Here is a 57,671-nt window from a genome sequence, read left to right on the forward strand (position 1 = left end):
TTCTATCTGCTATGACAGTTTTCTTTTCTCTTTCTAGATATACATATACTGGCGTATCTCCATTATAATTTCTTAGAATTCCTTTTAATTTTTCAAAAGTATTAGAAGCACTATTAGAAGATATCTTTAGATATAGCTTTCCTCGTTTATATATATTTAACTCAGATATTCTTTCAACTATTATTTTAGGTTCTTCTACTTCTGATATACTAATTTTACCTTCTATGACAACTATTCCATCCTCTTTTAAATATTTGTTATATCTATCAAAGGTAGTTGGAAATACTATGCATTCAATAGTACCAAATAAATCTTCTAGTGTAATAAATGCCATCATATTATTATTTTTAGTTATCATATTCTTCTTTTCAACAATTATACCACCTATAACTATCTTCTTTCCATCCTTTACTCCACTTAATTCCCCGCTCATTTCTTCTTCATTATCTATTAAATCAAAGGTGGTAATAGTGGATACTCTTTCAATTTCAGATTTATAAGATTCTAGTGGATGTCCAGATAGATACATTCCCACCATTTCTTTTTCCATTGTAAGTAATATATTCTGTGGAAACTCTTTTAAATCAGGTAAATGATCTTTAGAAATATTTTCATCTACTGTATCAAATATTGAAAATTGCCCTTCTATATTTCTCTTTCTGTCAGCATGAATTCCATCTATAGTTTTTTCAAATACAGACAATAATTGTGCCCTATTTCCTCCTAAGCTATCCATTGCTCCACATTTAATCAAAGATTCAACTGCTCTCTTATTCATTACAGATGAATCTATCTTTTCTATTCTCTCAATGAAATCTGTAAATCCTTTAAATTTTCCTGTTTCTCTAGCCTTTACTACTGCCTTTATAAAGTTTTCACCTACATTTTTAACAGCTGAAAGTCCAAATCTAATTTTACCTTCTGAAACAGTAAATTTATTATAAGATTCATTTACATCAGGTGCTAATATTTCTATTCCCAATCTTTTACATTCTTGAATATATAGAGATACTTGGCTTGTATTCCCCATTACAGAAGATATAAGGGCTGCCATAAACTCTACTGGATAATAAAATTTAAGCCAAGCAGTTCTATATGCAACTACTGCATATGCAGCAGAATGGCTTTTATTAAAAGCATAATTAGCAAAATCTATCATTAAATCATAAATCTTTGAAGCTGTTTTTTCATCTACTCCATTTCTTATAGCTCCAGATAAAAGAACTTTTCCATTTTCATCAACTTGACCATAGATGAAATTTCTTCTTTCTTCTTCCATTACATCCATTTTCTTCTTACCCATGGCACGTCTTACTAAATCGGCTCTGCCCATGGAATATCCACCAATATCTCTAACTATTTGCATTACCTGTTCTTGATAAACTATACATCCATAAGTAACATCTAGAATATGTTCTAGCTTTGGATGAAGGTATTCTATCTTCGATGTATCATGTTTACATGCAACAAATGTTGGTATTTGATTCATAGGTCCAGGTCTAAAAAGAGAATTGGCAGCTATAAGGTTTTCAAATACATTTGGCTCTAACTCCTTCAAAAACGCCCTCATCCCAGGAGATTCGAACTGAAATATTCCCAATGTTTCAGCCTTAGCAAACATTTCAAGAACCAATGGATCTTCATAATTTATTTCTTCAAAATCAATTTTAATCTTATGGTTTTTCTCTATTAAATTAACTGCATCTCTTATTACAGTTAAGGTTCTAAGTCCCAAAAAATCCATCTTCAATAGACCTAGCTCCTCTAGCTCTATCATATTAAACTGTGTAGCTATTGCTTCTCCATTTCTTAATAAGGGTACATAATTTGTTAAAGGTGCCTTAGATATAACTACTCCTGCTGCATGGGTAGATGTATGTCTAGGTAGTCCTTCCACAGCCTTTGCCAAATCTATAAGATTTTTAATTTCTTCATCATCATAATAACTGTCCCTTAAAGTTTTATTTACTTCCAAAGCCTTTGATATTGTCATTCCTATCTCCATAGGAATTTGTTTAGCTATAAAATCTACTTTCCCATAGGACATATTTAAGGCTCTGCCTACATCTCTTATGGCACCACGTGCTGCCATAGTACCAAAGGTAACGATTTGTGCAACATGATCTACTCCATATTTATCAACTACATATTGGATAACTTCTTCTCGTCTTTCATAACAAAAATCTATATCTATATCAGGCATGGATACTCTCTCAGGATTTAAAAATCTTTCAAATATAAGTCCATACTCCAAGGGATCTATATCTATAATACCCAAAGCATAAGATACAATACTTCCAGCAGCAGAACCCCGTCCAGGTCCCACCATTATTCCATTATCTTTAGCAAATTTTATAAAATCCCATACTATTAGAAAATAATCTGTATATCCCATTTGAATAATAGTATTAAATTCGTAATTAAATCTATCTTTTATTTCCTCGGTAATATCCTTATATCTTTTCTCGAGTCCCTCTATAGTAAGATATCTTAAATATTCTTCGTTGGTAAATCCTTCTGGCACCTTATATTCTGGTAAATGTAAGGTGCTAAAATCCAGTTCTACATTGCATCTATCAGCAATCCATGCAGTATTTTCTAATGCCTTTTTATTGTTACTAAATATATTATTCATTTCCTCTGGAGATTTTAGATAAAACTCATTTGTAGGAAATTTCATCCTACCTTCTTCATCGACTGTTTTAGCTGTTTGAATACATAATAGCACATCATGGACTACAGCATCTTCCTTCTTTAAGTAATGAACGTCATTAGTAGCAACTAAAGGTATATTTGTTTCTTGAGATATTTTTATTAGCTCTCTATTAACCATTCTTTGCTGTTCAAGTCCATAATCCTGTAATTCGAGAAAAAAGTTATTTTCTCCAAATATCTCCTTATATATTAAAGCAATTTCTTTTGCCTTTTCTACATTATTATTCAATATATGTTGTGATACTTCTCCGCCTAAACAAGCTGATAATGCTATTATTCCTTTACTATACTTTCTAAGTATACTATGGTCTACTCTAGGTTTATAATAAAATCCATTTACATATCCTTCAGACACTATTTTCATTAAATTTTGATATCCTTCATTAGTTTCTGCAAGAAGTACTAAATGATATTGATTTTTATCCTTTGGCTCTCTATCAGTATGTTTATTAATTGCTACATAAACTTCAGAGCCTAAAATTGGCTTGATACCTTGCTTTTTAGCCTCTTTATAAAATTTTATAACACCAAACATAGAACCGTGATCAGTTATAGCAATAGATTCCATATTTAATTCCTTTGTTCTAGAGATTAAATCCTCTATTTTAATAGAACCATCTAATAGGCTATATTCCGTATGCACATGTAAGTGAACAAACTTATTCTCATAATTCATAAAATATCCCTCTCCATTGTCTCTCTTATAGATATATTCTATCATAAAATAAAAGATTTCCCTATATATAAGGAAATCTTTTTTATGACCTAATCAAATCTATACGAAAGTATACAGTCCTAAAGGACTACTGATTTATATCTTATAAACCAAATCAAGGTAACGAATAGATTTAAGTAATTAAGCTGGATAAAATACCTATGGATTATTTATGTCCTAATTTATCAATTACGTTTTCTATTAAGGACAAGTCTATAACTCTAAAATCATCCAATACCCTTTCAGTCCAGTCAGGAGTGGGTTTGTTGGATTGGAATTTTTTTGCTGTAGCAATACTTTCTTCAACTATTAAAATACCTTGCTGATCTAAATTGCCTTTTTCTTTAGAAATCATAATGGTTTTATAAGGTGTTTCATTTGGTTTTACACTTCCCGATAATGGATGTGTAAGCAATTGATGACCTTCATGAATTTTATCCCTAAGGAATTCTAAAATTTGTATATAATTTAAATTATCCTTATAGATTACTTCCATCTTATCCTTATATTTTTCATAGACATATGGGTTATTTGTAACTATTATACTAGACATTTTCTCTATCTCCTCTCAATTTATCTGCTAGTTCTTCTATTTTTCTAAATCTATGGTTTACTCCTGATTTCCCAACTGGGGGGTCAAGCATCATACCAAGTTCCTTTAAACTTGCTTCATTATATTCTAATCTAAGTTCTGCAATTTCCCGTAAGTTAGCCGGTAATTTATTTAAACCAATGGTATTCTGAATATACTTAATACTTTCCACCTGCCTCATAGAAGCATCTATGGTCTTTCCTAAATTGGCAGTCTCGCAATTTACTATTCTATTAATATTGTTTCTTACATTTTTTAAAACACGAATATCTTCAAGTTTTAACAGTGCTTGATGGGCTCCAATAATATTTAATAAATCTACTATCTGCTCACCTTCTTTAATATATACTACGTAATTTTCTTTTCTTGTTACTATCTTTGAATTTAATCCAAAAGAATTAATTACATTAGATAAATCTACTGCATGTTCTTCATTGCTAGTGACAAATTCTAAATGATAGGTCTTTTCTGGGTTGCTAGTTGAACCTCCTCCTAAAAAGGCACCTCTGATATAGGACCGTTTACAACATCTATTTTTTATTATTTCCCTTGGAATCATAAAGTTAGGATTAAAGAAACTGGCTTCTCCCTTAATAAATCCTACATCTTCTAATATTTTTTTAGATATTTCTTTATTATTTATCACTATCAAATAATTATTATTTTTCTTAAGTTGTTTATTTCTTCTTACCATAACTTCTACATCAGTATCATAAATGCTCTTTAGTAATGAAAATATTCTTCTGGCAATAGCGGCATTTTCAGTAGTAAATTTTAAGTTTATCTTTTTCATTCCTGATATTTGTATAGTACCATTCATTCTGACAAGAGCTGCTAACTCTGCTATAGAACAACATCTATTAGTCAAAGGTATTCTTGACAATTCATTTTTAGTTGTTGCAGAAAATGACATCAAATCACCCCATTATTTAAGATTGCAAAATATTTAATCCTTTAACTATTATATTTCTTTCATCTTGATACCTTACTAAATCTTTGGCCTTATCTATATGAACAAATAAAGCATCAATAAATCCTTCTTTTTTCTGAGGAGTGCAATCCATACTATTTGTTTTCATTAGATACCAATGAACGGTCTTATAAACCATCTCATCTTCCTTTAAATTCTTATATTTATAATGTACCATACCTATATACTTAATTATTTCAGCTTTCACACCTGATTCTTCTAATACTTCTCTTAGTGCTGCATCTTTTATACTTTCATTCTTTTCCACTTTGCCCTTAGGTAAGACCCAATCACCATTAAATTTTTTTAAAAGTAATATTGTATTGCCAAATATTACAACACCTCCAGAACTTACCTCTTCTATCACTAGAACCAACTCCCAATATATTAATTAAATTATTTTCAGAAACCGTATTAATTCAATTATACTATATTATTACTAGATTTGCTAAATGATTTTGACTTATATTTATAATACAATATAATATATACATAGATATTTTAAAGGGGGTATTATAATATGGAATATATAACTAAAAATTTAGAAGAATTATTAAAAATCCCAAGTCCCACTGGTAATACTGAAAAAGCAGTATTATTCGTAGAAGAAAAATTTAAAAAACTAGGAATAGTAACAAAAAGAACTACAAAAGGTGCTTTAATTGCAACTATAGAAGGAAAAAATAAAGATAAAGAAGTAACATTATCTGGCCATGTAGATACTTTAGGTGCCATGGTAAAGGAAATAAAAGGAAATGGGCGACTTAAAATTACTCAATTAGGTGGATATGTATGGAATACAGTTGAAGGTGAACATGTAACTATTGAAACTTTAGGTGGAAAAACTTACACTGGTACTATAATGACTACTAAGGCTTCATCCCATGTTCATGGTGAAGGAACTAAAACAGTAGAAAGAAATGCTGATAATATGGAAATAAGAATAGATGAAAAGGTTTCCTCTAAAGAAGATATCCTGAATCTTGGCATAAATGTAGGAGATTTTGTATATCTTGACCCAAGAGTTGTGGTCACAGAATCAGGGTTTATTAAATCAAGACATTTAGATGATAAGGCTGGAGTTATATCTCTACTTGGCATAGCTAAACATTTAGTAGATAACAATATAAAACCTAATTATACAACTAATTTCTTTATTTCCAATTACGAGGAAGTAGGTCACGGAGCAGCTGCAACTATTCCAGAAAAAACTTTTGAGTTTATAGCAATAGATATGGCAGCTCCTGGAGAAGGTCAAACATCAGATGAATTTTCAGTTACAATCTGTGCTAAGGATAGCTCTGGACCATATGACTATGAATTAAGAAAAAGACTTATTGGTTTGGCTCAAGAAGAAAATTTGAATTATAAAATAGATATATATCCATATTACGGCTCTGATGGTTCGGCAGCTCTTAGAGCAGGACATGATTTTAAAGTTGGTTTAATTGGCCCTGGAGTTGATGCTTCTCATAGCTTTGAAAGGACTCATATTGAGGCAATTGAAAATACAATTAAACTTGGAATTGCTTATTTAACCAAGTAATGATAAAACCCAGATTAATTCTGGGTTTTTTATTTTTTTAAAAATCATTTAATTTCCCCTTATACTCTTTTACCAATATAAATATACAATAAAATTTTTCATCTATATGATATAATATTACCATAATTATCCAGCACTATCTATACTCATAAATGACTATTTTATTATTCTAAGGGAAATATATATTTAGAGGTGATTTTATGACAGTAAATGAAAATTTTATTATAAATCTTCAAGGAAAATCTTTTGTAACTTATGAAGGTCTTCTTGATTTAGCTCATCAGAAAAATCTTGTATCCTTAGAAGTAGAAATAATTCAAATACCTACTAAGGAAAATAATATGACTGCCATATGTAAAGCTGTGGCAACTACTGATAAGGAAAGATTTCAAGACATAGGAGATGCTTCTCCTAACTCTGTTAATTCAGCCTTAGTTCCACATTTAATTAGAATGGCATCTACTCGTGCAAAAGCTCGTGTCCTTAGAGATTTAACCAATGTTGGAATGACCGCTATTGAAGAGTTATCCATTGAAGATGGTATTGTGACTGATGGAGAGGAAAGCTATCCAACTTATCAAGAAGAACCTCCTACTCCTAGACAAGTAGAAACCATAAAAAAATTGGCTGGGGAGTTAAATTATCAAGTAAACTATGATACTTTGACTAAGAAAACTGCTGGAAATATAATATCTAGATTAATAGAAGAAAAGAAAAAATAAGCATTTCTGCTTATTTTTCTTTTTTAGCTATTTCCATTAATAATTTACTAAGTTTAATATTATCATGCCTAATATAATCTTTTCTAATATTTACCAGATTCTCTCCTATTAATTTTATACCTTTAGACTTTAATATTTCTTCATCCCTTGATCCCATTAATACTGGCTTTGAGCCATCCATTATATACTTTTCTAAGGTATCAATGGGGATTTCCTCTGTATTAGCTATTACATAATCTAAAAAATCTAATGTACTATGATTAAGTATAGCTTCTACATGATCTAATACATCATATCCATCTGTTTCACCAGGTTGAGTCATTACGTTTGCAATATATACCTTTGGTGCCTTTGCATTATATATTGTAGTTACTATATTGTTTACTAGAAGATTAGGTATTACACTGGTATATAAACTTCCAGGCCCTAAGACTATTATATCGGCCTCATTAATAGCCTCTACAGATTCTTCTAAAGGATAAGATATTTTAGGATCGGTATATATATAATCTATCTTACTACCTGCTTTTATTGCATCCAGTGGAATATGGGATTCTCCTTTTAATATATCCCCATTTTCTAAAACAGCACAAAGCTTTACATCTTCTAAAGTCATAGGAAGGACTTTACCAGTTACAGCTAATACATTGCTCGCTTCTTTTATTGCTTTTTCAAAACTACCATATATCTCATTCATAGCAGCTATGAATAAATTACCAAAGTTTTGCCCCTTCAATATTCCCTCTGTAAACCTATACTGTAAAAGTTTTTCCATGGTAGGCTCCGTATTGGCAAGAGCCAATAAACAAGAACGAATATCCCCTGGTGGAAGCATTCCAAGATCTTCCCTAAGTTTTCCCGAACCTCCGCCATCATCTGCTACAGTAACTATAGCCGTAATATTTGATGTAAACTTTTTAAGACCTCTAAGCAATATTGAAAGTCCTGTACCTCCACCTATAACTACAAATTTAGGTGCTAAAGATAATTCCTTATCTAATTTAAAATCTTTCATAAATATTCCCCTTTATTTTAATCTATAGTCCCTATGGCTTACTGCTACTCTATGACCATTTATTTCTAAGGTTTTAGATATTTCGTTAGCTATGGCTACAGACCTATGGACTCCTCCAGTACATCCTATTCCTATAATCAATTGGGTTTTTCCTTCCCTTGTATAATGAGGAATTAGAAATTCCAGCATATCTATAACTTTGGATATAAATATATTGGTTTCAGGCCATTTAAATACATAGTCCCTTACATTTTCATCTTCTCCTGTAAACTCCCTCAGTTCTGAAATATAAAAAGGATTTGGAATAAACCTTACATCAAATATTAAATCTCCATCTAATAATGTCCCATGTTTAAAACCAAAGGAGATTATAGAAAGGGATATATTTCTAGATTTTTTCCCTTCTAGAAATATTTTTGACATTTCTTCCTTTAGCATACCTAAAGTGGAATTAGATGTATCTATTATATAATCTGCCCTCTTTTTTACATTCTCTAAAAGCTCCCTCTCCTCTTTAATCCCCTCAATTATACTGCCTTCTGGATTTAATGGATGTGGACGCCTTAATTCCTTATATCTCTTTATCAATACATTATTTGCTGCATCTAAAAACAGTATTCTATATTTTATTCCACTATCATTAAGTTCTTGTAATCCTTTAAATAAATCATCAAAGAATTCACCAGAGCGAATATCCACTACTACAGCAACTTTATTAATTGCTCTTTTAGATTCAGAGCATAGTTCTGCAAACTTTGTTAAAAGTGCCGGAGGTAAATTGTCCATACAATAATAGTCTATATCCTCCATTACTTTCATAGCTTGAGACTTACCAGCTCCTGACATACCCGTAATTATTAAAAACTCCATACAAACACCTCATTAGTTTATCTCAATATTTTTTATCCTATCTAGAGGTAGATTTGCCTCTATTGCTTTTCTTATAGCTTTTTCAACATTTCCTACATCTTCTGGTCTATGAGCATCACTATTTACCATATAAACAACATCCATATCTAGTAGTTTCTTGATACTTTCTACAGATAATTGACTATGTTTTGCAGATATCTCTAAAGCTGTACCATATTTGATTGCCTCTTTTGCCAACTCTACAATATCAACTTTTGCTTTGGAACCTGGATGTGAAACCATGTCTATAGGATATCTTGCTAAAGCTTTTATATATGCTTTAGTATTCAACTCCTTAGCCTTTTCCTTACCTAAAGGAAGTAGTTTGGATATTGGATTTAATACATAAAGTCCTATGCCATCCTTTAAATTTTTTGGAGTAGCTCCATAATGATATCCCATTATTAAAAAATCAATATACTTGAAAAGTTTTTCATCTATATCAATTGTCCCATCTAATCCTATTAGATTAGACTCTACTCCAAGTAAAATTTTTAATCCCTTAGGTATAAACTCTTCATTCAATCTATTTATTTCTTCCCTCATAAGAAAAATTCTTTTCTTCCTAACACCATAAAGATAATGAGAAGGTCCATGCTCTGTTATGGCAATTTCTTTAAGCCCTTTGCCCAAAGCAGCTTCTGCATTATCCCTAATAGTTCCTGTTGCATGTTTACCTTTTTTTCTAAACCCACTACTATAAATAGTATGAGTATGATAGTCCCCTATTAGTTTTATCATTTAATCTTCTCCTAATAACTTTATCTCCGTTTCAAGTTCTACATTAAATTTATCCTTCACCACTTTTTGTATTACAGATATCAAATATAATACATCCTTACAAGTAGCATTTTCAGCATTTACTACAAAACCACAATGTTTTTCTGAAACTTGAGCTCCTCTGTGCCTCAATCCACGAAGTCCTGCATCTTCAATTAATTTTCCTGCAAAGAACCCTTCTGGTCTCTTAAATGTACTTCCTCCACTTGGCAGTTCAAGGGGTTGCTTTGATGTTCTTTTATATGTCAAATCTTTCATTATTTCTTCAATAGTTGAATAATTTCCTTTCTCTAAACCTAATTCTACGCTAAGAACTATTAAACCTTCATCCCATACTCTACTATTTCTATATCTAAAGTTCATCTCTGCATTTGTATATTCCTTAATTTCATTATTTTTATCCAATACCCTAACTGTAGTCACTACATCCTTCATTTCTCCACCATAAGCACCAGCATTCATTGTAATTGCTCCTCCTATAGTACCTGGTATACCAGATGCAAATTCGAGGTTTTTTAAGCTATGTTTTAAAGCTGTTTTACTAATAGTAGATAATAATGCTCCAGCTTGACAATAAATTGTAGTATTATCTACTTTTATTCCATTAAATCCTTCATTTATCTTGATTACAACACCTCGTATCCCACCATCTTTAATAAGCAGATTACTGCCATTACCCATAATTAAAAAATCTATATTATTTTCTCTTGATAGCTTAATTGCTTTTATTAGTTCTTCCTCACTAGATGGAATGACCATTAAATCCGCTGGTCCACCAATTTTAAATGTAGTATGATTTTTCATTGGTTCATCTAATAATATTTTACTAAAAGATTTATTCTTAAATAGTTTCTGTATTTCTTCCTTTTTCAAATAAACCACTCCTTATGTAATCTCCTTACCTTTAATATTGTACCAAATTTAGCCTTATATTACTAATTTTTTTAACTTATTATAATATCATATTCGTATATTAGCTTGTTTATGTACATACAAAAAGGTTATGGGCGTCCCCATAACCTTTTTTCTTTATATTCTTTTATTTGTAATTATTGTTGTGCTAATTTCTTATATTGTTCATATCTTGCTTTAGCATCTGCTTCAGCTGCTTTAAATAACTCTTCTGCTGTCTCTGGGAATGTTCTTCTTAATGAAGTATATCTAACCTCAGAGTTGATGAAGTCCATAAATGACTCTGTTGGCTCTTTGGAATCAAGAGTAAATGGATTCTTTCCTTCTTCCTTAAGTCTTGGGTCAAATCTAAATAAATGCCAGTATCCTGTATCTACAGCTTTCTTCTCTTGCTTAATTGTTTTACCCATTCCAACTCTAATACCATGGTTAATACATGGTGCATAAGCTATAACTATAGATGGTCCGTCATAGGATTCTGCTTCTTTAAGGGCTTTAATAAGTTGATTCATATTAGCACCCATAGCTACTTGAGCCACATAAACATATCCGTAAGAAGTCATCATTAAACCTAAGTTTTTCTTAGTTACTTTCTTACCTGATGCTGCAAACTTAGCAACTGCTGCAGTTGGTGTAGCCTTAGATGATTGACCACCAGTATTTGAATATACTTCAGTATCTAGTACTAATATATTTACATCTGCTCCTGATGCTAGAACATGATCAAGTCCACCAAATCCTATATCATAAGCCCAGCCATCTCCACCAAATATCCACATTGATCTCTTAACTAAATAATCCTTTAGTTCTTCGATTTCGGAAAGAATTTCTTTTCCTCTTGCATTTGATAATTCTTTACTTAATCTTGGTAAAATCATGCCAGTTGCTGCTTTTGAAGCTTTTGCATCTTTCTTACCTTCTATCCAAGCATTAAAATATCCATTTAATTCTTCATCTATATTTAATTCAATAAATTCTTTCATTAATAATTCAAGCTTATCTCTCATTTGTGTAACAGCTACTGCCATACCATATCCGTACTCAGCATTGTCTTCGAATAATGAATTTGCCCATGATGGTCCTCTTCCATCTTGACCCTTACAATATGGCATAGATGGTGCAGAACCACCCCAGATTGATGAACAACCTGTAGCATTAGCAATCATCATTCTATCTCCGAACAATTGAGTGATTAATTTTACATATGGAGTTTCTCCACATCCAGCACATGCTCCTGAGAATTGAAGATGTGGCTCTTGGAACTGAGAACCTTTAATGCTATATGCATCCATTACATCTGTTTTAGCTTTAACTGTCATAGCATATTCCCAGTTCTTAGCTTCAGATTCATATTCTTCTTCAAATGGAGTCATAACTAAAGCTTTTTCTTTAGCTGGACACACATCCGCACAGTTTCCACATCCTGTACAATCTAATGGAGAAATTTGCATACGGAATCCATACTCTTCTAATCCTTTTCCTGTAGCCTTTAATGTTTCAAATGCTTCTGGTGCATTTTTCTTTTCTTCTTCATCTAATAAGAATGGTCTAATAACTGCATGTGGACAAACAAATGAACATTGATTACATTGGATACAATTTTCCTTAATCCAATGAGGTACATCTACTGCAATACCACGTTTTTCATAAGCTGATGTTCCATGTGGGAAGGATCCATCTTCTCTACCAACAAAAGTACTTACTGGTAAATCGTCTCCCTCTTGTCTATTCATTGGAATTAATACTTTTTCAATGAATTCTGGTACTTCTTTAGTATCATTTACAACATCATCTTTTGCATCTTTCCATGATGTTGGAACATCTATCTTAACTAAAGCATCAATACCTTTTTCTACTGCTTCATAGTTCATCTTAACAATTTCTTCACCCTTAGCACCATAGTCAGAAACTATAGATTTCTTTAAGTGTTCAATTGCTTCATCTATTGGTAATACTTCTGATAATTTAAAGAATGCTGATTGCATTATCATATTAGTTCTTCCGCCTAAGCCTATTTCCACAGCTATCTTAGTAGCATCTATTGTATAGAAATTAATATTATGTTCTGCAATATATTTCTTCATTGATGCTGGAAGGTGTTTATCTAATTCTTCTGGACTCCAAGTACAGTTTAGAAGGAAAGTTCCTCCATCTTTTAATCCTCTAAGTAAATCATATTGATATACGTAGGATTGTTTTGAACAAGATACAAAGTCTGCATCTGTAATTAAATAAGTTGATTTAATTGGTTTATGTCCAAATCTTAAGTGAGAAATAGTAACTCCACCTGATTTTTTACTGTCATATGCAAAATATCCTTGAGCATACATATCAGTATCATCACCAATGATTTTTATAGCAGATTTGTTAGCTCCAACTGTTCCATCAGAACCAAATCCCCAGAATTTACATCTAATTGTTCCTTCTGGTTCTGTTTTTATAATTTCTTTAGTATCTAATGATAAATTAGTTACATCATCTACTATACCAATAGTAAATCTATCTTTTGGTTGATCAGCTTTTAAATTTTCATATACAGCTAATATTTGTGATGGAGTAGTATCTTTTGAACCAAGTCCATATCTTCCACCAACAATAACTGGTCTTATATCTGAATCATAGAATATGTTCTTAACATCTAGATGTAATGGCTCAGCAATAGCACCTTTTTCCTTAGTTCTATCTAATACTGCTACTTTTTTTACTGTCTTAGGCAATACATCAAAGAAGTATTTTGGTGCAAAAGGTCTATATAAATGAACTTTAATAACTCCTACTTTTTCTCCTTTTGCCATTAAGTAATCTATAGTTTCTTCTATAGTTTCAGTAACTGAACCCATAGCAACTATTACTCTTTCAGCTTCTGGGTGTCCATAATAATTGAAAGGTTTATAATCCCTGCCAGTTATTTTATTTATTTCATTCATGTATTCTACAACTACATCTACTATCTTATCATAGTATGGATTAGCAGCTTCTACTGCTTGGAAATAAATATCTGGATTTTGAGCCGTACCCTTTGTATATGGTCTTTCTGGATTTAATGCTCTTTGTCTAAATTCATTAAGAGCATCATAATCAATTAATTTTTCTAAATCCGCATAATCCATTACTTCAATTTTTTGTATTTCATGAGATGTTCTAAATCCATCAAAGAAATGTAAGAAAGGAACTCTCCCCTTTATAGCAGAAAGATGTGCAACACCTGCTAGATCCATTGTTTCTTGAACTGAGCCTGATGCAAGTAATGCAAATCCTGTTTGTCGAGTTGCCATAACGTCTTGATGATCTCCAAATATACTAAGTGCATGTCCTGCTAAAGCTCTAGCTGAAACATGGAATACAGCTGGTAACAATTCTCCTGCCATTTTATACATGTTTGGAATCATAAGTAATAAACCTTGTGAAGCTGTAAAAGTAGTAGTTAATGCTCCTGCTGATAATGATCCGTGAACAGCTCCTGCCGCTCCCGCTTCAGATTGCAACTCTGTAACTAATACTTCCTGTCCAAATATATTTTTTCTGTCATTGGCAGACCATTCATCTACTAATTCTGCCATTGTTGAAGATGGTGTAATAGGATAGATCGCAGCTACATCAGTAAAAGCATAAGCTACATGAGCGGCAGCAGTATTTCCATCCATGGTCTTCATTAATTTTGCCATATATAAACCTCCTTTATATTATAAAAACTTATATTGGTTGTAAAAATTTTAACATTTTGTCAATTAACACATTAGTACTTTATGACATTCTGTTTCTATTTAAGTATATGAAATATTGGAACGAAAGTCAATGTTTGAAAGGGTCAAATTTTAAAGACGGATTATTCACAATATTTCTTCATTTGCTTTGTTACAACCAAGGTGACTTCAATATTAAAAGCTTTGTTTTGGAATAATCATACAAGCTATTATATATGCTATTATACCTGGAAAAGCTGCAGTAAAAAGTGATAATAATACCCAAGCTAACCTTACTAAAGTAACATCAATTTCAAAATATTCTGCGATGCCCCCACATACTCCACATATTTTTTTATCTGTACTTGATAAATAAAGTTTTTTCAAATCAAAATCCCCCCTTCTTTTTATTAAAATGATTGTATAATTCTTCTGCTACTAATTTATTCATACCCTTTACTTCTGATAATTCTTCTATAGTTGCATTTTTTATATTATTAATACTTTGAAAATGTTTTAGCAGCTCAATCTTTCTTTTTTCTCCTATACCCTTAATATCATCTAATTCAGATTTAAACATTTTCTTAGTTCTAAGAGATCTATGATAAGAAATTGCAAAACGGTGAGCCTCTTCCTGAATTCTATATATTAATCTAAACCCTAAAGAGTCTTCATCTAATCTAATTTCCTTATTATTATATATTATTCCCCTAGTCTTATGAAAATCATCTTTTACAAGTCCACACACAGGAATATCTATATTTAATTCTTTTAATATTCTAATTGCAACATTAACTTGTCCCTTGCCGCCATCCATCATTATTAAATCTGGAAAAATAGAAAAGCCTTTAACTTCTATCTTATTCTCTTTTAACAATTTTCTCTCTTCTATGCCTCTAGTAAATCTTCTCAACAATATCTCTTCCATACTTCCATAATCATCTGCTCCAGATACTGTTTTTATTCTAAACCTTCGATAATCTGATTTCTTAGCTTCTCCCTTTTCAAATACTACCATAGATCCCACTGATTCCACACCACTAATATTTGATATATCAAATGCCTCGATTCTATTTAATTCATTGGAAATATCTAAGATATTTTGTAATTCCTCTAAAGCTTTTTGATTTTCTCTAGCCTTCTTCAAAAACTTATCACCATATTGATTTAACATGTCTAAGGCATTTTTTCTCACCATTTCTATTAACTCTATTTTTTCTCCTCGTTTTGGAACTAAAATATTTACCTTAGAACCTTTCTTTTCACTTAGCCATTTAGTTATAATCTCTATATCTTGAAATTCTTCTTCGATTATTATCTCCTTTGGCACATAGGATGCTCCTATATAAAATTGTTTAATAAATGAACTTAAAATTTCTTTTCTATCATCTTCAAAAATATCATCTAATATAAAATGCTCTCTACCAACTATTTTTCCACCCCTAATAAAGAATATTTGAATACATACTTCTTCAATTCCTCTTGCCATTCCAATTATATCTTGATCTATTATATTCGTAGTTGATACTATCTTTTGTTTTTCATGAAGCAGCTTTAAAGAGTTTATTTGATCTCTATATTTTGCAGCTAACTCAAAGTCTAAATTTTTAGCAGCTTCTTTCATCTTGTTTTCTATTATATTTACCAGTTTATCTTCTTTCCCATTTAAAAACAAAAGTATTTCTTCTACCATCTCCATATATTTATTTTGGTCTACATTCCCTTGGCATGGCCCTAAACATCTGCCTATATAGAAATTTAGACAAGGCCTTGTTTTTCCTATATCCTTCTCTAAATTTCGATTGCAAGTTCTAAGGGGATATAAACTTCTTATAATCTCTATAGAATCATTTACTGCATATACACTGGGATAAGGTCCAAAATATTTAGCCCCATCTTTTACAACTTTTCTAGTCTTCATTACTCTAGGATAACTTTCATTAACAGTTACCTTAATATATGGATACTGTTTATCATCTCTTAATAGAATATTATATTTTGGTTTATACTTTTTTATTAAATTAGCTTCAAGAATTAAAGCCTCAATTTCATTATCTACTATTATATATTCAAATTCAGATATATGCTTAACCATGGCATTAACCTTAGGGGGATTGTTTTTCCCCGACTGAAAATATTGCCTTACTCTCTTTCTAAGAGATATGGCCTTTCCCACATAAATTATCTCATCATTTTGAGCCTTCATTATATAAACACCTGGTTTATCAGGTAATTTTTTTAATTCTTCTTCTATATTGAACACTTAATCACCTTTTAAGCTTACGCTAATTTTTTATAACCTAACTAAATAAACAAATATCTTACGAGAAACTACTGAGTTACTCCATAGAAAGCAGAGTAATACTGTCAGTCATAAAATGGTACAACCAGCAAATAGATTTAAGTCTTGAAACTGTAGACTATATTTCTATTATAACAAACTTATAGATTTTTAGTTGTTATATTTATAGGATCCCTATATATAAGGCGATACTAATGTTTCTAGTATCGCCCTTTATTTAATATTGATTTTTAACTATTCACTGTTGCTCCTACTGCTTCTCTTACTTCTTTTACTAACTCTTTTACTTTTACTTCTATTAACTTTAAACTTTCCTCTCTTGGACTTCCTTTAAACTCTACTGGCTCTATAAATTCCCAGTTCATACAATATTTATTCATAATTTCATCAAGTTCTTTTTGAGCTCCTCCTGACCATCCATAAGAACCAAAACTAAAGGCTTTTCTACCCTGTACTTTTTTCTTTCCCAATTCCTCCAATACTGCTGCCATTGGTGGAAACATTTTATATTCATAGGTTGGCATAGCAAGAATTATTCCTGTTGAATTCCAAGCCGATGCTAATATAGTTCCCCAAGAAGTTTCTGGAACCCTATGAACATTAACTTTTATATTTTCTTCTTCTAATATTTTAACTGCATGATTTACTGCCTTTTCTGTCATCCCATACATAGAGCCCCATATAAGAGTTATTTCTTCTTTTGCAGGTCCTTTTTGATAAGAAGCATATCTAAGATAATCTTCTATAATCCTAGTAGGATTCTTTCTCCATACTATTCCATGTCCTGGGGCTATAATCTTAATAGGCAAAGGAGAGCATTTATCAATAGCTTTTTTAACTGGCATAGAAAATGCTGCTACTATATTTGCATAATATCTAACTGCCTCATTCTCATAAAAATCCAATTTTTCTTCATCAAGCATATCATCATAATTAGATTCTGTAAGATTTCCAAATGATCCAAAAGCATCACATGAAAATAAAGTACCTGTTAAGGTATCAAAAGTTGCTATTGTATCTGGCCAATGAACATTAGGTATTTCTGCAAATTTTAAAATATGACCATTTCCTAAGTCCAAAGTATCCTTATCTTTTACAACAGTAATATTATCAGTATGACCATAAAAAGCTTCTAATAGCTCTGCTGATTTTTTACTACAAACAACTTTAAAATCAGGATTTATTTTTTTAAAAGATTCAATCCATCCAGAATGATCTGGCTCCATATGATTTATTATAAGATACTCTATTGATTTAGACTCTATATTTAATTTGTCTAAAAGATTAAATAAAGATTCTGGATATCCATCCCAGCCACATACACCATCAACAATTGCAGTTTTTTCTCCCTTAATTATATAAGAATTTAAAGAAACTCCATTTGGTATTTCCCATAATCCTTCAAATAATATATTTTCTACATTTACCGAAAGTAAATAAGTATCGTCAGTAACTTTTGTTACATTCATTATTATTCCCTCCTAATTCTATCTATGTAATAACTTCCATTTTCGGTGCCAGGCACCAAAAATGGAAGTTATTAAGTTGTATTATATACTTCTAGTTTCTTCTTTTAACCAAGCTTTTTCTTCTTCATTTAAATAAGGTGAAAGCTTATCAAATACTTGTTTATGATATTCGTTTAACCATATCCTTTCATTTTCAGATAAAAGAGAAACTTCTACTCCTTCTAAATCTATTGGAACAAAAGATAATGTTTCAAATTTCATAAATTGACCAGAATCAGTTTTTATATCTTCATCTACAACTACTACATTTTCTATTCTTATACCATGGCTTCCTGCTTTATATACTCCTGGTTCTATACTTACAATCATTCCCTTTTCCAGTACAACAGTATTTGCAACTACTGCTATCCTATGGGGTCCTTCATGTACATTTAGTAAATATCCTACTCCATGTCCAGTTCCGCATTTATAGTCAATACCTTCTTGCCATAATGGGTATCTTGCTAAAACATCAAGGCTATGTCCTGTAGCTCCATATAAAAATCTTGCATTTCCTAAATTAATATGTCCTTTTAATGTTAAAGTAAAATCTCTCTTTTCCTCTTCAGTTATGGGCCCCATAACTACTGTTCTAGTAATATCAGTAGTTCCATCAAAGTATTGTCCACCTGAATCCACTAAATATAATCCTTCTTTTTCTATCTTAGCATTAGAAGTCTCACTAGTTGAATAATGCATCATAGCCGCATTTTCTTTGTATGCTGAGATAGTTCCAAAACTTGGTTCAATAAATCCTTCTTGTTCTTTTCTAAATTCTAATAATTTTTCCTGAGCCGACATTTCAGTAACTGGAATATTTCCTACACTTTTATCTAGCCAGTATAAAAACTTAACCAATGCAACTCCATCTTTAATATATGCATTTCTCTGGTTTCTAATTTCAGTAGAATTTTTCATTCCCTTTAATCTTGTTGTAATATCCATTCCATTTATTATCTTACATTGTGAAGGTATAGCCTTATATAACCACCTATTTATTCTGCTTTTATCTAAATATACTTTTGATTCCTTAGATATTGTTTTTACAAAATCTATTACTTTTTCATATTCAAAAACTTCTATTCCATTTTCCTTTAAAAAAGCTTCAATTTCATCATTTATCTTTTCTTTATCTATAAATAAATAAGCTTTATCCATTGATATTAAAGCATAAGAAATTACAACAGGACTATATAATATATCTTTTCCTCTAATGTTATATGACCATGCTATATCATCTAAACTTCCTATAAGAAAATAATCTGCATTACTTTTCTTCATCTCATCTCGTATTTCTTTAACCTTCTCTTTACCTGTTTTTCCTGTATATTTTAAATCATGTATAAATACTTTTCCCTTTGGAAGATTAGGTCTATCTTCCCAAATCTCACCTACTAAATCGTATTCATCAATAAATTTAATATCTTTTTCTTTAAATTCATTTTCCAAACTTTCAACTGCAGATTGTGCAAATACTTTACCATCAAATCCAAGGGTATCTCCACTATTTAGTTTGTCCCTTAACCACTCTGTATAAGTTGGAAAACCAGGAATTGCCATTTTAAACAATTTGTATTCTGAGCCTTTCAATTCCTTCTCTGCCTGAATAAAATATCTACCATCAGTCCATAAAATCGCTTCATCTTGAGTAATTACAACGGTACCAGCTGAACCTGTAAATCCTGATATCCACACTCTACTTTTATAGTAATCGGCTACGTATTCAGATTGATGTGGATCCGCAGTATTAACAATATAGGCGGTGATACCCCTATCTTTCATTAAACTTCTTAGTCTCTTTAATCTTTCATTAATTATCATACTCACCCTCCTAAATCTTTATGGTTTTATTAATAAATATAATTCATACTCAATCAATTAATACCCTTATTATACTATAATTGGATATTTAATAAAAGAAAAAAGGCAGATAATCTGCCTTTTTTCTTTTATTATAACTATTTTAGTCCATTTATTTCTCGTATATGATGACATGCTACAAAATGACCTGGCATTACCTCTTCTATTACTGGATTATCTACGTGACAGTTATCCTTTGCATAAATACATCTTTGTGCAAATCTGCATCCTGGCTTTGGATTTATTGGAGAAGCAAGCTCACCCTTTAATAATACTCTTTCTCTCTTATATTTTAAACTTGGTACTGGTATAGCTGAAAGTAAAGCCTTTGTATAAGGATGTAATGGATTTTTAAACAAATCCTTAGAATTTGTCTTCTCAACTAATTGACCAAGATACATTACAAGAATATCGTTTGATATATGTTTAACTACAGATAAGTCATGGGTTATAAACATATAAGTTAAGTCCATTTCTTTTTGTAAGTCCTGCATTAAGTTTAGTACCTGTGCTTGGATAGATACATCAAGAGCTGATACTGGCTCATCACAGACTATAAACCCTGGATTAAGTGCTAAAGCACGTGCTATACCAATTCTTTGTCTTCTACCACCATCAAGCTCGTGTGGGTAAGTGTTTACAAGTCTATCAGCTAATCCTACAGTATCCATTAATTCAGACACTTTTTTGTCTATTTCTTTCTTATCTCTTATTGTTTTATGAATTATTATAGGTTCTTTAATAATTTCACTAACAGTCATTCTAGGATTTAAAGATGAAAATGGGTCTTGGAAAATAATTTGCATTTTCTGTCTTAATTCCCTGAATTCTGTTTTTGTAAGTTTTGTGATATCTTCACCTTCATAGAATAACTCTCCATCTGTAGCTTCTAATAAATGAAGTATTACTCTACCTAAAGTTGATTTCCCACAACCAGATTCCCCTACAACTCCAAGAGTTTCTCCTTTATTAATATCAAAAGTAACACCATCAACTGCATGAAGTAATCCTTTAGGGGTATTAAAGTATTTTTTTAAATCTCGAACTTTTAATATTGGTTCCATTTACATATCCCCCTTTGGTTCTACTTGTCCAGAATAAATTAAACATTTTACCTTATGTCCAGGTGTCACTTCTATATCCTTAGGATGGTTATTTTTACATGCTTCCGTAGCATGTATACATCTTGGATGGAATTTACAACCTGAAGGTAGATTTGTAGGATCTGGCATTAATCCTTTTATTGGTTTTAATCTATCCACTTCTTCATCAAGACTTGGAATAGAACCAAATAATCCTTTAGTATATGGATGTTTTGGATTTTCAAAAAGTTCCTCTATACTGGCATACTCTACTATTTCACCAGCATACATTATAGCTACTTTATCACAGACTTCTGCCACAACACCTAAATCATGGGTGATTAAAAGCATAGCCGTGTTAAAATCTTTCTTTAATTTATTCATAAGGTCTAAAACTTGTGCTTGAATAGTAACATCAAGAGCTGTAGTAGGCTCGTCAGCTATTAAAAGCCCTGGATTACATGCTAAGGCTATGGCTATAACTACTCTTTGTTTCATACCGCCTGAGAATTGATGTGGATAATCATTTGCTCTAGCTCCAGGTATTCCAACTAGCTCAAGCATTTCTTTAGATTTTTCTTCAGCTTCTTTAGTTGATAAATCTTCATGTATTTCAATAACTTCTGCTATTTGTTCTCCTACTGTCATAACTGGGTTTAAAGCTGTCATAGGGTCTTGGAATATCATAGATACCTTATTACCTCTTATCTTTCGCATTTCTTCCTCTGACAACTCTAATATATTTTGTCCTTCTAAAAATATTTCACCCTCCATAATTTTTCCAGGTGGATTAGGAACTAATCTTAGGATTCCTAAAGCAGTTGTTGTTTTACCTGCTCCTGTTTCACCAACAAGACCTAAAGTCTCGCCTTTTTTCAAATCTATATTAATTCCATTTACAGCCTTAACAGTACCTTCTTCTGTTATATAGTGAATGTGTAAATCTTTAATATTTAAGAATTCCTTACTCATTTAAGTTCCTCCTCTCTTATTGTTTTAGTCTAGGGTCTAAAGCATCTCTTAAACCATCACCAAGTAAGTTTAGTGACAATATAGTAATCATAATAGCTATACCTGGAAATGTAGTAACATGCCATGCTTCTCTAAGGAAAGGTCTACCTGATGAAAGCATTGCACCCCATTCTGGAGCTGGCTTTTGAATACCTAATCCTATAAAACTTAAACCTGCTGTTGATAATATAGCACCAGCAACTCCTAAAGTTCCTTGTACAATTACAGGTGCCATTGAGTTTGGTAATATATGTTTTAATATAATTCTAGTATCTTTAGCTCCAATTGCCTTAGCTGCTTCAATAAATTCTTGATCTTTAATAGAAAGGACTGATGCTCTTACAATACGAGCATAGTTAGGTATTGATGATATACCTACAGCAACCATTAAATTAATCATGCTTGTCCCAAGTGCAGATACTATGGCTATTGCAAGTAATATACTTGGAACAGCTAAGAAAATATCCATTGTTCTCATTATAATATTATCAAGTTTTCCACCATAAAATCCAGCAATTGCTCCTAATGTACCACCAATTATAATAGCAATACCAACTGCTATTATACCTACTTTTAATGATACTCTTGCACCATGTATCATTCTAGCAAATATATCTCTACCAAGTTCATCCGTGCCTAAAATATGGTCTTTACTTGGTCCTTGAAGTCTTACTGCTGTATTCATCTTTATTGCCACTTCTTCATAATCAGCAATTATATCTGCAAAGGCAGCTAACAATATTAAAATAATTATTATTGTTAATCCTAGCATAGCCATTTTATTTTTTCTTAGCCTTCTCCACACTTCTCCCCATTGGCTTCTCTTTTTCTTATTTGTATTAGAATTGTTTTCATTGCCTTTTATAATACCATTATCCATTTTTCTACCTCCTTACTCGAAAAATTAACTATCTATATTGGGATTTAATTCTTGGATCTATAAATGCATACAATAAGTCAACTAAAAGGTTAACGAAACTAAAGGTTACAGATATAAATACAACAGTTGCTAAAACCATAGGACTATCTTTCTGTCTGATGGCTTCAACCATTAATCTTCCTACTCCTGGCCATGAGAATACAGATTCAGTAAGAACTGCACCACCAAGGAGTCCTCCAAATTGTAAACCTATTACTGTGACAACAGGTATTAAAGCATTTTTTAATGCATGCTTATTTACTACCTTCTTCTCTGCAACACCTTTAGCCCTTGCAGTTCTTATATAGTCTTGTCTAATTACCTCAAGCATTGACGACCTAGTCATACGAGTAATAATTGCAGCTGAACCAACGCCTAATGCAAAGGCTGGTAAAATTAAATGTAATAAAGTTTCAGAGCCGCTTGATGGTAAAATTCTAAGTTTTACAGAGAATACTAATATCAACATTAATCCCAACCAGAATACTGGCATGGAAACCCCGATTAACGCTCCTATCATAGCTATACTATCTAATAATGAATATTGTTTAGTTGCAGAAATAATACCTACAGGAATACCTATTAATACTGCAATAATCATAGCCGCTACAGTAAGTTTTAAAGTAGCTGGGAATCTTGCAAACACTTCATCGAAAACTGGTCTTTTAGTTGAATAAGACCTTCCAAAATCTCCAGTTAATGCCTTAGTTATAAATCTAAAATATTGTACTATAAATGGATCATCTAATCCCATTTCTTCTCGTAAAGCTGCCACCTGTTCAGGTTGTGCACTCTCACCAAGTATAAGCCTTGCAGGGTCTCCTGGTGTAAAGTACATAATTGTAAATACTAAAAAGGTAACGCCTAATATTACTGGTATTAAAAGTAATAATCTTCTTAAAATATATTTATGCACCTTTTTCCCTCCTTAATCTGATGAATATACTCTATTATTGTTTCTCGCTATCATGTTAAAGAATTAGAAGCGGGACATGATAGTCCCGCTTCATCATAAATTGCATTCTTATTCTTGGATAGTTACATTGTATAATGAGTGATGTCCAGCAGGATGTAATTTAAAGCCTTGAATTGCACTATTTTCACCAGCATTTTGAGTAGAGAAGTATAAGAATAATTGAGGAGCATCTTCTACTATTAAGTTCTGAGCTTCTTTATATGCTTCTAATCTCTTATCAGTATCTACTTCTGTCTTACCAATATCTAGTAATTTATCTACTTCTGGATTGCTATAGAAAGTTCTGTTTCCAGCATCTCCATGTTGTGAACTGTGATATAATGCATATAAACCATAGTCTGCATCACCAGTTACTGTAGTCCATCCAAGGATAAACATATCATGTTCTCCAGCTGATGTTCTGTCTAGGAAAGCACCCCACTCAACAACTTCTATTGAAGTGTCAATGCCTACTTCTTTAAGTTGAGCTTGAACCATTTCTGCTATTCTAACTCTTACTGGGTTATCGTTTGTCCATAAAGAAGTTTTAAATCCATTTTCATATCCAGCTTCTTTTAATAATTCTTTAGCTTTTTCCACATCATATGAATAACCTTCTATATCCTTGTCTGCACCAAAAATTAAATCTGTTAAAGGTGATTTTGCCACTTCTCCTGCACCTTCAAGTGCTACGTCTATTATTTCTTGTACGTTTACTGCATAGTTAATTGCTTGTCTAACTTTTACGTTATCAAATGGAGCCTTCTTAGTGTTAAATCCTAAATATTGGCTTGAGAATGATGGGCCTTCAATTAGCTCTAATCCTTTAGCCTCTTCAACTACCTTCTTATCAATTGGTTCAACATCATAAGCTATATCAATTTCTCCAGTTTCAAGACCAACTGTTCTGTTTGTTCCTTCAGGAACATTTCTAAATATAACAGTTTTTATCTTTGCAGCACCTTTGAAATAATCATCAAATCTTTCAAGAGTAATCCTATCTCCTGATTGCCAGTCTACAACTTTAAATGGTCCAGTTCCTACTGGTTTTTGTCCATAGTCAGCACCATATTCTGTAACAGCTTTTTCATTTAATATTGAAGAAGCAGTATGAGTAAGATGAGCTAATAAGGGAGCAAACGGTTCAGAAGTAATTATTTGTACTGTATAATCATCTACAACCTTAATTTCAGTTACTGGTCCTAGAATATGTGATACAGATGGTGAAACTAACATTCTATCAAATGTAAACTTAACATCTGAAGCTTTTAGTTCTTCCCCATTATGGAATTTTACACCTTGTGCAAGTTTGAATTCCCAAGTTAAATCATCTAATTTTTCCCATGATTCTGCCAAAGACGGAACTATCTCCATATCTTCAGTAGCAAATACTAAAGTGTTATAAATTTGTTTAGTAACTCTTGATGATGGCTGGTCGTTAGTTGCATGTGGATCCAAACTCTTAGCATCTGCACCCTGAGCAACAACTAAAGTATCCGCTGGGTTTTTTCTAGCAATTCCCTTACTTCCACCACAAGCTGTTAAAACAAGTGATAAAACTAAAGTAAGCGTTACTAGTGATAAGATTTTCTTGTTTTTAAACATTGAATCACTCCTTATTTTTTTTTGCTTATTAATCGTATTAGTAGTATTTTCATATTTATAAATTTACCAACAATATATATTGTTGTATGTATTTAGAAAATTCTAAAAACACGATTATTCGCTTATATTTGATAACTTACAACAAAGTAAATTATACTATACCATTGGAAATTTGACAACTATAAAAAAATAGAAATTAAGGCATTGCTCTATTCCAATGCCTTATAATATAGATAAATTCTATGTTATCTGATTTTTAATATTATATAAATTTATATATTTCTAAGTTTTCTCAATATAATTTTTTGTTCTACTGAAGCCACTAATCTTCTTGTATAGGCAACAGTATCTGGATTAACACTCATACTGTCTATTCCCTGTTCAACAAGGAATTCTGCAAACTCTGGATATTGGCTAGGTCCTTGACCACATATAGAAATAGTCTTTCCATATTTATGGGCTGCTTTTATAAGAATTGATATAGCTTTCTTAACTGCTTCATTTCTTTCATCAAAATATCCCATATTATTTAATATACCTGAATCTCTATCTGCTCCCATTACAAGTTGAGTTAAATCATTACTTCCTATACTAAAGCCATCTACCATTTGTGCAAATTCTTCTGCTTCAAATACTACTGATGGTACTTCTGCCATTATCCAAATCTTAAAGTTTTTATTTTGGACTAATCCTTCTTCTGCCATTATTTCCTTTACTTTCTTTAACTCCCATGTAGTTCTTACAAAGGGTAACATTGCATATACATTGGTTAAACCAAATTCTTCTCTAACTTTTCTTAGAGCCTGGCATTCTAATCTAAACCCTTCTTCATATTCTGGTGAAATATATCTAGATACTCCTCTCCAACCTATCATTGGATTTGCCTCTATTGGTTCTACCTCATCTCCGCCTTTTAATCCCCTAAATTCATTTGTTCTAAAGTCAGACATTCTAACAACAACTGGTCTTGGATAAATTTCTCCAGCTACCATTTGAATTCCTTCAGCCATTTTATCTATCAATAATTGACCTTGACCTGTTTTTACTAAATACATTGGATGAGCACCTATCATATTTGTAAATATAAACTCTGTTCTCATTAGACCAATACCATCTAAAGGCAAGTTTTTATATCTTCCTACTAATGAAGGTTCTCCAAGATTCATATAAATTTTTGTAGCTGTTACTGGAGATAAACTAGCTAATATTTCTTCACTTATTCCTACAGCTGTTCCATCAGATTTTTTTTCTTCTTTTTCTTCTAGTACAGTTCCCTCATAAACTACTCCCCTACTTGCATCAACTGTTACCTCTAAGCCCTCTACTAAAGTTACACTGGCATTCTTTGCTCCCACAATACAAGGTATGCCAAGTTCCCTAGATACTATGGCTGCATGACAAGTTCTCCCTCCATCGTCTGTAACTACAGCTGCAGCCTTTCTCATGGCTGGAACCATATCAGGATTTGTCATAACTGTAACTAAAATATCTCCATCTTCCACTCTTCCAATTTCAGATATATCTTTAATATTCCTAACCTTTCCTCTACCAATTCCAGGTGATGCAGGTAAACCTCTTACAAGCATTTTTAATTCTTTTTGTTCTCTTACTTCACTCACACTAACATCTCCTTTCAAAGTCGTTATTGGTCTTGATTGTAATATATATAATTTCTTAGTATCTCTATCAAATCCCCATTCTATATCCTGATATGAACCATACATTTCTTCTATTTTAATTCCATAATTTGCTAGAACCATTATTTCTTCATCTGATAAACATTGATCATTTACTTTATCCTGTCCTAAATAATCTGCAATTTTTATTTCTTCAGTACCTACTCCATCTTTTCTTTTTACTACCATAATGTTTTTTTCTGCAATATGCTTTTCTTCAATTTTTTTTGATTTCTTATTTACTAAATATTCATCAGGAGTAACTGTTCCAGATACAACGGCTTCTCCTAACCCCCAGCTAGCATTTATCATCATTTCATCTGTATTACTATTTACAGGATTAGCAGTAAACATGACTCCTGATTTTTCACTATTTACCATTTTTTGAATTACAACAGATAAAGAAACATCAAAATGCTCAAAATCTTGCTTTACTCTATAATAAATAGCCCTTGCTGTCCAAAGAGATGCCCAACATTTTCTAACATATTTAATTAATTCTTCCTCTCCACTTATGTGTAAGTAAGTATCCTGCTGACCAGCAAAAGATGCTTCTGGCAAGTCCTCTGCTGTAGCTGAAGATCTAACAGCAACTTCTGGATTTTCTAAATTAACTTTTTTGCTAAACTCTCTATAGGCAGCTATTATTTCATTTTTTAAATCCTCTGGTATTTCTCCACAATTTATTCTATCCTGAATAGCACGACTAACATTTTGAAGCATATCAGAGTTTTCTTCATCTAACCCTCTAATTAATTCTTTGATTATTTCATCTAACTCTGCATAATCAATAAAACGATTATATGCTCCTGCAGTTATACAAAATCCTGGTGGTACATCTAACCCTTTTTGAGTAAGTTCTCCTAAATTAGCTCCTTTACCTCCAACAACTGGAATATCATTTTTATTAATTTCATTAAACCATTTAATATATTTATATCCGTCCATTAGTATAACCTCCTATTTAATTTTATAATATATATTATAGCACATATATCTAATTGTGCCATACTATATATTATTTTTTTTGAATTATTTATATTAATTTTTCTTAATATTTTACCCAGTTTTGATTCTTATATTATACATAAAAAAATCCCGTTTGAAACGGGATTTTTACTTTAGGTATATTTAGAAAAAGTCTTCTCCACAAAATAGTATTACTAATAAAAGGAAGAAAAATAACAGTGAATCATCATTTCTGTCATTAAAGCATCCTGAGTTACAGAATATAATAACTAATATCAGGAAGAAAAATAGCAATGAATCGTCATTACAACCTAATCTATCAAATATACCTCTACGCTCTGGTCTTACACCTAATTCTTCAGTCATCATAATACCTCCTTATATTTATTCCTCACTGTATTTTATGAAATTAGTGTTAAAGTGGTTACTATATTTTTAAGAATTAAAAAAACAGCAGAATATCTGCTGTTTTTAAAAAATATCACCAAGCAGGAATAATAGTATAAGTATCCATATTATATTGCCTCCACCAAATATTCCTCCATGACCTCCACAAGGATCATGATCACATCCACAATCATCATTACCTAATAGTAAAAGTATTAAGATAATAATTAGTATCATATTATTATTATCATCACAGCCTAACAAATTATTTAGCATAACAAAACCTCCCTCAATTAGATTAATACATATTATTCTAATTGAGGGATTTTGGTTACAACAAATTTTTTTCTTTTCTAAGTTCCACTATAGATTTAGTAGAAATATTTTCTTTTGGAATATCTAACAGTTCTATTATACCTTCAAGTTCATCTTCATCATTAACTTCAATCTCCATATACGGCTCAGGATAAGTACTATCATCCCATTTGTCTAAATCAAATCTTATATTATTTAGTACATAAGAAGTTCTTTCCTTAAAACCTTCTTGAATAACATAATATCCCAATGATTTTAAAACTTCTAACATAGCATTTTTATCGGATATATCTGTATTGATTTCAATATTTTCCCTAATTCCTTCTCTATTAATGTTTTTCTTCATAGTTAATGTAAACTTAATGTTATTGTTTAAGATGGACCTAGCTTCTCTTATTCTTAAATAGCTATCTAGGCCATTTTGTATAAAATTTTCTTTAGAATCTATTAATGTATTTACTTGAAGTTCTTTCTCTATTAATGTAGCACCTAAAGACCTTAATTTTGATTCCATTTCATCTAAATTCACATTTAAAACTTTCACTTCAAGTTCTTTCAATCTCATGTCCTCCCTTAACCATTATAAGCCTCTTCATCAACTATAATTGTTACATCAGGATGAAGTAGTAAAAAAGATACTGGTAATTGAGTTGTTACCTTATTATCTTTTAATAATTTCTTTATAACTGGTGCTTTTTTTATCCCACTAGCTAATAACACTATTTTTTTTGCCTTTAATATAGTACCTATTCCCACTGTTATTGCTGTTTTAGGCACTTCTTCAATGGAGTTGAAAAATCTAGAGTTTACCTCTATAGTGTTTTGAGTTAATTTAATAACAGATGTACCTATAGATAAAGCTTCATCTGGTTCATTAAAGGCTATGTGACCATTTTCACCTATTCCAAGTAATTGGATATCTATTCCACCAGCTTTACTTATCATGTCATCATACCTCTTACAGTATTCTTCTATATTTTTTGCTTTTCCATCAGGCAAATGAATATTTTTTTTATCTATATTGATATATCTAAAAAGTTCATTGTTCATAAAATAATTATAACTACTAGGATGTTCTGGTGACAAACCTACATATTCATCTAGGTTAAAAGTTTTCACTTTGGAAAAATCCAACCCTTCTTCTCTATGTGCTCTTATCATCTCTTTATACATACCAATAGGTGTACTTCCAGTAGCCAATCCTAAAACAATATCTGGCTTTCTTTCTATTGATTCTATAAATATTTTTCCAGCTACTTTGCTCATAGCTTCATAATCTTTTTCAACTAATATTTTCATACTTTCACACTCCTTATAATATTTTCTTGGGGACAAAATCAATATAATCACTTGATATACAATGTATATTTATACCTTCCACTATTCCCTCAACAGCATATTTATGTCCCCCAGAATGTAAATGTCCATATATACAGATATCTACATTATACTCTTTCATTATATCAATAAATTCATTTGAACTAAGATCTGGGTTAAAAGGTGGATAGTGTAAAATTGCAAGAATCTTCTCTACATCTTCTTTCAAAGAATCTAAAGATAATCTTAGTCTATTTAACTCTCTATTAAACACCTTATAATCCTTTTCATCAGCAATATTGCTATCTATAGCTGACCATCCCCTAGTACCTACAATCCCAATATTATTATATATAAAACTATTATTCTGAAGAAATTTTATTGTTTCAAGTTCAAGATTATTTAACTTTCTCAAACTATTCCACCAATAATCATGATTTCCCTTTATAATTATTTTTTCACCTGGTAACTCGTCTATTTTTAATAAATCTTCATAGGCATCTTCAAGTTTCAATGCCCATGATGTATCCCCAGCTAATAAAACTAAATCATCTTCCTTTATAATAGATTTCCAACTATCTATTATTTTCCCCTCATGATTTATCCAATTTTCACCAAATATATCCATTGGCTTTTCACCAGTATTATCAAAATGTAAATCCCCAATAGCAAATATCAATATACCACCTCAGTTAATCTTGTTGATGAACATTAAGTTAAAACCTAGTGTTTTCAACATATAGTTAGTTAATGTAATACTTTAACTTAAGTTAATTAAGTTAAAGTTCACTCCTAAATTATCCAATATCTTTCTCTCACGATTATGACATGTAAATAAAATAATCTGTCTTCCCTTACAAATGTCAACTAAAAAATTTATAATGTTTTCAAGTCTCATATCATCATACTGTGTAAAACAATCATCTAATATTAAGGGTAATTTATCACTTACCATAGAATTAATTATACCAAATCTAAGAGAAAAGTATAATTGTTCAATTGTTCCACCACTTAAACTATTAAGCTTTATTATTTCCTTGGTAATGGGATTCTCAACACTTATATTTAAAGATTCACTAATCTTGATATTATTATATTTTCCTCCTGTAATCTTTTGAACTACTTTGCTAACTTTTTCATTTATAGTTGGAGCAAACTGACTATGAATATCCTTTGAAAGCTCCTCAATAGTTTTAGCTGCAAGCTCCAGGGAAGAATATTTATTCTCTAAAAATTCTTTATATTTCATCTTCCTATCAAGTTCTTCTTCTATTTCAACAAGTTTTTCTATTTTCATTCCTAAAATATTTAAGTTTTCTTCTACACCTTTTAATGCAATTTTTAAATCCACTATATTTTCATTTGATTTATCTATTTTATACATTATCTGATTTTTATCCATATTTCTATCAGAATTATAAATATCTAAATTAAATTTATCAACTTCAACAATTAATTCTTCTATTGTATTCTGTCCCAGTACCTTTTGAAGCACTGCCTGTTTCCCTTCTAATTCTTTAATATTATTTTCCAATAAAGTCCGTTTGTCCAAGCCTTGACTAAATTCATTTATATCCTTAACATTGTTTTCATCAAATATTTCTTTAATTTTATCTAATCTTTCTTTTTTATTAAATTCACTTTCAAAAATTTTATCCTTTATAGAATTTTGTCTATTATCCAGTTCATCATATAATTCTGTCTGCTTATTTTTTCCATAAAACTCAATTTGTAATGAATCTAATAATCTTTTAAATTCTAATTTGTTTACAATATTATATTTCTCTAGAATAGTCTTTTTAGATTTTTCTATTTCCTCTATTCTAATCTGTCTTTCCTTTTCTCTAATATATATAGTATCTATTTGAGTTTTTATATTGTCCATTCCTAATTTAATTTCTTTAGTTTTAATAAAAAAACAAACTAACAAACCAATAGGTAATATTAATGAACTAAATAGTATATATTTTTCTAAGGTTATCCCTATTATCAATATAACTATGGATAATATAATCATAGCTGGATTTATTATTTTATATTTAAATAATTTATTATCAAAATCCTTATAATCTCTCTTTAAAAACTCTATTTTATTATCTTCCTTATTATATATGATTTTATTTTTTTCCTCTTCCATCTCCTCATAATTAATATAATCTATACCTACTTCTTCCAATTTTTCCTTATGGTAATCATTATATTCTATATTACCTATATCATTTAACTTATTTTGTATGCTTTCCAGTTCTAGTTTATATTCAGCTATACCTCTATCTATAAAATCAATTGAATTATTTAAATTGATACATTCTTCATATTGTACTAAGGACATATTAGCATAGGGTAATAACTTTTCTATCTTCATTTTTAAATTTGCAATCTCATCTGATAATATCTTAGATTCTTCCAATGTTCTTACCTTTTCCAACATTTGAACTACTAATAGTTCTTCTTTTAAAGAATTTAGAATTTCCATCTCCATATTAAGAGCATTACTTAACCTTGCTTTTTCATTTAAATATATATTATAATCATCTTTTTCTCTGAGTATTTTTCTTTTTTCTTCTTGCAGTTTTTCTATATCCTTAATTGCTTTAGCATAAGGCTTCGTAGTTGCTCTATCAGTTCCAATTTCCATCATTCTTGTTTTTAGTTCAGATACTACATTGTCTACAGATATATCGTCATCAAAAGAGGTGGTTACATTGATTAATTTTTCAGTTACCTCATTAGCCAATTTATCATCTATCTTACTTCCCAATTGTTTTATTGATATTGTATTTGAAAAAACCCTAGTATTAAATCCAAAAAAATGTATACCTGGCTGTAATATCCTCCCTACACCAACATCTATATCTTTTGTAATGTCAACTCCCGTAGTTTCATCTAAGACTTTTGTACTTTCTTCTCCTTTAGTAAAATTTCTTTCAATTCTATATACTTTTCCATTATGTTCAATTCGTATAATTCCAGCATACTTACTTTTATCCCATGGCTTATATTTTTCATATTCTTCTAAGTATAAAGTAGATTTTACATTTGGTCTTAGAAAACCATAAAACATACCGTCAATAAAACTATGTAAAGTAGATTTCCCTGCCTCATTCTCCCCATAGATTAGATTTATACCCTCTTCCAAAATAATACTTTTGTTTTTAAATTTTCCAAATCCAATTAAATTTAGCTCTTTAAGAAGCATATCTACTCCCTCTCCTCTAAGAGTAATTCTAATCCATAATATAATGCATTTTTTACTATGGGATTGTCCAAACCCTTTTCTTTCATAGAAATTATAAATCTACCAATTATATTATCTTTGTTTTCCCTTTCTATTTGCTCCAAGTCATAGTCCAAAATAGTATTGTCTATTAACTCTATATGATAGAAATTATCCTTTAAATCTCCATTTAAATCTTCAATTTTAATATTTCTTTGAATAAATCCACTAAGATTTATCCTAAAAAAATCTATTTCCCTATTTCCTACACTAATATTTCTTATATTATTAATTATATCAGGATAACCCATGTATTGATTAATCTTTATTTCTACTTCAAGAAATTTTCTTTTACTAAATGGGATAAACTCAAAGCCTAATTTTTTATTATCTATTGATCCTTCTATTATACATCTTTCTCCAAGTTCACCAAAATCCAAAGGCTCTGGACAACCACAATAGGCTATATTATCAAATATAATCTGTGGTTTGTGAATATGCCCCAATGCTATATAATCCATATTTAGATTTTTTAGTTCCTGAATATTTAATGGCAGATAATTTGAATTATTAAATATATCACCATGAATCACCAGTATATTATTTTTTGTATCATCTACTTTACCTAAAGTACTAAATAATTTATTTTCACGAATTTCCACTGAATCCCAACTATAGCCGTATATCACCGTATTTAAGTTTTCAAATTCTTTTCTCTGAATTTCTTGGTTATTAAAAATAGTTACATTTTTAGTCCATTCTACTCTATTATATAAGGAGTTTTTACCTTTAAAATCATGATTCCCAGCAGATATAATGATATTGATATCTTCAATAGTCCTAAAAGTATCCCTAACTCTAGTAATATCACTTATGGTAAAATAAGATTCTTCAAATAAATCCCCTGCAATTAATAGAAAATCTACTTCATTATCCTTAGCATAGTTTACTATTCTTTCGAAAGTAGACCATAGTTCCCTTCTTCTCTCTATTGCTTTTTCTTGTCCAAAAGAAACATTTTTAAACCTTAAACCAAGATGCAAATCTCCCGTATGAATAAACTTAATCAAAATACCTCACCTCTAAATTATGGTATTAAAATTATATCATATAATTATAAATAAATACTAATCAAAAAGAAAAGCCAGCTTAAAAGCTGGCGTAATATTTAGGATATCATTATTCCCAAAGGACCATTTTCATCTATAATATCCTGTATTTCATATATGGAAATGGGGAAATATAGGATTCCATATGAATAAGGTGCTATTTCATATTCTTGAAAAAATATAGTTAAAGATAAATCAGCTATATAAAAATCTTGATTAGGTTTTATAGATTTAAACTCTTCCAAAGTTTGAATATTTCTATCTTCAATTTGTTCTTCAACTTCTTCTGATAAAACCTTAATATAATTAGATTCTGGTTTAAAAAGGTCTTTTAATTCATATTGTCTTCCATTCTTTATGTCAAAGGTCAATCCTTTAACTATTGTTAAACCATGAGCTCCACCAGAAAATGCATAATTTATTAAAGTTAATGAAAGTATGCCTTTATCATTGTTTTTAAGTTCCCATGTGCCATTTATATATGTTTCTGGATTCTCATAATATCCTTGCTGAGCTATTTGATTATACATGGCTTCTAATATTGAATTATTCATTCTATCCTCTACATATATATTTTCTAATCCATATATCTGAGGATAATATATTTCTAATCTATTCATATCTAGTTTTAAAGTTTTAATCTCAATAGGAAAAATGTTTTCAATCATAACTCTCACTCCTTTTTATTCATTAGTATAAAATATGCAGTATAAAGAAGTTAGTGATGATTTTTATAGTTTTAATAACCATTTTTCAATTTCCCTAGTAAATCCCGAGTTCGTTTTAACTGTCTTTGCAACTTCAATATATGACTTTATTGGTTTTTTATAATCATAACTATCTATCCAAGGCAATAATGCACCCTTACCATAAAAATCATATAGTGAACTAGCTATATAGTATCCTATAGTATAAATATCTAATACTTCTGTTCTAGAATAATTTATATTACCTTGCTTTATCCCTAATAGGAAACAATTTAAATCTCTAATTTTTTTATCTATTTTCTTTATTTTTTCCTTTGTGAGGGTTCCCACGGGATCATCTTCTTCCAAAATATTGCCATGCTGTATAAGACATGCTATTCCCTCCTCAAGTATCTTTCCTAATATTTCATAAACATATCTATTGTTAAAACTAAGAACAAATAAGCTTTTAAGCCTATTTGTTAGGGGAATAGTTCTGCAATGAAATAGCTCATGACTTATTATCTTAACAAACTCCTGTGGTTTGTTTATGTATTTTATATAATTAATAAATATATTCTTTCTATATACTGTAAACCCTCCATCTATTCCACCTGCATAAATATAAATATTGGGTTGAACCTTTATATCCTTTGGTATAAATTTATATACTTTATCTAATGCTTCATTTATAATCTTATGCTCATTTTCTTTTATATATAATATTTCTTTCTTGAGCATAGGTATATTTTCTTTTAATATATAAAAATCATATTTATCCTTATATCCATTATATTTTTTTAACTTTATTAACTCTTCTACTATCATTGATTTATTAATATATCTATTAAAACTTCTTTCATGTTCTATAAGACCCTTTGTTCCCTCTGATTTTACAAACAAAATTAATTTATTATAATCAATACAATTATCTTCTAATATTTCTTCTAACAATCTAATTCCTTCAATATTTATTTTCACAAAAAATCCTCTCCCAAAGCATTATAAGAAAAGCTTCTAAAATATTAAAAGTAGCTTTTCTATTCCTCATAATAAATATATATGGCTTTGGGAGAGGAGTATTCTTTATTACTATTTAATTAATTTTGACAACACCTTAAACTCTGGAGTTCCTGACATCTTTAAAAGATCAAATACAATGGATTCCGTATTAGATATAACTGCTCCAACATCTTTGACTAATTCCAATCCATTTAAAAAGTTTTCCTTAGTCCTTGAACATACAGCATCTCTTGCAATAAATACTTCATAACCATTATCTATTAAATCTCTAGCAGTTTGAAAAACACATATATGAGTTTCCATACCTGTTATAATTACTTTTTTTCTGCCAGTTGTTTCCAATGCTTCTTTAACTTCATCTATATATGCAGTAAAGCTATTTTTTTCAAATATTTTTACATCACCTATAGTTTCTTTTATATCAACTACCGTAGGACCTATTCCTTTAGGATATTGCTCCGTAACTATTATAGGTAAATCCATTTCTTTAGCAGCAGCAACTAATATCTTTGTACTATCAATTATTTGCTCCTTATGTTTCATTACGGAAGCTAGTTTTTCTTGAATGTCTATAATAAATAACACTGTATTATCTTTATTTAATGTATATTTTTCCATTATATCACTCCTTCATCTAATAATTAATGGGATAAATCTCTATCTGACTCATAAATTTCTTTATATCACTTACTTCAACTTTCATTATATCATGCTCTAAATTAGATACAATACTAAATGCTTGACCTAATCTTATAGTCATTTCAATATCATAATTTCTATTAATTCCTAAAGCAAATCCAGCTGATATGTAACTATAGCCCCTGAACTTATTACCTAAATAAGGAATCTCTACTCTATAGCCCTTTTCTTGTCCAAGGACTAAACATCCTCTGTTCTGTAAATCTATAACTACAAATTCCACACCTCTATCTAGAATATATCTGCCTGCTTTAATTATTTCATTCTCAAAATCTAAGCTTATTTTCATAAAGCCTTCAAGCTCTCTTTGATTAAGTGATACCATATAAGGAGCAGCATCTATTCCATGAAAAAGTTCATCTGCTCCCACATCTAATATAAACTTTTTTCCTTTTTTATTAGCTAATGTAATTAAATCAAAAAAAATTTCCTTTGGTACGCCTTGAGGAAGAAAAGAACTTAAACCACAAACAATACTACTATTTTCAATTAGCTTAGCATATAACTCATAGAAACTTACCACTTCTTCCCGAGTAATTCTTGGACCTTCTTCTGATATAATAGTATAAGCTTCTTCATCTTGCAATTTAATAACTGTTCTAGTCTCTTCTTTTATAGGTATAAATTCATGAGCCATCTTCATTTCTGCTAATTTCCTATGAAAATGCTCTCCATTTATACCCCCAAGAAATCCAGTAACAAAAGATTTTTCGTTGAAAATATCTAATAAAATTGAAGTAGTAAAGGCTTTACCTCCAGGACTATAATCAAAAGACTTAGCTTTATTATATTTTTCTAAATAAATCTTATCCAACAAATAATTTCTTTCCAAAGTAGGGTTTAAATCTATGTTCAAAATCATCTATCTTACTCCCCTTTTTATAGCGAATAGTGGATAGTAACTAATATAAGCAAGGTATTAAAGTTATCTTTTTTCAATTTTCCCCATTCACTATATTTATAGTGCTTTTTTATAGATACTTAATACATCTTTATAATCTAATGGTTTGAAATTGCCAACAGGTCCTTCTTTATATTCTATTACATCCTTAGCCATTATCTCAAGTTTGCCTTCATCTATACCAACTTCTTTAAGACTCATTGGAATACCTAATGATTTGAAAAACTGACTGGTTTTTTCAATAGCTAATTTAGCTATTTTCATATCATCAAAATTAGAATCTATATTCCATACGTTTATGCCATATTCAACAAATTTCCAAAGATTATCTTCATCTAGTACATACTCCATCCAATGAGGTGTCAATATGGCTAATCCAACACCATGAGTAATATCATAATATGCAGATAATTCATGCTCTAATGGATGGACTGACCATAGGGAGTCTTTCCCATATCCCAATAATCCATTGATTGCCAACGATGAAGCCCACATAAGATTTGCTCTTGCTTCATAGTTTTGTGGCTCATCTATAGCAATTCCACCATATTTAATACAAGTTTTTAATATTGCCTCAGCTAATCTATCCTGTAAATATGCTCCTTTTTCATTACTAAAATATTCTTCAAAAGTATGACTCATAATATCTGCTACTCCAGATGCTGTTTGATATTTCGATACAGTATAGGTATATCTTGGATCTAAAATTGAAAATTTAGGGAAAAATCCTGGATGTCCAAAACCATATTTTTGATTAGTTTCCATATTAGTTATTACAGCACCTGCATCCATTTCCGAACCAGTGGCTGAAAGTGTAAGTATAGTACCTATAGGCAAAACCTTCTCAATCTTAGCTTTACCAATAACTAAGTCCCATGGATTTCCCTTATAATAATAAGCTGCAGCTATGGCCTTAGAACAATCTATGGTACTTCCACCACCTACTGCTAAAATAAAGTCAATATCATTATCTCTACATATTTTTACACCTTCTTCCACTGACTCAACTCTTGGATTTGGTTCAATCCCAGAAAGTTCATAATACGGAATATTATTTTCTCTTAAAATCTTAACTACCTCATCATATATACCAGTTTTTTTTATACTTCCTCCCCCATAGGCTAAAAGTACCCTAGAACCATGTTTCTTTATCTGTTTACCTAAGACTTCTATCTTTCCTTCCCCAAAGAAAACCTTTGTAGGAATATTATAGTTGAAATTAAGCATATAATCATCTCCTCTATAATCTTTTTCCTATTATTTATACCCAAATAAAATTATTTTAATTTATAAAACAATTTTCCATCTCTCAATTCTTTACTCAGCTTACCTGTATAATATAAATGCTCTAAATGTGACATTGCCTCTCCTGCTGCAAACCATTTCTGTGGAATAGGAAACTCATCCCAATCCTTAGCCCTTATGCTCCAATGCATCTTTGAAGCTATATCTCTAACAGTTGATTCTCCTTTCTTTAGAATATCAAGTATTTCACCAAGCCTTTCCTTATGATGAGCCATTAATTCATTAATCCGTCTAGTATGATCCCTAATTATATTCCTATGGGCTGAAAATAAATAGTCTATATCATAGGAATAGACCTTAGCTAAACTATTAAAATATATAGCCAAAATATTCTCATCAAATCCCCAAAAGGCAATATTTGGAGTAATTCTATCCAATATATGATCTCCGCAGAAAAACAACCTATGATTTCTCTCGTATAATCCAATATGTCCAGGAGTATGCCCTGGAATATCTATTACTTCAAAAAAATAGTTTCCTACTTGTATTCCTTTCCCTTCTTTCATAGGATAAAATTCTATAGGTTTCTTTAGACAATATTTATATCCTGGATGCTCAGAAAAAGTTACTTTATCTTTATCTAAATCAAATAAAACTTTAAACTCCTCAAATCTTTCCCAATAGGACATTGATGTCATTTCATTAATTAACCTTCCGTCTATTTCTCCAGCATAAATTTTTACCCCTGCATCTTTAAATATGGAAGCCATTCCCGAGTGATCCGCATGTAAATGGGTTATAAATAATTCCGTATCTTCTATATCTATATTAATTTCTTCTAACCCCTTGAAAAGTGCATCAATACATTCTTCTCTATTAAACCCAGTGTCTATTATTAGAGACTTTTCCTCTCCTTTTATTACATAAGAATTTAATGCCTTTAAAGGGTTATTAGGTAATACTACTTCTATCATATATATATCTTCATATACCTTTGTAACCAAATTCTCCACCTCGCCTTAGTATATTAATTATATGATATTTATTTATATAGGAGTTGTCAAACAATTAATCATTTTTCCAAATTTAAGATTTATCCAAATTAAGTAAATAAATCATTCCAAGTTTTTTATGAATTCTTTTATATTTATATGGAATACTAAATTTAACAAAATTTAGGAGGTAATAATATGAGAATTCCAAATCATATAGGTATAATTCCCGATGGAAATAGACGATGGGCTGTAGAACAAGGAATGAGTAAGGAAAAAGGATATGATAAAGGATTAAGTCCTGGAGTAGAATTATTTAAGCTTTGTGAAAAAATTGGAATAAAGGAAATTACCTATTATGGTTTTACAGTAGATAATACTAAAAGACCTAGATTTCAAAGGCTGGCATTTACAAAGGCCTGTATTGATGCAGTAAATATATTATCTAAAGAAAATGCTGACCTCTTGGTTCTAGGCAATACAGAATCCGATATGTTTCCAAAAGCTCTTTTACCTTTTACAATTAAGAGACAAAGGTTTGGAACTGGTGGAATTAAAGTTAATTTCTTAGTAAATTATGGTTGGCAATGGGATTTGAAAAATTATCTCTCTGAAAATAATGGAAAGATTGATTTATTAAGTAATATTAAATCCAAAGATATATCTAGGGTTGACTTAATTATAAGATGGGGTGGACGTAGAAGATTGAGTGGCTTTTTACCCTTACAATCCGTATATTCTGATTTTTATATAATCGATGAATTTTGGCCAGATTTTAAACCAGAGCATTTTTATAGTGCATTAGATTGGTATAATGGTCAAGATATTACTTTAGGTGGTTAAATTCATTGCCAAATTGGGTATAAAATGATAAAATTAATAGACTATAAAATTAGGGGGTAATGCAATGAAAGATTATGGAGTGTTTGATATACTAGGTCCAGTTATGATTGGTCCATCAAGCTCACATACTGCTGGTGCTGCCAGATTAGGTAAAATTGCCAAGGATATTGTTGGTACTGAATTTCATAAAGTAGTTTTCTATTTACATGGTTCCTTTGGTAAAACCTTTGAAGGTCATGGTACTGATAAAGCATTGGTAGCAGGTATTCTTGGAATGGATCCCTCTGACGAAAAACTTAGAGATTCTTTCGAAATAGCAAAATCTAAAAATATAGAATTTGAATTTATAGAGGCGGATTTAGGTTATCAACACCCAAATACAGTAAAAATAGTTTTTAAGTTTGAAAATCAAGAGGATATTTATATCATAGGCTCATCTATTGGAGGAGGAAATATATTAATTACTGATATAAATGGAAATAAAGTTGAATTTAGTGGAGATTATCCCACTATGCTTATTAAATATATAGACCAAAAAGGTGCTATATCTCGCATTAGCTCAATTCTTTCAATCAATGAAATTAATATTGCTACAATGAAAGTAACGAGGGAAAATGATATTGCAACTATGGTTGTAGAAACAGATTCAGATATTAATGAAAAAGTAGTAGCAGAAATTGAAAAACTAAATGAAGTAATATACATTAAAGGGATAAATCCAATTAAGAGGTGATTTTGTGTTTAATAAAGCTGACGAACTCCTAAGATTATGTAATGAAAATAGCAAGAAAATATCTGAAATAGTAATTGAAAAAGAAATGAAAAGCACTGATATTTCCCATGATGAACTAATGAATAGAATGAAAGATACTTTAACAGTAATGAAAAGCTCTGCTAATTCTGCCTTAAATAAGGAAATTAAATCTGTTAGCGGCTTAACAGGTGGAGATTCTAAAAAAGTTGAAGACTATAAAAACTCTGGAAATACATTAACTGGCGGTATAATAGTATCTGCTATGGCTAAAGCCTTATCAACATCAGAAATAAATGCCTCTATGGGCAGAATAGTAGCAGCCCCTACAGCTGGTGCTTCTGGTATCTTACCATCGGCATTATTGTCTGCCCAAGAAAAGTTAAAGTTGACAGACGAACAAATTATTATGGGTCTTTTTACAGCGGCAGGTATTGGTGAAATAGTAGCTAAAAATGCAACTGTTTCTGGTGCTGAAGGTGGTTGTCAAGCCGAATGTGGAACAGCAGCAGCCATGGCTGCTGCTGCAATTGTAGAAATGGCTGGTGGAACTCCAGAAGCTTCTTTTAATGCCGCATCCTTTGCACTAGTTAATATAATGGGTCTTGTATGCGATCCTATAGGTGGTCTAGTAGAATATCCTTGTGCACTTCGTAATGCATCTGGTGTTGTAAATGCTCTTATTTCAGCAGATTTAGCATTAGCTGGAGTTGAATCTTTAGTTCCCTTTGATGAAGTAGTAGAGGCTATGTATAAAGTAGGAAAACTGTTACCAGAATCCTTGAGAGAAACTGCCTTGGGAGGAGTTGCTACTACTCCAACAGGAGAAATATTAAGAAAAAAACTTCAACATTAAATAAGACAAGAGCCTTGGATATTCATATCCAAGGCTCTTATCTTATTGTAATATATTTCCACTTATTAGTTCTTAGTCTAATTAAAATAAGTGCCCATCTAATGGATTGGTCTATAAGTACAGCTAACCAAGCTCCCATAAGTCCCATTCCCATATTTAATACAAATATATAAGCTAGAGCTACTCTAATAACTAAAATACCAATAAAAGTAGATACTAAAGTCCATACTGTATCTCCTGCCCCTCGTAAACCTCCTGCAATAATCAACTGTGAACATTGAAATGGCTGGATAACTGCCATTAGTTTTAATACCTTCCCTGCTTCTATAACTACCTCTTGATTGTTGGTATAAAGTCCTGCTATAAATGTACCAAAAAAGAAAAATAAAATCCCCATGGTAGCTGCTATTACAGCACCTATTCTACCACATATTTTTATATAGGATTCTGCTTTTTCTGGTTCCTGTTCCCCCAGACTCCTTCCTGTTAATGTAGATGCGGCTATACCAAATGCCTGCCCAGGTGTAAATGATAAATTAAGTATGTTAATACAAATCTGATGGGTTGCATATGCTACTGTACCTAGCCAAGCTACTATTTTGGTAAATGCTAATAACCCTACTCTCATAGCAATTTGCTCCAAGGATGCTGGCAAACCTATTTTAACTAAATTATATATAATATCGTTATCAAATTTAAATCTATGTTTTAAATTTATATGAACTATATTCTTTTCATTTAGTATTACCTTAACTAACATAATACTTGCCACTATATGAGATAAAGACGTAGATATTCCTGCACCTAATACCCCAAGTTTTGGGAAACCGAATAACCCATAAATTAAAATTGCATTACCAACTACATTAAGTAAATTTACCTTTGTATTGATTTTCATAGGTGTCTTAGTATCCCCAGCACCTCTTAGTGCCGCAAAAATAGAGAAATTAAAAGCTTGAAATACAAATCCAAGGGTAATTACCCTAAAGTATCCTCTGCCTATTGAAAGAGTATCCTGTCCTGCACCAAGAAATGTCATTGCATTATCTGTTATACCTAATCCAACAAATAATATTGGAATTACTAAAAGAACTTGGGTTAATAGCATAACATGCTTTACAACAGATTCTATTCTATCCTCACGTTTTGCTCCAATATAACGAGCTACCATAGTCGTACCACCAGTATTTAAAGATTGTACTAAGGATAAGCCTATAAACACTAACTGATTAGTAACACCAACAGCAGCAATTGATGCAGCAGTAGTAGCATCATCACCTGACCTACCTAACATCATCATATCTACCATACCAAAAAGAGTACCCATGAGTAATTCTATAAACACAGGACCAGCTATCTTTACTATATCATCCTTTAGATGTTTTTTGTTAAGATTTAGCTCCATCAACAAATCACCTTTACTTTCTCTAAATTAATTCGATACTCTAAATATTATAACATAAACACTAAAAAAAATAAACTCTACGTAATAGAGTTTATTTTTTACTTATAGTATTATTAATTCTTTGATTTTATATATTCATCTATAGCTTTAGCTGCATCCTTACCAGCACCCATAGCTAAAATTACAGTAGCTGCTCCTGTTACAGCATCTCCACCAGCAAATACTCCTTCTCTTGAAGTTTGACCTTTTTCATCAGCTACTATACATAAATGGTTATTTACTTGTAGACCATCTGTAGTTGAAGAAATTAGTGGGTTTGGTGATGTACCTAATGACATAATAACAGTATCTACTTCAAATTCAAATTCTGAGCCTGCAATCTCTCTAGGTCTTCTTCTACCTGATGCATCGGGTTCTCCTAATTCCATTCTTACACATTTAATACCCTTTACCCAACCATTTTCATCTCCAATTACTTCTATTGGATTTGTAAGAAGTTCAAATATAATTCCTTCTTCTTTAGCATGATGAACTTCTTCAACTCTTGCTGGCAGTTCAGCCTCAGTTCTTCTATATACTACATATACTTCTGCTCCTAGTCTCTTAGCTGTTCTAGCAGCATCCATAGCAACGTTTCCTCCACCAACTACAGCTACCTTCTTACCAACTTTAATTGGTGTATCAAATTCTTCTCTAAATGCTTTCATTAAGTTATTTCTAGTTAAAAATTCATTAGCTGAGAATACTCCATTAAGATTTTCACCAGGAATATTCATAAATTTAGGAAGTCCAGCACCTGAGCCTATAAATACTGCTTCAAAACCTTCTTCAAAGATTTCATCTATAGTAATAGTTCTACCAACTATAACGTTAGTTTCAATTTTAACGCCTAATCTTTTTAAGTTATTTATCTCATGTTTAACTACAGTTTCCTTTGGAAGTCTAAATTCTGGAATTCCATATACTAATACTCCACCTGGTTCATGAAGAGCTTCAAAAATAGTTACATCATATCCTTCTTTAGCTAATTCTCCTGCACAAGTTACTCCTGCGGGACCTGAACCTATAACTGCTACTCTATGACCATTACTTGGTTTAGCCTTACCAACCTCAATATTATTTTCCCTAGCCCAATCAGCTGCAAATCTCTCTAGTTTACCTATTGAAACTGCATCTCCCTTATTTCCTAAGACACATTTTTGCTCACATTGGGTTTCCTGTGGACAAACTCTACCACAAACTGCTGGAAGAGCTGAGTATTCTGCTAAAACTTGAGCAGCTTCTGCAAAATTTCCTTCTGCAATATGCTTAATAAATCCTGGTATATCTATAGAAACTGGACAATTGCCTCTACATAAAGGCTTTTTACATTGTAAACATCTCTTTGCTTCCATTACAGCTTCTTCTTCAGTATATCCTAAACATACTTCTTCAAAATTATGATTTCTTACTTGTGGGTCTTGTTCTGCAACAGGAATTCTTGTAAATCTATCCATTATTTTCTGCCCTCCTCTAATTGACATTTATAAGCTTCATCTTTTTTTATTTCTTCAGTCTTATATTGTCCTTGTCTTTTCAAAGCTTCATCGAAATCAACAAGATGTCCATCAAATTCTGGTCCATGAACACATGCAAACTTAGTTTCATTTCCTACTGTAACTCTACAAGCACCACACATACCTGTACCATCTACCATTATAGGGTTAAGTGATACTATAGTAGGAATATTTAATTTCTTAGTTGTTAATGCAACAAATTTCATCATTATCATAGGTCCAATGGCAATACATACATCGTATTCCTTACCTTGATTATTTACTAATTCTTCTATGTAATTAGTAACTAAACCATGGAATCCATAGGAACCATCATCAGTTGCAACATATAGATTTCCAGCAACAGATCTTAATTTATCCTCTAGAATAACTAGATCTTTAGTTTTTGCTCCCATGATAACATCAGCTTCTACACCACGTTCATGTAACCATTTTACTTGAGGATATACAGGTGCTGTACCAACTCCACCAGCTACAAATAATATTCTCTTTTTCTTTAAATCTTCTATATCTTCATTTACATACTCTGATGGTACTCCCAAGGGTCCAACAAAATCCTTTACATAATCACCTTTTTCTAATACAGCAAGTTTTTTAGTGGAACTCCCCATAGATTGAACAACGATCTGTACTGTTCCTTTTTCTTTATCATAGTCACAGATTGTTAGAGGTACTCTTTCACCCGTTTCATCAGCAATTACAATAACAAATTGTCCTGGATTAGCAGAACTCGCCACTCTTGGTGCCAAAATATCCATTGAGAAAATATTTGGAGCAAGAATTTCTTTTTCCACAATTTTATACAATTGTATTTCCCCCTTATAATATAATTATTTAGTTTGTATTTTTGTTACTTTATACTTTTATAATAAATTTGCATCAATAAAATTTTAACATACTAGGATGTTTAATTCAACATATTAAAATAATAATATAATCACATTTTATACATAAAAATATCATTTATGGCAACTAATACCATAAATGATATCTATTTATTGTAATTATTCAATTGAATTCATTACATTTATTACATTTCCTTCTATTATTTCTGTTTTTCTCTTTGAAATCTCACTGCTTTTATCTTTAGAATAAATATATAATTTTATCTTAGGTTCTGTCCCGGATGGTCTTATGGCATACCAAGACCCATCATCTAAATAATATTTTAAAACATTGGATTTAGGATTACCAGTTTCATCTAATAGATAATCTATTATTTTAATAACCTTCATATCTCCAAATTCCATAATAGGACTTCTTCTAAATTGTTCCATTATTCTACTTATTCTTTTGCTGCCTTCTAATCCTTCTAACACTATAGACATTAACCTATCTTCATAATATCCATGCTCATGATAAATATCTTCTAATACATCTAATATTGATTTACCTTTCTTCTTATAATATCCAGCCATTTCTGCAATTAACATAGAAGTATTTACTCCATCCTTATCTCTAACCATGGTGCCATAAACATAGCCAATACTCTCTTCATATCCAAAGATAAAAGTATATTCACCTGTCTTATCAAACTCATTTGCTTTACCACATATGTTTTTAAATCCTGTTAATGTTTCAATAGTTTCTACATTGTATTTTTTAGCTATTGCCTTACTTAAATCTCCTGTAACAATGGATTTAACTATTGCTCCATTAGGAGGGATATCCCCTTTTTTATGTCTTTGTGACAATATATAATTAACTAATAAAGCACCTGTTTGATTTCCGTTAATAGGCTGAAACTCTCCATATCTATCTTTTACCATCATAGCCACCCTATCACAATCTGGGTCAGTAGCTATTATAATATCAGCATCTTCCTTTTTACCCAATTCCTTTGCATAATCAAAAGCTTTTACATCTTCTGGATTTGGATATCCAACAGTAGTAAAGTTTGGATCTGGATTTTCCTGCTCTGGTACTACAATTATATTGGTAAATCCTCTTTTCTTCAATATTCTTCTTACAGGAATATTACCCGTTCCATTTAATGGTGTATATATTATCTTTATGTCTTTATCAATATCATCATTTAGCTTTAACTCAAGTAGTTCTTTCTCATAGGAATCATCTACCTCTTTTCCTATATATTCAATAAGTCCATCTTGAATTGCTTTATCTAAATCTATAAGATCTATTTCAGAAAAATCCTTTATTTTATTTATTTCATCTACTATTTCTCCAGCAATATCATCTAATATTTGAGATCCTTCTTCCCAATATACCTTATATCCATTGTAATCCTTTGGATTATGACTAGCTGTAATTACTATTCCTGATATAGTATTCAATTTTCTGACAGCATATGATAAGACAGGCGTTGGTCTAATTCCTTCAAAAAGATATACTTTTACCCCATTAGCAGCCAAGACCCTAGCAGCTATTTCAGCAAATTTATCTGAATAATGCCTAACATCATAGGCAATAGCCACTCCCCTGTCCATAGCTCCTTTACCTTTATTTACTATGGTTTGAGCTAAACCTTGGCTAGCTAGGGAAACAGTATATTTATTCATCCTATTAGTTCCAGCCCCTATTTTCCCCCTTAACCCAGCTGTTCCAAAGGTTAAATCTGTATGAAATCTATCTTCTATTTCTTTATCATCAATAATTCCTTTAAGTTCTAGCTTAGTTTCTTCATCAAAGTAATCCTTTTCTAACCAATAATTATATTTTTCTTTGTAGTCCATAAAATCACCCCAATATTAAATTTAGTTTTATCAGTTGATTATATTCTATTTGTTATTAATTGATTTGTCTATACTTAAGAGACATTAAAGTTAATTATAAAACTATTACTTAATTATTATTTATATTAAAGCAATAGCAACTTCACTTCTTTATTTATATAATTAAAACATATTCTAAATTTAATTCTTTACTTTACTCATCTATTAATATATATATATATAATTTTCTTTTATCTTTCCCTATTTATAAATAAAATCTCCATAAAAAAACTCCTTATCTATTGATAAGAAGTTTCAATATATAACTATATTTAGTTTTACATTCTTTAATATATACTACAGCCATTCATCATTAATTTTATTAAAACATCCCAAAATATTTTAAATTTATCCCAGTTTCTTTTGTAAAAGTTTTATTAGATTATACTAATATTAGAAAGAATATTCTATTCCTAAAAACTGTCTATTAAATTCTTCAATCTCTCTAGACACCTTTTCAATTTCTTCTCTATCAATAATTACTCTTTTGAAAAACTCTGCTATAATTTCCATATGTTCTTCCTTCATTCCTCTTCTTGTCACTTCAGATGTACCTATTCGTATTTCTGGGCTATTTCCTGAAAAATCATCTGAACATAATATTTTTGCTTTTTCTAAATACTTTGCAGGGGCAAAATCTATATACTCACCAATATCCACCAGTAACAGATGTGATTCAGTATATCCCCTTTTCTTACCTAATACATTAAACCCTCTATCATCTAAAGCTTGTGCTAAAGCCTTGGAATTTTTAACTATTTGTTTTCCATATTCTTGTCCAAATTCTTTCATTTCTAATATGGATGCTGCTAAAGCCGGCAATCTATTTAAATGATGACTTGTAACCAATGATGGTGACAATGTATTGCCTATCTTTAATATTAACTCTTCATTATTTGAAACTACAAATCCTCCTTGTGGCCCTGGAAAAGACTTATGTGTACTCCCAAACATAATATCTGCACCTTGTTCAAGTGGATTAGGAAACATACCAGAAGCTATTAATCCAGTTACATGAGCAGCATCATATGCTATATAGAAGCCTTGCTCATCTGCAATTTTTCTTAATTCTTTTATAGGTTCTGGAAACAAAGTACCTGAACCACCAAATATTATTAACTTAGGCTTTTTTTCTCTAGCTTGTTCAATTAGCTTTTCAACGTCAACAGCTCTATTTTCATCAAAGGGCATATATTCTACATTAATAGTTTCATCAAATTGTCTAACTTGACACATGGGTCCAACTAATCCATGTCCCCAATCACTTAAACTTACTTCAATAACTAAATCTCCTGGCTCTAATAATGCAAGAACTACAGACATTCCTGCCATATGTCCGCCTATAGGTCTTAAATCTGCATATTTTGCATTATATATATCTTTTATAAGCTCCTGAGTAGCCATTTCAAACTCATGGATGTATTTATTCCCCGTATATTCCCTTTCCTCAGGACTTATACCTGAATAACAGCCATATCTATTACCAAAGTCACAACTTAAATAATTACGAACTTTTTCACTTGAATAATTTTCTGAAGCTATGAGATTCAAGCAACCTTCTCTATAATTTAAATGTTTTTTTAGTAAATTGTCTATATCTCTAGTAGTATTAAACATTCTTGTCCTCCTTATAATTTATACTCAAAAAAATCCCAAATATAAAATTAATTTAATATTATCTATATCTTTTTAAAGTTTAATCATTTTAGCAGTATATAGTTTTTATTTCAAGAAACTCTTCAAACCCTTCTATACCACCTTCTCTTCCTATACCTGAATATTTATATCCTCCAAATGGAGCATTTAAATCCCATTCCCCTTCATTAACATATATAGATCCTGTCCTTATTTTTCTTGCAACTTTATTTGCTTTGTCTACTGGTCCAAATACAGCTCCTGCTAATCCATAAATACTATCATTAGCTATCTCTATGGCTTCTTCTTCTGTACGATATGGTATTACACATAAAACAGGCCCAAACACTTCCTCCTGTGCTATAACCATATCATTAGACACATTTGTAAATACAGTAGGTCCCATATAATATCCTTCATGGCAATTCTCAGGAATTTCTCCTATCAATTTTCTTGCCCCTTCTTCTAATCCTATTTCAATATATTTTTTAACTTTATTAAACTGTTTTTCAGATGCTAATGGTCCAACATCAACTGTTCTATCGGAAGGATTCCCAAATTTATAATTTTTAGTTTCTTCTATTATCATTTCTTCAATTTCACTCAAATCATCTTCTGGAACTAAAAGTCTTGTAAACGCATTACATGTTTGTCCCGTATTTAGATATACAGTGTCTAATGTAGATTTTACTGCTAATTTATAATCTCCACCCTTAAGAACTATTGCTGCTGATTTCCCTCCTAATTCTAATACAACCTTTTTTATGCCCTCTGCTGCTAATCTAGAAACCTCTCTTCCTCCGTCTGTAGAACCTGTAAAAGATATCATGTCCACCCCTTTATGGGATGCTAAAGCATTACCAACCTCTCCACCTCTACCTGATACCAAATTAAATACTCCTTTAGGAAATCCTGCTTTGTCTATTATATCTGTTAATATATATGCAGTTAAGGGAGTTGTTTGACTTGGTTTAAGAACAACACAGTTTCCTGCTAATAGAGCTGGAATAACTTTTTTTACTATTTGTTCTAATGGAAAGTTCCAAGGAGTTAAACACCCTATTACTCCTACTGGTTCTCTTCTTATAATAGATTTCTCTAACTTTCTTTCAAATTCATATCTTTTAGCAATCTTTATATAGTTTTCAGCCTCTCTTACGTAAGCTTCTATATGAGTTTCCTTAGAAAATTTATAACCACATCCAAGCTCTTTTACTACTGTTTCTGACATATATTCTATATTTTCATTCATCCCCTGTACAACTTTTTCCATAAGGTTTATTCTTTCTTCAACTGTACTGAATTGCCAAGTCTCAAAGGCCTGTCTTGCTGAACTTACAGCCTTATTAACATCCTCTTTATTAGCTCTTGGTACTTTTGCTATTATTGATTTATCTGAAGGATTTTCCACATCTATAAATTGTCCACCTTCGCTTTCTACCCACTCTCCATTAATATATATCTTTTGAAAATTCATATTTAACTTCCTCCTTATTTAAAATTATTTAGATTCTAATTCAGATATCTCTTCCATAAGTTTAGTCAATATATTTTCTCCATCTTTACCTACCATATTAATATATTTATTATAAGCTACCTTGCTTGCTTCCTTAAATTTAGCTCTTTCTTCTTCAGTTAAATGTACTACCTCAATATCACTTGTAGATTTAATCTTATCTAAAGCACCTCCATTTAACTCAGCTTGTGCATCAAATGAAAAATCCCTTAGTTCTTCAATAGTATTTAAAATCATTTGTTGTATATCTTCTGGTAAGCCTTCAAAAAATTTGGGATTTACAGAAGTAGTAGTTACATATAAGCTAGAGGCTCCTAAAGTCAAATATTTTTGAACCTCATAAAATTTCATTTCCTCTATAGCTGATATAGGATTCTCCTGCCCTTCAATCATATTAAGTTGAAGTCCGCTATATACTTCCATATAGGGAAGTGGTGTAGGATTTGCACCATATGCTTCATATGAAGCTACAATCATTGGAGATGGCATAGTTCTCATTTTTATCCCTTTCCATTTATCAGGAGTATTAACAGGTTTTTTAGTTGTCCATTCCATAGTTCCTTCAGTCCAATATGATAGCACTTTAATATTTCTCTCTAAATACTTAGATGTTAGCATTTCATTTAATGCTGTACTTGTTTTAAATATTTCTTTATTTTTTTCCATATCTTCTGGAAATAAAAAATGCAAAGAAAATAATTGATTTTCTGGTACAATAGTCCCTGTATTTCCTGGAGATATTATAGCAAACTCTAATCCACCATTTTGTAGTAGTTCACATTGTTGAGTTGCATCTCCAATTTGTCCTACTGGATAAATATCAATATTTATTTTTCCATTAGATCTTCTCTCTATAACTTCTTTGAATTTTTTTACATATACATCTTGAATGCTACCATTGTTCTCCTCATGTGCAAATCTCCAATTATATGTCTGGTCTTCATCACTTGGAGATTTATTTGCATTTCCACCACAACCTACTGACAAAATAACTATTAAAATAAGTAATGTTACACTAGGTATTATCCTTTTCATTAGTTAATCCTCCTTAAATTTAATTGTTTAAGAAATCTAAAGCAGTTCTCACATGCATTTCTACACCATATTTAAGAGTATCCTCATCAATATCAAATTTTGGGTGATGGTGGGGATAGTTAGTATTCTTCTTAACATTACCTGTGCCTATAAAATAAAATGCACTTGGAACTCTTTGAGAAAATTCAGCGAAGTCTTCTCCTGCCATACATCTGTATTCAACAACATTGTTATCTGATGTAAATGTCTTTATAGAAGCCTTTTTTACATAGTTAATCATCTTTTCATTATTTAATAATGAAGGATTGCTAGGTATGAATTTCAAATTATACTTAACATCCATAGCATCACAAACTCCTTTTATAATCCTTTCAAATTTATTTAACAATAATTGTTTCTCTTTCTCCTCATCATTAAATAAAAATCTTATTGTTCCTCCAATCTCTACATTTTCAGCAATTATATTACGTCCGCTACCTCCATTAATCTTTCCAATCATAATTGCGATTGGTAACAGTGGATCAATTTCCCTTGTTTGTATGGATTGTAAGGTTTGTATTATATTGGAGGCGGCCAAAATAGGGTCTATTGCAGTATGAGGTGAACCAGTATGTCCAGCTTTTCCAATAATATTTAACTCAAATTCTTCTAAAGCAGCCATTACAGCTCCAGTAGATATTCCAATTTTCCCACTTTCTATAGGAGTCCAAAGATGTATGGCAAATGCAGCATCAGGACGAGGATTTTCCAGTACTCCTTCATTAATCATATCTAATGCTCCTGCTTCTTCCTCATTTGGCTGAAATACAAACTTAATATTTCCATTAATATTGTCTTTATATCTAACCAATATCTTTGCTGCTACAAGCAACATTGCTATATGCCCATCATGCCCACAAGCATGCATTACACCTTTGTTTAAAGATTGAAAAGATAATCCTGTTTTTTCTTCTTGAGCTATTGCATCTAAGTCCGCTCTTAACATTACTGTTTTTCCTACTCTACTGCCTTTTAAAAGACCAACTACTCCTGTTTTTGCAATCTTTTTAACTTCTAAACCTAAATCTTTTAAATATTCATAAACAATCTGTGAAGTTCTAAACTCATTGTAGCCTAATTCTGGATTCATATGAAAATCCCTTCGTAAGCTAATAAGTTCAGTTTCTAATAATTCAATTTCCTTTTTTAAGTCGTTCATATTTCACACACCTTTATTTCAATTATTTCAATACAGTATCTTAAGATATAAGTAATAAAGAAAGTTGTGGAAAGAAAATAATTAATGCTGAAATAATCACTAGCATAATTAAATATGCAGGCAACCTCCTAACCACATTGAGAAATGGTTTATCAAATATTGCACAAGCAGTAAATATATTACATCCAAATGGTGGACTTATAGAAGCCAAAGCTGCTTGCAAGGTAATTATAACCCCTAAGTGGATTGGATGAACTCCTGCTTGTATGGCAAGTGGAAAAAATATGGGTGTTAAAATCACAATGGCTACTATAGAATCTACAAACATCCCTGCAATATAGAAAAATACAGTCACTGTAACTAGAATCTTTATTGCTGATGGATTTGTTCCTAATACCGCCTGAGTTATAATTTGAGGTATTCTAGCATAGGAGATAGCCCAAGAAAATAAACTTCCTGCTGCAACTAATATAAATACTGCAGTGGTTACTACTGCTGTAGATAAAGCAATATTTTTAAAATCTTTAAATTTTATTGATTTAAAAATGAAAAGTTCTAAAATAGATGCATATAAAACCCCCATAGCTGCTGCTTCAGTAGGACTAAATACCCCTGAATATATTCCTGCAAATATAATAACTGGAAAACCTAATGGACCAATTGCTTTTTTAAATGCTTCTATCCTTCCCTTAAATGTAACTCTTTCTGTTCTTTGTATATTCTTTTTCTTGGCTCTATAATAATTATAAACAGAAAAAAATAGTAGCATTGTAAGTCCAGGAATTACACCAGATATAAATAAATCACCTACAGACGCACCTGTTACAACACAATACATAATCATTGAAATACTAGGAGGAATTAGCAATGCTATAATAGAAGAGCTTATAATCAAAGCAGTAGTATCATCATCTTCATATCCTGAATTTATTAATCTAGTTCTCATTGGTTTACCTATTGCTACTACAGTTGCTTGCGTAGAACCTGAAATTGCACCAAATAATGTACATGTTGCTGCAGTTGTTATTGCCATCCCACCATGAATATGTCCTACAAAAGTATCCACAAAATCTAACAATCTATTGGATGTCTGACCTACAGACATAATATCTGCTGCAAATATAAACATTGGAACTGATAAAAGAACTATTGGCGATACTCCTGCTATTAATTGCTGAGTAGCAAGAAGGGGATCAAGATTTGGAAAATATACTAATATCACTGCTAATGGAGCCATTATCATGGCTATGAACATTGGAAAGTTCAGCAAAAATAAAATTATCATTATAATCATTAAGGTCCAAATCATTATTATACTTCCTCCTTTCCCTGATTTTCAGTTATTTCGTCTATTAAGTTATTTAAGTCCCTATGAATCTCTTTATCTATTTCAACTTTAATTTCACTGGTTAAATATAAATCTCTATTTTTTATATTCAATATTAATGTTCTAATATATTCAATAGCTCCTAATAAAAAGCCTAAAGGAACAACAGAATAAATTAAATATATAGGTATTTGTAATGCTGGCGTAACCCTTCCCAAACCTTTAACGGATAAAACATATTTAAATGCTAAATATGAGAAATATGTCATAGCTATTGATGAAAATAAAGATATTATATACATAAATATTTTTTTATATTTATTATTCACCATATCAAATACAATTGACATAGTAATATGTCTTCCTTTTCTAGCACAATATTCTAAACCAAAAAAAGATATTACTATGAGTAGTGCTTGGGCTATTTCTTCCGTAAAGGTTAAACTACTATTTAAAACAGCTCTCATAAATACTCCTACAATGAGCATAATAGCCATTATAATTACTGTATAGCTTAAAACAGTTTCCTCAATCTTTGATATAGTCTTATTAAAAAAGTCGTTCATTACTTTTCCTCTCTTCCTTTTAAGTTTAATTTATATGAAGGGTTATAACCCTTCATATAAATTTTCAGAGATTTACTTAACTAATAGTTTTCTTGGATAATTGGTAAATAACTCTATGCCCCTTTCTGTTACTCTAAAAGACTCACTAATATCAACACCACAATCATCTAACCAAATACCTGGAATCATATGAAAAGTCATATTAGGTTGTAATATAGTTCTATCTCCAGGTCTGAAGCTAGCCGTATGTTCACCCCAATCTGGTGGATAATTAAGCCCCATAGAATATCCAATACGTGAGTCTTTTATAAATCCACTTTTAGCTATGCTTTTTGCCCATACTCTCTCAGCTTCTTCACAAGTCATACCAGGTTTTATAGAATTTAAAGCATTAGTTAGTCCTTCCACTACAACAGATGCCAGTTCTCTAACTCTTTGAGGGGCATCTCCTAATATTAAAGTTCTTGAAAGAGGACAATGATATCTTCTATAGCACCCTGAAAGTTCAAGTATTACAGTATCTCCATCTCCATAAGGCTCATCTGTCCAACTTAAATGAGGAGTTGATGTTCTAATTCCACTTGGCATTAGTGGTACTATGGCTGAATAATCACCACCATATTCTTCTGTACCGCTAATTTGAGCATGATAAACCTTTGCAGCAGCGTCACATTGTCTAACTCCAGCATCTATAGAATCATATGCTGTTTCCATAGCTTTTTCAGCTATTTTGGCTGCCTTTCTAATATACTCAATTTCAGACTCAGATTTTATGATTCTTACCCAATTTACCAAGTTTGTTCCATCTACAAACCTTGCATTATGAAGTCCTTGTACTAATCTTTCTTGGCATTTAGCAGTATAATAATACGTATCCATTTCTGTTCCTATGATTTTATTTTGATATCCTTTTTCTTTTATAATATCTGCTACAAAATCCATAGGATGCTTAACAAGTGACTGTACATAGTCATCTGTATATGGTCTTATGTTTTCTTCTGATAACCATGTTGTTAATCTAGCTGCATTTGAATCTTGTCCTCTCCCTACCCATATTGGTTCATCTTCATCAATCATTACTATTAAACATTGATGTACATAAAAAGACCATCCATCAAATCCTGTAATATAGTTCATATTAGCAGGATCAGTAATAATCAATACTTCAATACCATTTTCTAACATTCGGTTTTTGGTATTTAACAGTCTTTTCCTGTACTCCTCAACTTCAAAGTATAATGTCTTTCTCATTTAAACTCCTCCTTTATTTTAATTTGAGTCTATTGTCTTTTGTCGACATTTAAAATAATAAAAAATCATCATTCAAAACCAAGATTGTTAAATTTACCCTCTTTATAGGAAATAATATGTTCTTTTAAGGCTTTTTTACATTTATCTATATCTTTACTTTTAAGAGCTTCAATAATATTATAGTGTTCTGTTGCTGTAACAAGTAAATCTCCTGTTTCATTAGTGTCATAAAGCATTGCCATCCTTAATTGAAAAAATATTCCCTCTAATATCTTAACTCTTCTCTGACTTCCAGATTTTTCCCAAAGATAACGATGAAACTCCATATCCTTCATATTTAAAAGAATAGATTTTGACACTTCATCTCCTTCGGACTCAACAATATTAATCATTTCTTTTATTATATTTTCTAAATTTATAAAATCATCTTCTGTAAGCTTATTATTGTAAATTAATATTTTGATTATATTGTTTTCAAGCAATAGTCTAATATCAAATACTTCTTTTATATCTTCTGTATTAAATTTAGTAACATAAGTACCCTTTCTAGGAATTGTAGTTACTATTCCCTCATTTTCAAGTTCCCTTATTGCTTCTCTCACAGGGGCTCTACTAATACCTAATACAGTAGCAACTTCAGTTTCTAATATATGGTCTCCTCCC

The 57,671-nt window shown here is 30.8% G+C and carries 47 protein-coding genes and 1 pseudogene (2 of these 48 cut by a window edge); 5 read left to right on the forward strand and 43 right to left on the reverse strand.

Annotation, left to right across the window (positions count from 1 at the left end):
• The 4 genes from BUB33_RS06265 to BUB33_RS06280 all read right to left on the reverse strand — a co-directional run.
• Positions 1–3,391: the 5' portion of a DNA polymerase III subunit alpha gene (locus tag BUB33_RS06265; RefSeq protein ID WP_072974785.1), read on the reverse strand. The gene continues 83 nt to the left of window position 1, outside the view; the window shows 3,391 of its 3,474 coding nt (coding positions 1–3,391); it begins with the start codon at positions 3,389–3,391; the stop codon falls past the left edge of the window.
• A 205-nt stretch (positions 3,392–3,596) separates the two neighbouring features.
• Complete coding sequence (locus BUB33_RS06270; protein WP_072974439.1) at positions 3,597–3,983, reverse strand: GrdX family protein; 387 nt, start codon at positions 3,981–3,983, stop codon at positions 3,597–3,599.
• Entirely contained in the window at positions 3,976–4,935 is a 960-nt protein-coding gene (whiA, locus tag BUB33_RS06275; RefSeq protein WP_072974441.1) for a DNA-binding protein WhiA, read from the reverse strand. The genes BUB33_RS06270 and whiA overlap by 8 nt, the downstream gene beginning before the upstream one ends.
• Before the next feature lie 16 nt (positions 4,936–4,951).
• A complete protein-coding gene (locus BUB33_RS06280; RefSeq protein WP_072974443.1) occupies positions 4,952–5,359 on the reverse strand; it encodes an NUDIX hydrolase in 408 nt (135 codons plus the stop codon).
• A 153-nt stretch (positions 5,360–5,512) separates the two neighbouring features.
• On the opposite strand from BUB33_RS06280, the gene BUB33_RS06285 reads away from it, so the two are divergent.
• Both BUB33_RS06285 and BUB33_RS06290 read left to right on the forward strand, forming a co-directional pair.
• Entirely contained in the window at positions 5,513–6,538 is a 1,026-nt protein-coding gene (locus tag BUB33_RS06285; protein WP_072974445.1) for a M42 family metallopeptidase, read from the forward strand.
• Positions 6,539–6,738: 200 nt separating this feature from the next.
• Positions 6,739–7,260, forward strand: coding sequence for a hypothetical protein (locus BUB33_RS06290; RefSeq protein WP_072974447.1), 522 nt, complete (start codon positions 6,739–6,741; stop codon positions 7,258–7,260).
• A gap of 10 nt (positions 7,261–7,270) precedes the next feature.
• On the opposite strand, the gene BUB33_RS06295 is transcribed toward BUB33_RS06290, so the two are convergent.
• The 28 genes from BUB33_RS06295 to BUB33_RS06430 form a co-directional block, all read right to left on the reverse strand.
• Complete coding sequence (locus BUB33_RS06295; RefSeq protein ID WP_072974448.1) at positions 7,271–8,275, reverse strand: gluconeogenesis factor YvcK family protein; 1,005 nt, start codon at positions 8,273–8,275, stop codon at positions 7,271–7,273.
• A gap of 12 nt (positions 8,276–8,287) precedes the next feature.
• Positions 8,288–9,145, reverse strand: coding sequence for an RNase adapter RapZ (gene rapZ / locus BUB33_RS06300; protein ID WP_072974449.1), 858 nt, complete (start codon positions 9,143–9,145; stop codon positions 8,288–8,290).
• A gap of 12 nt (positions 9,146–9,157) precedes the next feature.
• The gene (locus tag BUB33_RS06305; protein WP_234949998.1) at positions 9,158–9,925 is read right to left on the reverse strand and encodes a PHP domain-containing protein; all 768 of its coding nucleotides are present in this window, start codon (positions 9,923–9,925) and stop codon (positions 9,158–9,160) included.
• Positions 9,926–10,837 (reverse strand): UDP-N-acetylmuramate dehydrogenase, encoded by a 912-nt coding sequence (gene murB, locus BUB33_RS06310; RefSeq protein WP_072974451.1) that lies wholly within the window; start codon positions 10,835–10,837, stop codon positions 9,926–9,928. It abuts the gene before it with no gap.
• 176 nt (positions 10,838–11,013) lie between these two features.
• Positions 11,014–14,541 (reverse strand): pyruvate:ferredoxin (flavodoxin) oxidoreductase, encoded by a 3,528-nt coding sequence (gene nifJ, locus BUB33_RS06315; protein ID WP_072974453.1) that lies wholly within the window; start codon positions 14,539–14,541, stop codon positions 11,014–11,016.
• 213 nt (positions 14,542–14,754) lie between these two features.
• A complete protein-coding gene (locus BUB33_RS06320; RefSeq protein WP_072974455.1) occupies positions 14,755–14,946 on the reverse strand; it encodes a PspC domain-containing protein in 192 nt (63 codons plus the stop codon).
• A 1-nt stretch (position 14,947) separates the two neighbouring features.
• Positions 14,948–16,822: an excinuclease ABC subunit UvrC gene (uvrC, locus tag BUB33_RS06325; RefSeq protein ID WP_072974457.1), complete on the reverse strand. Its 1,875-nt coding sequence runs from the start codon at positions 16,820–16,822 to the stop codon at positions 14,948–14,950.
• 269 nt (positions 16,823–17,091) lie between these two features.
• Positions 17,092–18,330, reverse strand: coding sequence for an FprA family A-type flavoprotein (locus BUB33_RS06330; protein ID WP_072974460.1), 1,239 nt, complete (start codon positions 18,328–18,330; stop codon positions 17,092–17,094).
• Between the two features lie 81 nt (positions 18,331–18,411).
• Positions 18,412–20,190, reverse strand: coding sequence for an aminopeptidase P family protein (locus BUB33_RS06335; protein WP_072974462.1), 1,779 nt, complete (start codon positions 20,188–20,190; stop codon positions 18,412–18,414).
• Between the two features lie 137 nt (positions 20,191–20,327).
• Positions 20,328–21,293 carry an ABC transporter ATP-binding protein gene (locus tag BUB33_RS06340; RefSeq protein ID WP_072974464.1) on the reverse strand — a complete coding sequence of 322 codons (966 nt, stop codon included), beginning with the start codon at positions 21,291–21,293 and terminating at the stop codon, positions 20,328–20,330.
• Positions 21,294–22,283 carry an ABC transporter ATP-binding protein gene (locus BUB33_RS06345; protein WP_072974466.1) on the reverse strand — a complete coding sequence of 330 codons (990 nt, stop codon included), beginning with the start codon at positions 22,281–22,283 and terminating at the stop codon, positions 21,294–21,296.
• Between the two features lie 16 nt (positions 22,284–22,299).
• Positions 22,300–23,202 carry an ABC transporter permease gene (locus BUB33_RS06350; protein ID WP_072974468.1) on the reverse strand — a complete coding sequence of 301 codons (903 nt, stop codon included), beginning with the start codon at positions 23,200–23,202 and terminating at the stop codon, positions 22,300–22,302.
• 28 nt (positions 23,203–23,230) lie between these two features.
• Complete coding sequence (nikB, locus tag BUB33_RS06355; RefSeq protein ID WP_072974470.1) at positions 23,231–24,157, reverse strand: nickel ABC transporter permease; 927 nt, start codon at positions 24,155–24,157, stop codon at positions 23,231–23,233.
• A gap of 108 nt (positions 24,158–24,265) precedes the next feature.
• Positions 24,266–25,801, reverse strand: a complete 1,536-nt coding sequence (locus BUB33_RS06360) for a glutathione ABC transporter substrate-binding protein (protein WP_072974473.1) — start codon at positions 25,799–25,801, stop codon at positions 24,266–24,268.
• 272 nt (positions 25,802–26,073) lie between these two features.
• Entirely contained in the window at positions 26,074–28,425 is a 2,352-nt protein-coding gene (gene ppsA, locus BUB33_RS06365) for a phosphoenolpyruvate synthase (RefSeq protein WP_072974476.1), read from the reverse strand.
• Positions 28,426–28,608: 183 nt separating this feature from the next.
• Entirely contained in the window at positions 28,609–28,812 is a 204-nt protein-coding gene (locus BUB33_RS06370) for a hypothetical protein (protein ID WP_072974478.1), read from the reverse strand.
• 105 nt (positions 28,813–28,917) lie between these two features.
• A complete protein-coding gene (locus BUB33_RS06375) occupies positions 28,918–29,109 on the reverse strand; it encodes a hypothetical protein (RefSeq protein ID WP_072974480.1) in 192 nt (63 codons plus the stop codon).
• A 55-nt stretch (positions 29,110–29,164) separates the two neighbouring features.
• The gene (locus BUB33_RS06380; RefSeq protein WP_234949999.1) at positions 29,165–29,707 is read right to left on the reverse strand and encodes a class IV adenylate cyclase; all 543 of its coding nucleotides are present in this window, start codon (positions 29,705–29,707) and stop codon (positions 29,165–29,167) included.
• A gap of 14 nt (positions 29,708–29,721) precedes the next feature.
• Complete coding sequence (gene nagB, locus BUB33_RS06385) at positions 29,722–30,447, reverse strand: glucosamine-6-phosphate deaminase (RefSeq protein WP_072974485.1); 726 nt, start codon at positions 30,445–30,447, stop codon at positions 29,722–29,724.
• A 13-nt stretch (positions 30,448–30,460) separates the two neighbouring features.
• Positions 30,461–31,144, reverse strand: a complete 684-nt coding sequence (locus tag BUB33_RS06390) for a metallophosphoesterase (protein WP_072974488.1) — start codon at positions 31,142–31,144, stop codon at positions 30,461–30,463.
• An 81-nt stretch (positions 31,145–31,225) separates the two neighbouring features.
• Complete coding sequence (locus BUB33_RS06395) at positions 31,226–33,664, reverse strand: ATP-binding protein (RefSeq protein ID WP_072974490.1); 2,439 nt, start codon at positions 33,662–33,664, stop codon at positions 31,226–31,228.
• Positions 33,665–33,666: 2 nt separating this feature from the next.
• Positions 33,667–34,752, reverse strand: a complete 1,086-nt coding sequence (locus BUB33_RS06400) for a metallophosphoesterase family protein (protein ID WP_084725220.1) — start codon at positions 34,750–34,752, stop codon at positions 33,667–33,669.
• Between the two features lie 98 nt (positions 34,753–34,850).
• Positions 34,851–35,459, reverse strand: a complete 609-nt coding sequence (locus BUB33_RS06405; protein ID WP_072974495.1) for a DUF3298 and DUF4163 domain-containing protein — start codon at positions 35,457–35,459, stop codon at positions 34,851–34,853.
• 63 nt (positions 35,460–35,522) lie between these two features.
• Entirely contained in the window at positions 35,523–36,458 is a 936-nt protein-coding gene (locus tag BUB33_RS06410) for a DUF5700 domain-containing putative Zn-dependent protease (RefSeq protein WP_072974498.1), read from the reverse strand.
• A gap of 111 nt (positions 36,459–36,569) precedes the next feature.
• Positions 36,570–37,118: a hydrolase gene (locus BUB33_RS06415; protein WP_072974500.1), complete on the reverse strand. Its 549-nt coding sequence runs from the start codon at positions 37,116–37,118 to the stop codon at positions 36,570–36,572.
• A gap of 16 nt (positions 37,119–37,134) precedes the next feature.
• The gene (locus BUB33_RS06420; RefSeq protein WP_072974502.1) at positions 37,135–38,061 is read right to left on the reverse strand and encodes a 1-phosphofructokinase family hexose kinase; all 927 of its coding nucleotides are present in this window, start codon (positions 38,059–38,061) and stop codon (positions 37,135–37,137) included.
• 96 nt (positions 38,062–38,157) lie between these two features.
• Positions 38,158–39,327, reverse strand: a complete 1,170-nt coding sequence (locus BUB33_RS06425) for an iron-containing alcohol dehydrogenase (protein ID WP_072974504.1) — start codon at positions 39,325–39,327, stop codon at positions 38,158–38,160.
• A gap of 50 nt (positions 39,328–39,377) precedes the next feature.
• A complete protein-coding gene (locus BUB33_RS06430) occupies positions 39,378–40,358 on the reverse strand; it encodes an MBL fold metallo-hydrolase (RefSeq protein ID WP_234950000.1) in 981 nt (326 codons plus the stop codon).
• A gap of 177 nt (positions 40,359–40,535) precedes the next feature.
• Between BUB33_RS06430 and BUB33_RS06435 the strand changes: the two genes are divergently transcribed.
• The 3 genes from BUB33_RS06435 (at position 40,536) to sdaAA (ending at position 42,787) form a co-directional block, all read left to right on the forward strand.
• Positions 40,536–41,180: an undecaprenyl diphosphate synthase family protein gene (locus tag BUB33_RS06435; protein WP_072974506.1), complete on the forward strand. Its 645-nt coding sequence runs from the start codon at positions 40,536–40,538 to the stop codon at positions 41,178–41,180.
• A gap of 64 nt (positions 41,181–41,244) precedes the next feature.
• On the forward strand, positions 41,245–41,913 hold the full coding sequence (gene sdaAB, locus BUB33_RS06440) for an L-serine ammonia-lyase, iron-sulfur-dependent subunit beta (protein WP_072974508.1): 669 nt from the start codon (positions 41,245–41,247) through the stop codon (positions 41,911–41,913).
• Between the two features lie 4 nt (positions 41,914–41,917).
• Complete coding sequence (gene sdaAA / locus BUB33_RS06445; RefSeq protein ID WP_072974511.1) at positions 41,918–42,787, forward strand: L-serine ammonia-lyase, iron-sulfur-dependent, subunit alpha; 870 nt, start codon at positions 41,918–41,920, stop codon at positions 42,785–42,787.
• 37 nt (positions 42,788–42,824) lie between these two features.
• Here sdaAA and BUB33_RS06450 read toward each other — a convergent pair whose 3' ends face one another.
• From BUB33_RS06450 to BUB33_RS06505, 11 genes and pseudogenes are all read right to left on the reverse strand, one after another.
• Positions 42,825–44,192, reverse strand: coding sequence for an MATE family efflux transporter (locus tag BUB33_RS06450; RefSeq protein WP_072974514.1), 1,368 nt, complete (start codon positions 44,190–44,192; stop codon positions 42,825–42,827).
• A 113-nt stretch (positions 44,193–44,305) separates the two neighbouring features.
• A pseudogene (locus tag BUB33_RS16980) lies at positions 44,306–46,506 on the reverse strand (bifunctional dihydroorotate dehydrogenase B NAD binding subunit/NADPH-dependent glutamate synthase).
• Positions 46,507–46,752: 246 nt separating this feature from the next.
• Complete coding sequence (locus tag BUB33_RS06465) at positions 46,753–48,441, reverse strand: phospho-sugar mutase (protein ID WP_072974520.1); 1,689 nt, start codon at positions 48,439–48,441, stop codon at positions 46,753–46,755.
• Positions 48,442–48,873: 432 nt separating this feature from the next.
• Positions 48,874–50,097, reverse strand: coding sequence for a serine hydroxymethyltransferase (locus tag BUB33_RS06470; RefSeq protein WP_072974522.1), 1,224 nt, complete (start codon positions 50,095–50,097; stop codon positions 48,874–48,876).
• Between the two features lie 88 nt (positions 50,098–50,185).
• Positions 50,186–51,592, reverse strand: a complete 1,407-nt coding sequence (locus BUB33_RS06475; RefSeq protein ID WP_072974524.1) for an aldehyde dehydrogenase family protein — start codon at positions 51,590–51,592, stop codon at positions 50,186–50,188.
• A 24-nt stretch (positions 51,593–51,616) separates the two neighbouring features.
• Positions 51,617–52,666, reverse strand: a complete 1,050-nt coding sequence (locus BUB33_RS06480) for a TRAP transporter substrate-binding protein (protein WP_072974526.1) — start codon at positions 52,664–52,666, stop codon at positions 51,617–51,619.
• A 19-nt stretch (positions 52,667–52,685) separates the two neighbouring features.
• Complete coding sequence (locus tag BUB33_RS06485) at positions 52,686–53,864, reverse strand: M20 metallopeptidase family protein (protein WP_072974528.1); 1,179 nt, start codon at positions 53,862–53,864, stop codon at positions 52,686–52,688.
• 40 nt (positions 53,865–53,904) lie between these two features.
• Positions 53,905–55,173, reverse strand: a complete 1,269-nt coding sequence (locus tag BUB33_RS06490; RefSeq protein WP_072974530.1) for a TRAP transporter large permease — start codon at positions 55,171–55,173, stop codon at positions 53,905–53,907.
• A gap of 2 nt (positions 55,174–55,175) precedes the next feature.
• Positions 55,176–55,757, reverse strand: a complete 582-nt coding sequence (locus BUB33_RS06495; protein ID WP_072974532.1) for a TRAP transporter small permease — start codon at positions 55,755–55,757, stop codon at positions 55,176–55,178.
• Positions 55,758–55,829: 72 nt separating this feature from the next.
• Positions 55,830–57,008, reverse strand: a complete 1,179-nt coding sequence (locus tag BUB33_RS06500) for a M24 family metallopeptidase (RefSeq protein ID WP_072974534.1) — start codon at positions 57,006–57,008, stop codon at positions 55,830–55,832.
• Between the two features lie 68 nt (positions 57,009–57,076).
• Positions 57,077–57,671, reverse strand: the 3' portion of a protein-coding gene (locus BUB33_RS06505) for a GntR family transcriptional regulator (RefSeq protein ID WP_072974539.1). Its footprint extends 92 nt past the window's final position; the window shows 595 of its 687 coding nt (coding positions 93–687); the start codon falls outside the window, past its right edge; it ends in the stop codon at positions 57,077–57,079.

It is taken from the genome of Tissierella praeacuta DSM 18095 (assembly GCF_900128955.1).
GTDB lineage: Bacteria > Bacillota > Clostridia > Tissierellales > Tissierellaceae > Tissierella > Tissierella praeacuta.

Excerpts from the sequence above, each read along its gene's own strand:
- BUB33_RS06270 (WP_072974439.1), bottom strand. The coding sequence starts at position 3,983 with ATGTCTAGTATAATAGTTACAAATAACCCATATGTCTATGAAAAATAT.
- nifJ (WP_072974453.1), bottom strand. The coding sequence starts at position 14,541 with ATGGCAAAATTAATGAAGACCATGGATGGAAATACTGCTGCCGCTCAT.
- BUB33_RS06350 (WP_072974468.1), bottom strand. The coding sequence starts at position 23,202 with ATGGATAATGGTATTATAAAAGGCAATGAAAACAATTCTAATACAAAT.
- ppsA (WP_072974476.1), bottom strand. The coding sequence starts at position 28,425 with ATGGACGGATATAAATATATTAAATGGTTTAATGAAATTAATAAAAAT.
- sdaAB (WP_072974508.1), top strand. The coding sequence starts at position 41,245 with ATGAAAGATTATGGAGTGTTTGATATACTAGGTCCAGTTATGATTGGT.
- BUB33_RS06500 (WP_072974534.1), bottom strand. The coding sequence starts at position 57,008 with ATGAGAAAGACATTATACTTTGAAGTTGAGGAGTACAGGAAAAGACTG.
- BUB33_RS06420 (WP_072974502.1), bottom strand. The coding sequence starts at position 38,061 with ATGATTTTGAACATAGATTTAAACCCTACTTTGGAAAGAAATTATTTG.
- nagB (WP_072974485.1), bottom strand. The coding sequence starts at position 30,447 with ATGAAAATATTAGTTGAAAAAGATTATGAAGCTATGAGCAAAGTAGCT.
- BUB33_RS06335 (WP_072974462.1), bottom strand. The coding sequence starts at position 20,190 with ATGATAATTAATGAAAGATTAAAGAGACTAAGAAGTTTAATGAAAGAT.
- BUB33_RS06370 (WP_072974478.1), bottom strand. The coding sequence starts at position 28,812 with ATGACTGAAGAATTAGGTGTAAGACCAGAGCGTAGAGGTATATTTGAT.
- BUB33_RS06340 (WP_072974464.1), bottom strand. The coding sequence starts at position 21,293 with ATGGAACCAATATTAAAAGTTCGAGATTTAAAAAAATACTTTAATACC.
- BUB33_RS06470 (WP_072974522.1), bottom strand. The coding sequence starts at position 50,097 with ATGTTTAATACTACTAGAGATATAGACAATTTACTAAAAAAACATTTA.
- rapZ (WP_072974449.1), bottom strand. The coding sequence starts at position 9,145 with ATGGAGTTTTTAATAATTACGGGTATGTCAGGAGCTGGTAAGTCTCAA.
- BUB33_RS06375 (WP_072974480.1), bottom strand. The coding sequence starts at position 29,109 with ATGCTAAATAATTTGTTAGGCTGTGATGATAATAATAATATGATACTA.
- BUB33_RS06480 (WP_072974526.1), bottom strand. The coding sequence starts at position 52,666 with ATGAAAAGGATAATACCTAGTGTAACATTACTTATTTTAATAGTTATT.
- BUB33_RS06290 (WP_072974447.1), top strand. The coding sequence starts at position 6,739 with ATGACAGTAAATGAAAATTTTATTATAAATCTTCAAGGAAAATCTTTT.
- BUB33_RS06425 (WP_072974504.1), bottom strand. The coding sequence starts at position 39,327 with ATGCTTAATTTCAACTATAATATTCCTACAAAGGTTTTCTTTGGGGAA.
- BUB33_RS06330 (WP_072974460.1), bottom strand. The coding sequence starts at position 18,330 with ATGAATGTAACAAAAGTTACTGACGATACTTATTTACTTTCGGTAAAT.
- BUB33_RS06295 (WP_072974448.1), bottom strand. The coding sequence starts at position 8,275 with ATGAAAGATTTTAAATTAGATAAGGAATTATCTTTAGCACCTAAATTT.
- BUB33_RS06305 (WP_234949998.1), bottom strand. The coding sequence starts at position 9,925 with ATGATAAAACTAATAGGGGACTATCATACTCATACTATTTATAGTAGT.
- BUB33_RS06285 (WP_072974445.1), top strand. The coding sequence starts at position 5,513 with ATGGAATATATAACTAAAAATTTAGAAGAATTATTAAAAATCCCAAGT.
- BUB33_RS06490 (WP_072974530.1), bottom strand. The coding sequence starts at position 55,173 with ATGATTTGGACCTTAATGATTATAATGATAATTTTATTTTTGCTGAAC.
- BUB33_RS06395 (WP_072974490.1), bottom strand. The coding sequence starts at position 33,664 with ATGCTTCTTAAAGAGCTAAATTTAATTGGATTTGGAAAATTTAAAAAC.
- BUB33_RS06495 (WP_072974532.1), bottom strand. The coding sequence starts at position 55,757 with ATGAACGACTTTTTTAATAAGACTATATCAAAGATTGAGGAAACTGTT.
- BUB33_RS06475 (WP_072974524.1), bottom strand. The coding sequence starts at position 51,592 with ATGAATTTTCAAAAGATATATATTAATGGAGAGTGGGTAGAAAGCGAA.
- BUB33_RS06450 (WP_072974514.1), bottom strand. The coding sequence starts at position 44,192 with ATGGAGCTAAATCTTAACAAAAAACATCTAAAGGATGATATAGTAAAG.
- BUB33_RS06465 (WP_072974520.1), bottom strand. The coding sequence starts at position 48,441 with ATGGACTACAAAGAAAAATATAATTATTGGTTAGAAAAGGATTACTTT.
- BUB33_RS06360 (WP_072974473.1), bottom strand. The coding sequence starts at position 25,801 with ATGTTTAAAAACAAGAAAATCTTATCACTAGTAACGCTTACTTTAGTT.
- BUB33_RS06345 (WP_072974466.1), bottom strand. The coding sequence starts at position 22,283 with ATGAGTAAGGAATTCTTAAATATTAAAGATTTACACATTCACTATATA.
- BUB33_RS06405 (WP_072974495.1), bottom strand. The coding sequence starts at position 35,459 with ATGATTGAAAACATTTTTCCTATTGAGATTAAAACTTTAAAACTAGAT.
- BUB33_RS06415 (WP_072974500.1), bottom strand. The coding sequence starts at position 37,118 with ATGGAAAAATATACATTAAATAAAGATAATACAGTGTTATTTATTATA.
- BUB33_RS06485 (WP_072974528.1), bottom strand. The coding sequence starts at position 53,864 with ATGAACGACTTAAAAAAGGAAATTGAATTATTAGAAACTGAACTTATT.
- BUB33_RS06435 (WP_072974506.1), top strand. The coding sequence starts at position 40,536 with ATGAGAATTCCAAATCATATAGGTATAATTCCCGATGGAAATAGACGA.
- whiA (WP_072974441.1), bottom strand. The coding sequence starts at position 4,935 with ATGTCATTTTCTGCAACAACTAAAAATGAATTGTCAAGAATACCTTTG.